General features: G+C 64.6%; 53 protein-coding genes (2 of these 53 running past the window's edge). 13 read left to right on the top strand and 40 right to left on the bottom strand.

The genetic code is table 11. The annotated features are described in order from the left end of the window. The 5 genes in view from AAA989_RS11350 to AAA989_RS11330 are tightly spaced (at most 24 nt apart) and all read left to right on the top strand, a layout consistent with a single transcriptional unit that may run on beyond the window. Positions 1-620, top strand: the 3' portion of a protein-coding gene (locus AAA989_RS11350; RefSeq protein WP_338243641.1) for an HAD-IIA family hydrolase. The gene continues 202 nt to the left of window position 1, outside the view; 620 of the gene's 822 nt are visible here — the last part of the coding sequence; the start codon falls outside the window, past its left edge; the stop codon is at positions 618-620. Between the two features lie 24 nt (positions 621-644). Continuing rightward, positions 645-1,088, top strand: coding sequence for a methylmalonyl-CoA epimerase (gene mce / locus AAA989_RS11345; RefSeq protein ID WP_338243639.1), 444 nt, complete (start codon positions 645-647; stop codon positions 1,086-1,088). After that, positions 1,085-1,891, top strand: a complete 807-nt coding sequence (locus AAA989_RS11340) for a heme-dependent oxidative N-demethylase family protein (protein WP_338243638.1) — start codon at positions 1,085-1,087, stop codon at positions 1,889-1,891. The genes mce and AAA989_RS11340 overlap by 4 nt, the downstream gene beginning before the upstream one ends. A 4-nt stretch (positions 1,892-1,895) precedes the next feature. Next, positions 1,896-2,318 carry a lysozyme inhibitor LprI family protein gene (locus AAA989_RS11335; protein ID WP_338243636.1) on the top strand — a complete coding sequence of 141 codons (423 nt, stop codon included), beginning with the start codon at positions 1,896-1,898 and terminating at the stop codon, positions 2,316-2,318. Between the two features lie 5 nt (positions 2,319-2,323). Continuing rightward, positions 2,324-3,142 carry a nuclear transport factor 2 family protein gene (locus AAA989_RS11330; protein WP_338243634.1) on the top strand — a complete coding sequence of 273 codons (819 nt, stop codon included), beginning with the start codon at positions 2,324-2,326 and terminating at the stop codon, positions 3,140-3,142. Here AAA989_RS11330 and AAA989_RS11325 read toward each other — a convergent pair. The 7 genes from AAA989_RS11325 to AAA989_RS11295 all read right to left on the bottom strand — a co-directional run bounded on the left by AAA989_RS11325 (position 3,139) and on the right by AAA989_RS11295 (position 11,377). Further along, positions 3,139-4,287: a beta-barrel domain-containing protein gene (locus AAA989_RS11325; RefSeq protein WP_338243632.1), complete on the bottom strand. Its 1,149-nt coding sequence runs from the start codon at positions 4,285-4,287 to the stop codon at positions 3,139-3,141. The two genes, AAA989_RS11330 and AAA989_RS11325, sit on opposite strands and share 4 nt — an antisense overlap. 2 nt (positions 4,288-4,289) lie before the next feature. Next, entirely contained in the window at positions 4,290-6,410 is a 2,121-nt protein-coding gene (locus AAA989_RS11320; RefSeq protein WP_338243630.1) for an ATP-binding cassette domain-containing protein, read from the bottom strand. Beyond that, positions 6,407-7,726, bottom strand: a complete 1,320-nt coding sequence (locus AAA989_RS11315) for a TolC family protein (protein ID WP_338243628.1) — start codon at positions 7,724-7,726, stop codon at positions 6,407-6,409. The genes AAA989_RS11320 and AAA989_RS11315 overlap by 4 nt, the downstream gene beginning before the upstream one ends. Before the next feature lie 161 nt (positions 7,727-7,887). Beyond that, positions 7,888-8,484 carry a nucleotidyltransferase family protein gene (locus AAA989_RS11310; RefSeq protein WP_338243626.1) on the bottom strand — a complete coding sequence of 199 codons (597 nt, stop codon included), beginning with the start codon at positions 8,482-8,484 and terminating at the stop codon, positions 7,888-7,890. Continuing rightward, complete coding sequence (locus tag AAA989_RS11305; protein WP_338243624.1) at positions 8,468-9,322, bottom strand: XdhC family protein; 855 nt, start codon at positions 9,320-9,322, stop codon at positions 8,468-8,470. The genes AAA989_RS11310 and AAA989_RS11305 overlap by 17 nt, the downstream gene beginning before the upstream one ends. A gap of 4 nt (positions 9,323-9,326) precedes the next feature. After that, on the bottom strand, positions 9,327-10,286 hold the full coding sequence (locus AAA989_RS11300; protein ID WP_338243623.1) for an MBL fold metallo-hydrolase: 960 nt from the start codon (positions 10,284-10,286) through the stop codon (positions 9,327-9,329). Between the two features lie 2 nt (positions 10,287-10,288). Then, entirely contained in the window at positions 10,289-11,377 is a 1,089-nt protein-coding gene (locus AAA989_RS11295) for a HupE/UreJ family protein (protein ID WP_338243621.1), read from the bottom strand. A gap of 177 nt (positions 11,378-11,554) precedes the next feature. Between AAA989_RS11295 and AAA989_RS11290 the strand changes: the two genes are divergently transcribed. From AAA989_RS11290 to AAA989_RS11275, 4 genes are read left to right on the top strand one after another with little or no spacing between them, the layout of a single operon-like run. Beyond that, on the top strand, positions 11,555-12,964 hold the full coding sequence (locus tag AAA989_RS11290; protein WP_338243619.1) for an efflux transporter outer membrane subunit: 1,410 nt from the start codon (positions 11,555-11,557) through the stop codon (positions 12,962-12,964). Beyond that, positions 12,961-14,253, top strand: a complete 1,293-nt coding sequence (locus AAA989_RS11285; RefSeq protein ID WP_338243616.1) for an efflux RND transporter periplasmic adaptor subunit — start codon at positions 12,961-12,963, stop codon at positions 14,251-14,253. Before AAA989_RS11290 ends, AAA989_RS11285 begins: the two co-directional genes overlap by 4 nt. Then, entirely contained in the window at positions 14,250-14,984 is a 735-nt protein-coding gene (locus AAA989_RS11280) for an ABC transporter ATP-binding protein (protein WP_338243614.1), read from the top strand. Before AAA989_RS11285 ends, AAA989_RS11280 begins: the two co-directional genes overlap by 4 nt. An 8-nt stretch (positions 14,985-14,992) precedes the next feature. After that, entirely contained in the window at positions 14,993-16,192 is a 1,200-nt protein-coding gene (locus AAA989_RS11275) for an ABC transporter permease (RefSeq protein WP_338245516.1), read from the top strand. 214 nt (positions 16,193-16,406) lie between these two features. Here AAA989_RS11275 and AAA989_RS11270 read toward each other — a convergent pair whose 3' ends face one another. After that, positions 16,407-17,102 carry a pirin family protein gene (locus AAA989_RS11270; RefSeq protein ID WP_338243612.1) on the bottom strand — a complete coding sequence of 232 codons (696 nt, stop codon included), beginning with the start codon at positions 17,100-17,102 and terminating at the stop codon, positions 16,407-16,409. 38 nt (positions 17,103-17,140) lie between these two features. Between AAA989_RS11270 and AAA989_RS11265 the strand changes: the two genes are divergently transcribed. Further along, complete coding sequence (locus AAA989_RS11265) at positions 17,141-17,959, top strand: glutathione S-transferase family protein (RefSeq protein WP_338243610.1); 819 nt, start codon at positions 17,141-17,143, stop codon at positions 17,957-17,959. On the opposite strand, the gene AAA989_RS11260 is transcribed toward AAA989_RS11265, so the two are convergent. The 3 genes from AAA989_RS11260 to hmgA all read right to left on the bottom strand — a co-directional run bounded on the left by AAA989_RS11260 (position 17,936) and on the right by hmgA (position 22,575). Further along, positions 17,936-19,906: a glycoside hydrolase family 3 protein gene (locus tag AAA989_RS11260; RefSeq protein WP_338243609.1), complete on the bottom strand. Its 1,971-nt coding sequence runs from the start codon at positions 19,904-19,906 to the stop codon at positions 17,936-17,938. The genes AAA989_RS11265 and AAA989_RS11260 overlap by 24 nt on opposite strands. 93 nt (positions 19,907-19,999) lie before the next feature. After that, the gene (gene fahA / locus AAA989_RS11255; RefSeq protein WP_338243607.1) at positions 20,000-21,301 is read right to left on the bottom strand and encodes a fumarylacetoacetase; all 1,302 of its coding nucleotides are present in this window, start codon (positions 21,299-21,301) and stop codon (positions 20,000-20,002) included. After that, on the bottom strand, positions 21,298-22,575 hold the full coding sequence (hmgA, locus tag AAA989_RS11250; protein ID WP_338243605.1) for a homogentisate 1,2-dioxygenase: 1,278 nt from the start codon (positions 22,573-22,575) through the stop codon (positions 21,298-21,300). Before hmgA ends, fahA begins: the two co-directional genes overlap by 4 nt. 103 nt (positions 22,576-22,678) lie before the next feature. Between hmgA and maiA the strand changes: the two genes are divergently transcribed. Continuing rightward, on the top strand, positions 22,679-23,311 hold the full coding sequence (gene maiA / locus AAA989_RS11245) for a maleylacetoacetate isomerase (RefSeq protein ID WP_338243604.1): 633 nt from the start codon (positions 22,679-22,681) through the stop codon (positions 23,309-23,311). A 61-nt stretch (positions 23,312-23,372) separates the two neighbouring features. After that, positions 23,373-25,307, top strand: a complete 1,935-nt coding sequence (acs, locus tag AAA989_RS11240) for an acetate--CoA ligase (protein ID WP_338243602.1) — start codon at positions 23,373-23,375, stop codon at positions 25,305-25,307. 7 nt (positions 25,308-25,314) lie between these two features. Here the strand turns inward: acs and AAA989_RS11235 are convergent, their stop codons facing one another. The 28 genes from AAA989_RS11235 to AAA989_RS11100 all read right to left on the bottom strand — a co-directional run bounded on the left by AAA989_RS11235 (position 25,315) and on the right by AAA989_RS11100 (position 56,347). Beyond that, positions 25,315-27,090, bottom strand: a complete 1,776-nt coding sequence (locus AAA989_RS11235) for a sodium:solute symporter family protein (RefSeq protein WP_338243600.1) — start codon at positions 27,088-27,090, stop codon at positions 25,315-25,317. Between the two features lie 26 nt (positions 27,091-27,116). Further along, a complete protein-coding gene (locus AAA989_RS11230; RefSeq protein ID WP_338243598.1) occupies positions 27,117-27,416 on the bottom strand; it encodes a DUF4212 domain-containing protein in 300 nt (99 codons plus the stop codon). A 138-nt stretch (positions 27,417-27,554) separates the two neighbouring features. Continuing rightward, the gene (locus tag AAA989_RS11225) at positions 27,555-28,253 is read right to left on the bottom strand and encodes a Crp/Fnr family transcriptional regulator (protein ID WP_338243596.1); all 699 of its coding nucleotides are present in this window, start codon (positions 28,251-28,253) and stop codon (positions 27,555-27,557) included. Positions 28,254-28,305: 52 nt separating this feature from the next. After that, positions 28,306-31,611: an efflux RND transporter permease subunit gene (locus tag AAA989_RS11220; protein ID WP_338243594.1), complete on the bottom strand. Its 3,306-nt coding sequence runs from the start codon at positions 31,609-31,611 to the stop codon at positions 28,306-28,308. Continuing rightward, on the bottom strand, positions 31,608-32,909 hold the full coding sequence (locus AAA989_RS11215) for an efflux RND transporter periplasmic adaptor subunit (protein ID WP_338243591.1): 1,302 nt from the start codon (positions 32,907-32,909) through the stop codon (positions 31,608-31,610). The genes AAA989_RS11220 and AAA989_RS11215 overlap by 4 nt, the downstream gene beginning before the upstream one ends. Then, entirely contained in the window at positions 32,906-34,369 is a 1,464-nt protein-coding gene (locus AAA989_RS11210) for an efflux transporter outer membrane subunit (protein WP_338243589.1), read from the bottom strand. Before AAA989_RS11210 ends, AAA989_RS11215 begins: the two co-directional genes overlap by 4 nt. Next, a complete protein-coding gene (locus AAA989_RS11205; RefSeq protein WP_338243587.1) occupies positions 34,366-34,980 on the bottom strand; it encodes a CerR family C-terminal domain-containing protein in 615 nt (204 codons plus the stop codon). Before AAA989_RS11205 ends, AAA989_RS11210 begins: the two co-directional genes overlap by 4 nt. Before the next feature lie 104 nt (positions 34,981-35,084). After that, entirely contained in the window at positions 35,085-35,528 is a 444-nt protein-coding gene (locus AAA989_RS11200; RefSeq protein ID WP_338243586.1) for a hypothetical protein, read from the bottom strand. A 349-nt stretch (positions 35,529-35,877) separates the two neighbouring features. Beyond that, complete coding sequence (locus AAA989_RS11195; RefSeq protein ID WP_338243584.1) at positions 35,878-38,061, bottom strand: xanthine dehydrogenase family protein molybdopterin-binding subunit; 2,184 nt, start codon at positions 38,059-38,061, stop codon at positions 35,878-35,880. 8 nt (positions 38,062-38,069) lie between these two features. Further along, positions 38,070-39,056: an FAD binding domain-containing protein gene (locus tag AAA989_RS11190; RefSeq protein ID WP_338243582.1), complete on the bottom strand. Its 987-nt coding sequence runs from the start codon at positions 39,054-39,056 to the stop codon at positions 38,070-38,072. Continuing rightward, positions 39,053-39,556, bottom strand: a complete 504-nt coding sequence (locus tag AAA989_RS11185) for a 2Fe-2S iron-sulfur cluster-binding protein (protein ID WP_338243580.1) — start codon at positions 39,554-39,556, stop codon at positions 39,053-39,055. The genes AAA989_RS11190 and AAA989_RS11185 overlap by 4 nt, the downstream gene beginning before the upstream one ends. A 58-nt stretch (positions 39,557-39,614) precedes the next feature. Next, the gene (gene ligD, locus AAA989_RS11180) at positions 39,615-42,140 is read right to left on the bottom strand and encodes a DNA ligase D (RefSeq protein WP_338243578.1); all 2,526 of its coding nucleotides are present in this window, start codon (positions 42,138-42,140) and stop codon (positions 39,615-39,617) included. Between the two features lies 1 nt (position 42,141). After that, a complete protein-coding gene (ku, locus tag AAA989_RS11175) occupies positions 42,142-42,966 on the bottom strand; it encodes a non-homologous end joining protein Ku (protein ID WP_338243576.1) in 825 nt (274 codons plus the stop codon). Between the two features lie 59 nt (positions 42,967-43,025). Beyond that, positions 43,026-43,487 carry an A24 family peptidase gene (locus tag AAA989_RS11170; protein ID WP_338243574.1) on the bottom strand — a complete coding sequence of 154 codons (462 nt, stop codon included), beginning with the start codon at positions 43,485-43,487 and terminating at the stop codon, positions 43,026-43,028. A gap of 7 nt (positions 43,488-43,494) precedes the next feature. Next, positions 43,495-44,349 (bottom strand): tetratricopeptide repeat protein, encoded by an 855-nt coding sequence (locus AAA989_RS11165; RefSeq protein ID WP_338243572.1) that lies wholly within the window; start codon positions 44,347-44,349, stop codon positions 43,495-43,497. A 30-nt stretch (positions 44,350-44,379) separates the two neighbouring features. Next, positions 44,380-45,351: a type II secretion system F family protein gene (locus AAA989_RS11160; RefSeq protein WP_338243571.1), complete on the bottom strand. Its 972-nt coding sequence runs from the start codon at positions 45,349-45,351 to the stop codon at positions 44,380-44,382. Between the two features lies 1 nt (position 45,352). Then, complete coding sequence (locus tag AAA989_RS11155; RefSeq protein WP_338243569.1) at positions 45,353-46,354, bottom strand: type II secretion system F family protein; 1,002 nt, start codon at positions 46,352-46,354, stop codon at positions 45,353-45,355. A 2-nt stretch (positions 46,355-46,356) separates the two neighbouring features. Continuing rightward, positions 46,357-47,733, bottom strand: coding sequence for a TadA family conjugal transfer-associated ATPase (locus AAA989_RS11150; protein ID WP_338243567.1), 1,377 nt, complete (start codon positions 47,731-47,733; stop codon positions 46,357-46,359). A 41-nt stretch (positions 47,734-47,774) separates the two neighbouring features. Then, positions 47,775-48,959: a CpaE/TadZ family protein gene (locus AAA989_RS11145; protein ID WP_338243565.1), complete on the bottom strand. Its 1,185-nt coding sequence runs from the start codon at positions 48,957-48,959 to the stop codon at positions 47,775-47,777. A 14-nt stretch (positions 48,960-48,973) separates the two neighbouring features. Then, positions 48,974-49,591 (bottom strand): TadE/TadG family type IV pilus assembly protein, encoded by a 618-nt coding sequence (locus AAA989_RS11140; RefSeq protein ID WP_338243563.1) that lies wholly within the window; start codon positions 49,589-49,591, stop codon positions 48,974-48,976. Beyond that, positions 49,588-50,115: a TadE/TadG family type IV pilus assembly protein gene (locus AAA989_RS11135; protein ID WP_338243561.1), complete on the bottom strand. Its 528-nt coding sequence runs from the start codon at positions 50,113-50,115 to the stop codon at positions 49,588-49,590. Before AAA989_RS11135 ends, AAA989_RS11140 begins: the two co-directional genes overlap by 4 nt. Then, entirely contained in the window at positions 50,112-51,749 is a 1,638-nt protein-coding gene (locus tag AAA989_RS11130) for a TadE/TadG family type IV pilus assembly protein (RefSeq protein ID WP_338243559.1), read from the bottom strand. The genes AAA989_RS11135 and AAA989_RS11130 overlap by 4 nt, the downstream gene beginning before the upstream one ends. Positions 51,750-51,761: 12 nt before the next feature. Further along, a complete protein-coding gene (locus AAA989_RS11125; protein ID WP_338243557.1) occupies positions 51,762-52,055 on the bottom strand; it encodes a hypothetical protein in 294 nt (97 codons plus the stop codon). Beyond that, entirely contained in the window at positions 52,045-53,457 is a 1,413-nt protein-coding gene (locus tag AAA989_RS11120) for a type II and III secretion system protein family protein (protein ID WP_338243556.1), read from the bottom strand. Before AAA989_RS11120 ends, AAA989_RS11125 begins: the two co-directional genes overlap by 11 nt. 1 nt (position 53,458) lies before the next feature. Further along, on the bottom strand, positions 53,459-54,394 hold the full coding sequence (cpaB, locus tag AAA989_RS11115) for a Flp pilus assembly protein CpaB (protein WP_338243554.1): 936 nt from the start codon (positions 54,392-54,394) through the stop codon (positions 53,459-53,461). Between the two features lie 87 nt (positions 54,395-54,481). Then, entirely contained in the window at positions 54,482-54,709 is a 228-nt protein-coding gene (locus AAA989_RS11110; RefSeq protein WP_338243552.1) for a Flp family type IVb pilin, read from the bottom strand. 501 nt (positions 54,710-55,210) lie between these two features. Further along, on the bottom strand, positions 55,211-55,456 hold the full coding sequence (locus tag AAA989_RS11105; RefSeq protein WP_338243550.1) for a hypothetical protein: 246 nt from the start codon (positions 55,454-55,456) through the stop codon (positions 55,211-55,213). Positions 55,457-55,558: 102 nt separating this feature from the next. Next, complete coding sequence (locus AAA989_RS11100) at positions 55,559-56,347, bottom strand: hypothetical protein (RefSeq protein WP_338243548.1); 789 nt, start codon at positions 56,345-56,347, stop codon at positions 55,559-55,561. Positions 56,348-56,712: 365 nt separating this feature from the next. On the opposite strand from AAA989_RS11100, the gene AAA989_RS11095 reads away from it, so the two are divergent. After that, positions 56,713-57,318, top strand: coding sequence for a M23 family metallopeptidase (locus AAA989_RS11095; protein WP_338243546.1), 606 nt, complete (start codon positions 56,713-56,715; stop codon positions 57,316-57,318). A gap of 6 nt (positions 57,319-57,324) precedes the next feature. Here AAA989_RS11095 and AAA989_RS11090 read toward each other — a convergent pair whose 3' ends face one another. Next, on the bottom strand, positions 57,325-57,358 hold the 3' portion of the coding sequence (locus AAA989_RS11090; protein WP_338243544.1) for an efflux transporter outer membrane subunit. It continues 1,346 nt past the right edge of the window; the window shows 34 of its 1,380 coding nt (coding positions 1,347-1,380); its start codon lies off the right edge, out of view — the gene reads right to left on this strand; it ends in the stop codon at positions 57,325-57,327.

Below are 57,358 nucleotides of genomic sequence, written 5' to 3'. Positions count from 1 at the left end.
TGCCGGTATCGGACGAGAGGCTGTTCACCCCCAACTCGGTCGCCGCGAAGGTGATTGCCGACGGCGGTTACGAGCGCGTGCTGGTGCTGGGTAACGCGGGCGTGTTCGAGGCGCTGGAGGAGCTTGGCGTCACCTGCGTCTCCCCTGATGCGGACGATCATGCCGGCTGCGACGCCGTCTATGTCGCCTGGCATCCCGATTGCTCGATGCCGCATATCCACGCCGCCTGCGAAGCGGTGCTGAACGGCGCGGCCTTCCTCACCGCCTCCGACGTTCCGTTCTTCGCCACCAAAGAGGGCCGGAGCTTCGGCTACAGCTGCGCCATCAACGGCGCGGTGCAGAGGGTAACCGGGGTGAATCCGCAGCCAACCGGCAAGCCGTCGGCCCACGCGCTGGACTTCATCGCCGCGCAGCTTGGCGTGTCCAGGGAAGACGTGGGCATCGTGGGCGACGATGCGACGGCCGAGATGCAGATGGCGCGCGAGGGCGGCGCCGTGGGCATCGCAGTGACCAGCGGCTCCACCAGTGAGGAACAATGGGCCGACCAGCCGCCCGGCAAGACGCCCGACCTGGTGATCCACAACATCGGCGAGTTGGTGGACCGGCTGGGCTTGCGCTAGGGCTGCGGGCAAAGGAGATTCGCCATGCAACTTGGACGCATGAACCACATCGGCGTCGCCGTGCCCGACCTTGCCGAAGCCATCGCCTTCTATCGCGGCGTGTTCGGCGCGACGGACATAACCGAACCCTTCGACCTGCCCGAGCAAGGGGTGAAGGTGTGCTTCGTCAACACCCCCGGCCCCGCGGGCACGGAAGGAACCCAGGTCGAATTGCTCGCCCCGCTGAGCGAGGAATCGCCCGTCACCAACTTCCTCGCCAAGAACCCGCTGGGAGGCCAACACCACGTCTGCTTCGAAGTGTCCGACATCGAGAAGGCGCGCGCCGAGTTCGAGGCGCAGGGCAAGCGCATCCTCGGCCCCACGCGCATCGGCGCGCATGGCACGCCGATCTTCTTCCTTCACCCCAAGGACATGATGGGTCAGCTGACCGAGATCATGGAAAGCCCGAAGGAAGGCTCGGCGCATTGAGCGCAAAACTCGGCTTTTCGGTCGAGGACCTGCTGCCAAAGGCGCGCGGTGGCGGGGCGTTGAAAATGGGGCTGACGGCGCTGGGAGAAGACGAATGGCTTCAGCCCGACCCAGACCTCGCGGCGCGCGCGGCGGCGTTCGATGCCCATCCCGACGCGGTGCAGATCTCCGCCAGGGCGACTGCCGCCGGGGATGAACTGGCCGCCATGCTGAATACGGACGGCGGGCTGGAGGGCGCGGCGCGATCGGCGCACGAGGACATGTGCCTGCTCGCGCCCGAGCATGGCGAGGAGGTCTATCGCCTGATAGGTGCCGCCGTGGCCTGGCCCACGGACTGGCACCCGGCCAACAAGATGGGCCTGCCGCTGGTCGCCATGCACGCGCCCATCCACGGCTACGAGGAGCAACTGGCAAGCGGCGTCGACCACTTCATGGCGAAGCTGAAACCGGGCCGCATCTTCGGCCGCTGCAACTGGTTCGTGGCCCCCACCCCTGCCCGGCGCTGGATCGACACCGCACCGCCGCAGGAGACCTTTGCCGCCGTCACGGCCGAAAATGCAGGGGAAACCGTGTTCGTGCGGTGCGAGCGCCAGACGCTCCGCCGCCTGCCGCAAACGGGCGCGGTGCTGTTCACGATCGGCGTCTACCTCGCACCGCTCGGATCGCTTTCGGACGACAACGTGGCGCGGCTGGTCCATTCTCTCGATACCATCCCGCCCGACGAAGCCGAAAGGCGCGGCGCGCGATGGTTCGCCCCGCAAGTCGCCGCCTACGCGAACCGCCGGCTGCAAACGAAGGAATAGACCCATGAGCCTAGCCTATCCGCTGCTTCTCCTCCTCGCCCAGGCGGGTGCGACCCCCGATGCCCCTGCGAGCGCGCCCCCGGCACCGGAATGCGCCGAGCCGATGACCCAGCAGGACATGAACTACTGTGCCGCCCGGGAATGGGAAGCGGCCGATGCGCTGCTCAACCGGCAGTGGCGCAAGACGGCCGAGGCGATGCAGGCACGTGATATCGCGGCGCGACCGGACGACGGCAGGCCGGGGTATTACAGCCAGCTGCTGCGGGGGCAGCGCGCCTGGCTGGTCTACCGCGATCGCCATTGCGCCAGTGTCGGCTACAATGCGCGCGGCGGATCGCTGGAGCCGCTGCTCGTGGCCGATTGCAAGACAGCCCTGACGCGCGATCGCACAAGGCAATTGCACGAACTGGCGGACTGGCCGCGATAGCCGCGATGTTCGATTTCGATGCCTATATCGCGTGCTTCTTGACCGGCGACGACAAGGAACTGGTGGAACGCTTCTATGCGCAGGACTGCGCCATGCACTCGGCCAGCGGGGTGCGGCGCGGCCATGCGGGCATGCTCGAATTCCTCGCCTGGGCACACGATGGCGTGCGCGAATGCCCGCGGGTGCAGCACTACCTGCAGGACGAGAACACGGTGTTTGCCGATATCGACATGGACTTTCACGCCACCGGCCACCGCCCCGATTTCCCCTTCGGCGAAATGCATCCCGGCGACAGCCTGACGGTAAAATTCCTCGCCCGCTACGACCTGGATGCGGACCAGCGCATCCGGCGGCTCACCACCTCCGCCTGGCCGCCGGGCGTGGGCGTGACCAAACTGCCGCCTCTGGGGGGCCACCCCAGCCAGGTCGCCGCCTACCATGCCTATGCTGCCGCCTTCTCCAATGCCGATGCGGAGCGCTTCAGCCGCTTCTACACCCCGGACGTGGTGCTGGAACTGTCATCGGTGGGCACGATCGAAGGCGCCGACGGCATCGCCGCATTCTATTCGGGAATGTTCGAAAGCGTTCGAGAGACGCTGACCATCCACGATCTCGACGCGAATGACGAGCGACTGGTGGTCGATTGCACCAGCCGCTTCACTGCCATCGAGGATGCGCCCGATTTCGTCGTCGCGCCGCTGGCAAGGGGCGATTTCGCGGAAGTGGGCGTGAAAGTCACCTATCGCCTGCGCGACGGCCTGATCGAACACATAGGTGTCGAACGTACTCGGCCGCCCCAGGTGACGCGGGTGAACGGCGGCTAGCGTTCCTGCATCGACTGGCGCGTGGTCTTCAGGATCGGCTTGGTGATGTATTCCCACACGGTCTGCGATCCGGTGAGGATTTCCGCCGTCGCCGTCATGCCCGGCTGAAGGTCGATCCGCTCCCCCTCGTCCCGCGGGTTCATGGTGTCGGTCGTCACTTCCAGGTTAACGCGGTAATAGGTGTTCACGCTCCCGTCCTCACGCTCTTCCGAAAGCGTATCGGGGCTGATGTAGACGACCTCGCCGTCGCCGGACCCGTAGACCGCGCTGTCGTAGGCGTCGAAGTTCACGCGGGCGCGCTGCCCGGTCTGCACGAATGCGATATCGCGTGGCGGCACCTGCGCCTCCACGATCAGCCGCTGACCGGTGGGCACGATCTGCAACACCTCGTCACCCGGACGAAGGACGCCGCCGACAGTCGTCAGGCGCACGTTCTTCACGATCCCGTCGGTGGGGGCCACCAGCGATGCGGCGCGCAGTGAATCCTCACGCTGCGTCAACAGTTGCCGCGCCGCGACAAGCTCTTCCTCGGTATCGGTGAATTCGTTCTGCAGGTCGCGCACGTACTGCGCCTGGATGTTCGAGATGCGCCCCAGCGTTTCCACGATGGCGCGCTGCATGCGGATGATTTCCGACTGCGCGACGTCGCCGGTTTCCACCAACGGCTGGTTCAGGTCCAGCTCCTGCTGCTGCAAGTCGGCCATTGCCCGCAGCGATCGAACTTCCGCCTGCAGGGCTGCACGGCGACGAGCGAAGAGCTGGCGCTGGTTGGCCGTGAACTCGGGATATTCGGCGAGGCTCGAAGGGAAGTTCAGCCCCTTGTCGAACAGCTCGGCATCGATACGCGCCATCCGGCTTTCCAGAGCGGCAACCTGTGCGCGCGCTTCCTCGACCCCGGCGGAAAGCTGCACGGTATCGAGTTCGACGAGCAGCTGGCCGGCTTCGACCATGTCGCCTTCGCGCACGTTGATGGCGCTGATCGCGCCGCCCTCCTCGCTCTGCACCACCTGCACGCGGGCAAAGGGAACAACGCGGCCGGGTGCGCGCGTCACCTGGTCCAGCTCGGCCCATTGCGCCCAGGCCAGGAATCCGACGAGTGTCATACCGATGGCGATGATGATCCAGTGAGTGGGACGCAGTGCCATCTTCACGCTTCCTTGGTCCTGCCGATGCGGGTGGTGACGCCGCCCGCCACCGTCTTGGACGCGTCTCCGCCGGCTCGTTTCGAGGCCAGTTCGCCAAGCACTTCCTTCGTCGGTCCGTCGCGCAGGATCTTGCCACCGCCCATCACCACGATGCGACTGAAGCGCGAAAGCAACTGCGCCTTGTGCGTCACCATCAGCAACATGCTTTCATCGTCCATGGCCGCATCGATGGCGTCGAGAGCGGCGTTTTCGGTAGCCTGATCGAGCGAGGCCGTCGGCTCGTCCAGCAGCCAGATGCGAGGCTCCGACAGCAGAAGGCGATTGATGCCCACAAGGCTGCGCTGCCCGCCCGAAAGGCCGCGGCCTCCCTCCTGGATCGGCATCGCCAGTCCATCGGGATGGGCAGCGATGACGCTGTCGAGCTTGGTGGCGCGGGCCACCTGCATGATCTGTTCGTCGGAAACGTCGCCCAGCCCCATGGCGAGGTTGTCACGCAGCGTGCCGTTCACCAGCCGCGAATCCTGCCCGACGTAGCCGACGTGGCGTCGGGCGATGTCGTCGGCCACCTGCGACAGGTCCAGGCCCCCCAGCAGCACGTTGCCCTGCTGCGGCGCGTAGAGGCCGGACAGCAGCTTCAGCAGCGTGGACTTGCCCGAACCGATGCCGCCGACGATGGCCACCCGTTCGCCGGGCGCGATTTCCAGCCGCTCCACCTCGACGGCATTGCGCTGGGATCCCGGATAGGAGAATGCCGCGTCCCTCACCACGTAGGATCCCGTCAGGCTGCCGGGCCGCAGGGCACCCGCGCCGGTGGAAGGGTCCAGCGGCAGGCGCATGATCGCATCCAGCGCTTTTAGCGACGACCGGGCATAGCCCCATTGCACGATCAGGTTGGGCAATTGCGCCACCAGCGGGCCGTTGATCCGCCCGGCGATGATGGAGCACGCCAGCAGCGCACCGGTCGTGATCTCGCCATTCGCGGCGAGGTAGGCGCCCCAGCCCATGATGCCGACATAGGCAAATTGCTGCAGGGTGGAGAACAGCGATCCGGCAACGGCGGAGGCCTTCTTCACCGGGATCTCGTAATGGTGAATCTCGCGCACCAGCCGGTTCCAGCGCCCCATCATGAACCAGCCGCCGCGATTGGCCTTCACAGTCTCGGTGGCATCGAGCGATTCCACCAGCATCCCGTTCTTGCGGTTTCCGCTGATCTGCGCACGGTCGGTGCCGGTACGGATGATGCGCGACAGGATCAGGGCCAGGATGATGGCGATCGGCAGGCTGGCCAGGGGGACAAGCGCCAGCTGGCCGCCGATCATGGCGATCACCGCGATGAAGAACAGCGCGAATGGCAGGTCCGCCAGCATGAACAGCGAGCCCGACGAGAGCACCTGGCGAACCTGGTCCTGCCCGCGAAGCTGCGATGCCATGGTGCCGATGCCGGGCGGACGCGCGTCGAGGCGGATAGCCTGTGCGCGGGCGAAGAAGAACTCCGACACCTCGGCGTCGATATCCTGCGCCTCGCGTTCGATCAGCAGGGCGCGCAGCGATCGCAGGGCAAGGTCCAGCACCAGTGCGAAGATCACGCCGACGGTAAGGACGAACAGGGTATCGAAGCTGGCGAGCGGGATGACCCGGTCGTAGAGCTGCATCGAATAGAGCGAGGTCGCCAGCGTCAGCAGGTTGGCAAAGACCGTGGCGATGCCTGCCATCACCAGCGGCTGCTTGCGCCGCCTGATCGCGCGCCAGAACACCGAAACGGCGCTGTCGGCATCGCCTGCCAGCGGGTCGGGCAGGCGCAGGGTGAAGAAACGCTGGTCCGGATCGTAGGGCAGGCTGCCGCGGTCGCCGACCAGGGCCATCATGTCGCTGCCGTCCCACTGCTGCACCACCGACCACCCGGTCGACTGGTCGTACACCATCAGCGGGAACTGGTCGGGACGCGGGCGATCCTCTATTCGGCGCGCCGGCTCCCATCCCAAGGTGGCGACCAGGCCCGACAGAGCATCGACGCCTTCGGCCAGCTCGACTTCTCGCAGCTCCGCGTTCCACTGCGGCGCCAGCGGCTTGCCCGATGCGCGGGCGTAGTTCGCGACGGCGCGTTCGATGCCGCCGGCGCTCACTGGACGCCCTCGATTACGGGATCGGCCACGGCGCCGTCCGGACGCCAGCGGCAGGTCTGGGCCAGGATGCGCGCGGTCCCGGCGGCGGCCGTGACGCGGGCATCGGATTCGGAGAGGCGCGCATTCGCGGCCTCGCGCACGGCATTCATCACGTCCAGCCAGCTGCGCCGACCGGCGATGAACTGGCGCTGGTAGCTCTCGATGATCTCCGCCGCGGCGTCGGCCGCCAGCACGCCCGATTCTATCCGTGCGCGGGAGGCGCGCACCAGCACGTAGTCGCGGCGCAACTGCTCGCGCAGCCTGCGCTCCGCCTCGCCGAACTCCGCAAGGGCGCGCTGGATGCGGGCGTCGGACGTATCGATGGCGGCCAGCTGGGAAAGGCCGTTGCCGAATTGCGAGCGCAACACGATTGCGGCACGCGCGCCGGTAATCTCGTTCTGCGAAAGTTGCAGCAGCACCTGCGGCCAGAGCTGGGCACGCGCGACATCCTTGTTCGCTTCCGCCACGTCGATCAGGTTGGTCAGCGCCGCCAGCTGCGGACTGCAGGCAAGAGCATCGGCCAGCGCGATCTCCTCGGCCGGCAGGATGTCCGCCATGCCCGGCGGCGGCAGTGTCGGGTCGACCGCGACGCCGCCGGTCAGTTCGAGCAGCCGCAGCAGGGCACTGTCACGCGCCTCGCCGCTGAAGGCGAGGTCGAGCTCGACCTGCGCGGTGCGCGACTGGCCCAGCGTGAGGTCGGCACGGGGCGAGACCTGCTGGTCGACCCGGCGACCGATTGCGTCGAGCAACAGGTTGTGTTCGCCCAGGCTGGTTTCCAGGACGCCGTAGCGCTCGCTGGCGAGGACGTAGTCGTAATAGGCTTCCACCACGCGCAGCACGATGTCGCGCTGGGCCTCGTTCACGCGGTCTTCCCCCGCGCGCAGCCTGGCGCGGGCCCGGTCAATCTCGCCGCTGATGCGTCCTCCGGCCCAGATCGGCTGCTCGACCACGGCATTGAGCGCGAGCCCGTCATCGTCGGCCAGCGAGGATCCCTGCGTCCCCGCAAGCGCCTCGACGGAAAGGCTGGGATAGCGCTGCCAGCGGGCTCCGCGATATTCGTAGCCCAGCGCGTCGGCTTCCGCCTCGGCCGCCTCCACCAGCGGATGCGTGTCGGCAGCCAGCGCGGCGGCCATATCCAGCGGATCGGGAATCGCGGCAGGCGCCGGCTCACGCACCATGTCGGCTTCGCTGGCGGGCGGGCCGTAAATCTCCGCGTCCTGCGCGCTCGCGCCCGCTGCGGAGGCGACGAGCAAAACTGTCAGGGCAGGACGAAGCATTTATGGCATCAACTGAAAAAGAAAGTGGCGGGGAATCGCGACCCGAACGGCGCGTGCGCCCTTCTTCCTACACCTGCTTCGGGAAAACAAGCACCTAGCGAGGCAATGCACTGTGCGTCTTCAGTCGGCACAGCATGAAAAAAACAGTTTTCCCATGCCTTTCAACGCGGTTCCCCTTCCAGCAATTCGCGAGCCTGAACAAGATCTTCCTTCCGATCGACGTCGAGCAGCATCTGCGCGGGCGCGAAGATGCGGACGATGTCTTCCAGGCCGGAAAGCAACGGACCTGCTCCGCGGTCGCCTTCCAGCGCAGCGAACAGGGGCAGATCGTCCCGGCGGATCAATGCAGGCACGCCGAGGTGATCGTCGGGCCAGCGCGTCGCGCTGCTGGACGGCGCAGCTGCCAGCCGCTGAAGGTGATCGGCATCGACCAGGGGCATGTCGGCCAGCAGCAACAGGCAATCGCGCTCCGCCGCCAGGGCATGCTGAACCGCGAGGGAAACCGAACCGCCCAGGCCGTCCTCGGGTGCGGGATTGGTGAGCAACTCCCAGTCGGCGGCCACACTGGCGAACTGCGGCCCGTCGGGGCCGACGACGATGATGCCGGGCGCAAAGCCTGCTTTCGCAACCGCAGCCAGGGGCCAGGCGCCCAGCGGCCTGTCCAGCAGGTCGGCGTCCAGCTTGCCTCCGCCGAACCGCTTTGCCTTCCCGGCCGCAAGCAGCGCGACCAGAGGGGCGCGATCAGCGGGCGGCGACATGGTGATGCGGGTGGCGCAATTCGAATTCCCCGGCGATGCCGGCAAGCGCCGACAATGCCAGCCCCAGCGGTTCGCGGCTGTGCTTCACCGTGCCAAGCGGACTGGCGATGCGGGCAATCTGCTGCGGCGCGAAGCCTGCCGATACCAGGTCCGCTTCGCGTTGCGCCCTCGCCGGGCCGCCGCCCTGTGCGCCGATCATGAAGGCAGGGGTGGTAAGCGCCCATTGCAGGATGGCTCGTTCCCATTCGTGATCGTGAAACAGCAGCACGATCGCGGTCCACCGGTCGGCGGCAAGATGATCGGGCACCTGCCCCAGTGCCAGCGAACCGCCGTCGCGCCCGTGCGCTTCCACCGCGATCCCGGCGGCTTCTGCTACCTGGGTCATGGCGGCCAGTTCCGGTCCCTCGCCGAACAGGACGAGGCGAAGATCGGGCACGTAACGGCGCTGTGCCAGCGGGCTGGGATCGGGCAATGCGAGGCTTGCCTCCTCGCGCGCATCCAGCCGGGCGACAGCCGCGCGGCAGGCCTCGCGGTCGGGGTCGGGGTCGATCAGTATGTCCAGTCCGCCGCCGCAGGGCAGGCGAAAGTCGATCTTGGGAGAGCCCGCGCCGTAGCGCATCACCTTGCGTTCACCGCCTGCGGCAATCTCGCGCGCCAGTTCCTGCTCGAGGCAACCGTCGGCAAGACTGCCGGTAACGGCGCCATCGGGATGCACGGCCAGTTGCGCGCCGAGACGACGCGAAAAGCTGCCTTCGATGTGCGTGATGGTGCACAGCCCCACGCCGGGCAGGCAGGCCGCGCGCAAGGCAGCCTGGTCGCCCGCGAGTACGGCAGTCATGCTATCACTGGCTGCGCGCGGGTATCTCAGACGGGTCGATACCCATACGAAGCTGGGGTTCCTCGCCCATCAGCTCTTCGAACGCCACCATCAGGTTGATGTAGGCGCGGCCACGCGGGGTGCCGCCGTATTCGAGGCCCGGCAGCAGGTCGTCACCCATGAAAACCGCGAAGCTGGGAACGGATTCGAGGCGGGCCAGCGCATCCTCGGGCGTGCCGCCCGTCTGCGCGGTATCTTCCGCAATCTGCACCAGTCCGCGGTTGAAGGTCACCCAGCTCAGGAATTCCTCGCGCGAGTGGACGTTGCCGTGGCCGGAGATGACGTTGTCGACTTCCGGCACGTTGTAATAGGCGGCAGTCACCGTGGTCGGCAGAGCCAGCATGGAACCGCCCGAACCCGGGTCGATCAGCGGGCTCATGTGCCAGGCGTAGATGTCGCCAGCCATCATGGTGCGGTCTTCCGGGAACACCACGAAGGCATCGCCATCGGTGTGGCCCGCGCCGAAGTAGTGCAGTTCTATCCGGTCGTCCCCTTCGCCGATCTGGCGGAAGTTGGAAAATTCCATATCCACCGGGTTGGGCGGGAACTGGCCGTTGTCGGACTGCATGCGCGCCGCGGTGTTGGCCTGCGCCACCACCTGAACACCGTGGTTCTCGCGGAAGTAGGCGTTCGATCCGACATGGTCGGGGTGCGAGTGGGTGTTGATCACCATGGTGATCGGCTTGTCGGTGATGGAGCGGACCTGCTCCATGATGCTGTCGCCCTGCCCCGGCACCTTGGTATCCACCAGCACCACGTCATCGGAACGGACAAAGACAATCGTGTTGCCGCCCGAGCCGGGAATTCGCCACACGTTCTCGCTCACCTGCTCGGCATCGGTAACGCCCGGCAAACCCTGCGCCATTGCGCCGGTGATTGCCACGCCGCCAAGGCAAATGGCCGAAAGAACTGCTACGCGCTTCATTGTCATCCGCTCCCCAGATTCAGGACTCTGTCAACGAACCAATAGGCACCTGCGAGGATCACCGCAAGCGATCCGCCGATTACGATACGCTTTGTTACTTTCGGTGCGCGCGGGCGCAGCCATGCCAGCGCCAGCGCGGCCGGCACCACGATGGCCAGCTGGCCGATTTCGACCCCGATGTTGAAGGCCAGCAGCGACCAGGCAAGATTGCCGTCGGGCAGGCCGAATTCGCGCAGCACGAAGGCAAAGCCGAAGCCGTGGACCAGCCCGAACAGGAGGGCGAAATAGGGGCGCAGGTCGCGCTGTTCTTCCCTGCGCAGAAGGTTGTCCGCTCCCACGATCACGATGCTGAGCGCGATCAGCGGCTCGATCAGCCACGCCGGCGGCGCAAGCGTCCCGGTGGCGGCGAGTGCCAGGGTGACGGAATGACCGACGGTGAAGGAGGTGACGATGATCGCCAGGCGGCGCAGCGAACCGCCCAGCAGCATCAGCCCGATCAGGAACAGCACGTGGTCCGGCCCGATCAGCACGTGATGCGCGCCCGAGGGCACGAAGATTCCGAACACGGCCATCACACCCGCGGCGGTGCCCGCATAGTGGGTCTGCGGATCGCTGCCTTCGCTGAACAGGAATTGCTGCCGCAGGTCGCCGTCCTCGTAGATGTTGACGAAGGTCTGGTGCGAGGGATCGTACGGAAAGAGATGGGCATCCACAGTCATGGCGGCGGGCGGAGCAGCGGCCGAGCGGAACGGGAGGCGCAGCGCATCCTGCTCGGCGGAGGGGGAAATTTCGCCGAATTCCAGGGGCATGACCCTGCCCTCGCCATCCGTGAGAGCGAAGCGCTCGTCCAGCAGCGCCTTGATCTTACTGTGTTGAGACGCTAATACACGTTCATCGAGCAGGGTCGTCGGTTCCTCGATACCCAGTTCATGTGCGACATCGATCGTGTGAACGATCAGCGTGCCTTCGACGTGCTGTTCATGCAGTTCCACGTCGAGATAGCTGAACGGGGCCGGATGCGCACTTGCCGGAGGGGCGAGGAGGGCAAAGGCCGCAACGAGACTGACGAATATGAAATGAAGCGGACGCACTGTTAACCATTTGTTGCGTGGATAACACGGCCATTAGGCGAGATGCGGATTGTCGCAAGCCTTTGCTTGGAACAACTTGCGCCAGATCGTAAAGGCGCTTCGGGGGAAAAGGGAGCAAAACGCGGAATGGACGGGTTGGCTAGCGGCAACAGGTCGCTGCGAAGTCTTTTCGCAGCCGTGTCTATACTTGGGGTCGGCGCCTGTTCCGCACCCACGGTCGATATTGCGCAGCCCGAAGTCGCCGTGCCTGCCGACTGGCAGATTGCCGATCCCGCTCCCGTCAGCACCGATCTTACCGAATACTGGACGTTGCTGGGCGATCCCTTGCTTACCGGGTTCGTCGAGCAGGCGATCCTGGAAAACCGCGATCTTGCGCAGAGCGCGGCCCGGCTCGATCAGGCGCGTGCCTCGCTGGTGCAGGCGCGGGCGGGCTACCTGCCCTCGATCTCCGCCACCGGCGGCATCAGCCGCGATGTGGGAGACCTTTCGCGCGATGGCGTGCAGTTCAACGTGGGTGCGGACGCCGCCTGGGAGATGGACCTGTTCGGCCAGATCTCGGGCAACGTTGCCGCTGCACGCGGCGAACTGGTGGCGCAAGGCTATTCGCTGGCGGACCTGCAACGCCTGATCGTCGGCCAGGTGGCCATCGCCACGATCAACGCCCGCGCCACGGCGGAGCAGCTGGCGATTGCCCGCTCCACCCTGGAATACCAGGACGACAACCTGCAGATCGCGCGCTGGCGCAACCAGGCGGGGCTCGTCTCCAGCCTGGATGTAGAGCAGGCCCGCACCCAGCGCGCCCAGACCGCCGCCACCATCCCGCTGCTGGAAAGCAGCCTGGTCGCGACGGCGAATTCCATCTCGACGCTGATCGGCGAACCGCCGGGCCCGGTGCTCGACGCGATCGTGGCCGACGAGCCCGAGCCCGTCCCCGCCCCGCCCATGCTGGCGGGGTTCGAGGCACCGGCCGAAGTGCTGCGCCGCCGTCCCGACGTGCGCGCGGCGGAGGCGGGGCTCGTCGCCAGCACCGCCCGCATCGGCGTTGCCCGCGCCCAGTTGCTGCCGCTGGTGCGGCTGACCGGCAGCATCGGCACCGGTCCGGTCACGGCCGGCAACCTGTTCGACATCATCACGGGCGGCCTGTTCGCCGGGGTCAGCCAGCTGATCTTCGACGGCGGTCGCACCGCCGCGCAGGTCGACAGCGCGGAGGCCGCGGCGGAAGCATCGCTGGCGGCGTGGGAGCAATCGATCCTCAACGCGCTGGAGGACGTGGAGACTGCCGCGGTCGACCAGCGCACCGCCAACGAGCGGGTCGTCATCAACGAGGAGGCACTGGACGCCGCCGAGAACTCGGCGCTGCTGGCGCGCAGCCAGTACCAGGCAGGCCTTACCGATTTCCGCACCTTGCTCACGTCCGAGAACCAGCTGCTCTCGGCCCGCAACCAGCTTGTTTCCGCCGAGGCCGACCGGGCCATCGCCTTCGTTCGCCTGACGCAGGCGCTGGGCGGCGGGTGGAGCATTTCCGACTACGATCTTCCGCCGGTGGTCAGCGCGACCGCGCCGGACAGCAACAGGACCGCGCAATGAACGACGCTGCAACAGAACAGGATATCGGCGAGTACCTCGACCGGGGAAAACCACGCAAGTGGTACAAGAAGCGGTGGGTATGGATCGTCGCCGCAATCGTCGTGCTGCTGATCGTACTCTCGACGGTGTTTTCCGGCGGAGACGAGACACCCAACTACATTACTGCCGAGGTGGAACAGCGCTCGCTCGACCTGACCGTGACCGCGACGGGCAACCTGCGTCCCACCAACCAGGTTGAAGTCGGCTCCGAAGTGTCGGGCCGCATCGACGACGTGCTGGTGGACGTGAACGACATCGTATCGCGCGGTCAGGTTCTGGCGCGCATCAACACTGACGTGATCGAGGACCAGATCACGCAGTCCCGCGCAAACCTCAACTCGGCGCGCGCATCGGTGGCGCAGGCACAGGCCACGCTGGAAGCCGACACCGCGCAGCTGGAACGCCTGCGCGAAGTGCGTCGCCTGTCCGATGGCCGCGTGCCCAGCCAGGCCGAACTGGAGCAGGCCGAGGCCGCCGTGAACCGGGGCCGCGCCGCCGTCGCTTCGGCGCGCGCCAACGTCGCCAGTGCACAGGCCCAGCTTTCCAGCGCGCAGACCAACCGCGACCGTGCCGTGATCCGCTCCCCCGTATCGGGCGTGGTGCTGGCGCGGCAGGTCGAGCCCGGCCAGACCGTGGCCGCCAGCTTCAACACGCCCACGCTGTTCGTGCTGGCGGAAGACCTGTCCGTCATGCAGCTGCGCGTTTCGATCGACGAGGCGGACGTGGGCCAGGTGCAGCCTGGCCAGGAAGCCACCTTCACCGTGGACGCCTATCCCGGCCGTCGCTTCCCGGCGACTGTGGAACGGGTGGACCTTGCCTCCAACAACATCGCCCAGGCCGGCCAGCAGCAACAGCAGGGCCAGCAGGTGGTCAGCTACGAGGCGCGCCTGATCGTCAGCAACGACAGCGGCCTGCTGCGTCCCGGCATGACGGCCACGGCCACCATCGCCACGGAAAGCACGGGCGTTGCCATGCTGGTGCCCAACGGCGCCCTGCGGTTCGACCCGGATGAGGGCGAAGAGGAGGATGGCGGCATCTTCGGCCCGCAGGAATTCGGGCTGGAAGGTGAGGACAACGCCACCATCGGTGTCGGCAGCCGTCAGACAGTGCATGTCGTGGAAGAGGATGGCTCCCTACGCGAGATCGAAGTGGTCACCGGCCAGACCGACGGTCGCCAGACGGTGGTCACGTCGGACGAACTGGAAGCCGGCATGGAAGTGGTCACGGGAATCCGGGCCGGCCAGCCGTGAGCGAACCGCCTCTCATCGAACTGGAGGGCATAACCAAGACCTTCGGCGAGGGCGCGGCGGCGTTCCAGGCGCTGAAGGGCGTGGACCTGCGCATCGAGCGCGGCGACTTCGTGGCGGTGATGGGGCCGTCTGGTTCGGGCAAGTCCACGACGATGAATATCCTCGGCTGCCTCGATACGCCCACCAGCGGGCGGTTCCGCTTTCGCGGCGTGGAGGTGCAGGATCTCAGCCGCGACCAGCGATCGCTGCTGCGGCGGCGCTATCTCGGCTTCGTGTTCCAGGGCTTCAACCTGCTGGCGCGCACCACCGCGCTGGAGAATGTGGAACTCCCGCTGCTCTACCGCGGCGAGAGCAAGAAGGCGCGGCGGGAAGCCGCCGAACGCTCGCTCGACAAGGTCGGGCTGCTGCCATGGGCCGACCATACCCCGGCAGAGCTTTCGGGCGGCCAGCAGCAGCGCGTGGCCATCGCCCGCGCGCTCGTCACCGATCCGGACGTGCTGCTGGCGGACGAGCCGACCGGCAACCTCGATACCGAGCGGTCGCTGGAAATCATGGAGCTGCTCACCAATCTCAACAAGGCCGGCATCACCATCCTGATGGTGACGCACGAGGAGGAGATGGCCCATTTTGCCAAGACCATCGTGCATTTCCGTGACGGTCTGGTCGAAAGCGTGGAACGCGGCCTGAAGGCGGGAGTCCCGGCACACGAAACGCAAGGGGAGGACGCCTGATGCTGGGAATGCTGGGCGCCACCATGTCGCTGGCCCTGCGTGAGATCAGGCGCCACCTGCTGCGCAGCTTCCTGACGACGCTGGGCATCATCATCGGCGTTGCCGCGGTCATCACCATGGTCACGCTGGGACGCGGGCTCACGGCCGATGTGCAGGAACAGGTTTCTGGCCTCGGGTCCGACGTGTTCATCGTCTTCCCGACGCAGGTCGACCCCAATGTGGCGCCCCCGCCCTTCGACGATGCCGACATTCGCGCCGTGGAAATGCAGATCGCGGGCGTGGAAGGCACGGCAGGCTCGGTAAACGCCAATGCCACCGCGTTCCACAACGGGCAGGATTGGGCCACCAGCATCCAGGGGGCCGATACCGAGTTCTTCCGCGCGCAATCCATCGACGTCGTGGAAGGCCGCAACTTCAACGAGCAGGAGGAAGCGCGCGGCGAGAGCGTGTGCATCCTCGGCCCGAAGATCGTCGAGGAAATCTTCCTCGCCGACCAGGTGATCGGCGAGGAGATGCGCGTCGGCAATGTCTCGTGCCGGGTGATCGGCGTGATCGACGAACGCAGCAACTCCGTCGGCGGCGGCAACGATGCCAACGACGTGATCCTGATGCCGCTCAAGACGGTGCAGCGCCGCTTCATCGGCAACGACAACATCCAGTTCTTCGTCGTGAAGTACGATCCGGCCTACGAGACGCTGGCCATCCAGCAGCAGCTGATAGACCTGCTGCGCGAACGCCGCGTGATCCAGGAAGGCGAGGACAACGATTTCAACATCGTCGATACCGCCGAGATCAACGATACGGTCAACACCATCACCGGCACGATGACACTGGTGGTGACCGTGATTGCCGCCATCAGCCTGCTGGTGGGCGGCATCGGCATCATGAACATCATGCTGGTTTCGGTAACCGAGCGCACGCGAGAGATCGGCATCCGCCTGGCGATCGGTGCGCTGGCGAGGGAAGTGCGCCTGCAGTTCCTGACCGAAGCCGTGGTGCTGTGCTGTTTCGGCGGGCTGATCGGCATCCTGCTGGCCCTGGGTCTGTCGATAGCGCTGTCCAGCGCCATCGACCTGCCCTTCATCTTCGATCCGTTCGTGAACGTGCTCAGCTTCGTGTTCAGCGCGGTGATGGGGATCGTCTTCGGCTACTACCCGGCCCACCGCGCCAGCCGCCTCGACCCTATCGACGCCCTGCGCCACGAGTAGGCTTCCCCCTCCCCGCACGCACGGCGACCGGGGAGGAAGGCCTATCCTACACGGGCCTCGCCGTGGAAATGCCTTGGACGTGGAGCACAGCCTCGTCCCTCGCCGGTCAGCAATTCAGCCCAGACGAAAGGCCTGCAAGCAGGGGGCATTATTTGCCCTCAGGACAGTGTTCCATGTGTTCCACAATAGCCGGACTTTCATCCGGCCCCGGACCTCAAGCCGTGTCGACCAGCACAACTTCGCTGTCTTCCAGCGCGGTCACGCTCAGCCTGTCGAGATCGGCAATCGCCACCCCGTCGCGGGCGTCGGCGACCTTGCCGTCTATCTCGATCCTGCCTGTCGCGGGAACGAGGTAACCCTTGCGGCCCCCAAGATCGTAATCGACCGTCTCGCCAGCGCCGATCGTGGCGCCCAGCACACGGGCATCGGCGTGGATGCGCAGGGCATCCTCGTCACCCTCGCGTCCGCTCGCCAGCACGTCGAACTTGCCGGAACGCGCGTCCTTCGGAAACGTCTTGGTGCCCCAGCTCGGCTCGTGCCCTTCACGGTCGGGCAGGATCCATAGCTGGAAGGAATGTGTCTCCTCGTCGTCGATGTTGTATTCGGCATGCTGGATGCCGGTGCCCGCGCTCATCACCTGCACGTCGCCGGCTTCGGTGCGGCCCTCGTTGCCAAGGCTGTCCTTGTGCGTGATCGCGCCTTTGCGAACGTAGGTGATGATCTCCATGTTCTCGTGCCCATGTGGGGGAAAGCCGCTCCTGGGCGCGATGATGTCGTCGTTCCACACGCGCAACTTGCCCCAGTGCATCCGGCGCTGGTCGAAATACTGGGCGAACGAGAAGTGGAAATTGGCGTCGAGCCAGCCGTGGTTGGCCTTGCCCAGGCTGTCGAACTTGCGGACTTCGATCATCGCTTGTCTCCTTTGCGCCCCAAGATAGGATCAAGCGCGTGAGCGACAAGGTAACCCTGTATCATCATGGCTCGAGCGCCTGTGCGGCCAAGGTGCGCCTCGTGCTGGAGGAAAAGGGCGTGCCCTGGGACAGCGCCTATGTCGACATCATGGCGGGCGAACAGTTCGCGGCGGATTACCTCGCACTCAATCCCAAGGCCGTCGTGCCCACGCTGGTGCACGGGGACGCGGTGATCCGCGAAAGCAGCGTGATCTGCGAATACGTGGACGAGGCCTTCGACGGCCCGGCCCTGATGCCCGCGACGCCGGAAGGCCGCGCACGAGTGCGCCTGTGGACCAAGGCCGTTGACGAGGAACTGCATCCGGCCTGCTCCGCGCTCACCTATGTCGTCAGCCACCGCCACACGATCCTGCGCCAAGGTGCGGGAAGTTTCGAGGAGTTCGTCGCCGATGCGGGGCCAGATGGCCTCGCCGCGCGCAAGCTGAAGTGGAGCTATATCCAGCAAGGGCTGGACGCACCCGGCGCGGCCGACAAGGTGCGGCTCTACGTCGATTACCTCGACCGCATGGAAGCCGCGCTGGAAGGGAGCGAATGGCTGGTGGGCGATGCCTTCACGCTGGCCGATGCCGCCATGGCGCCCTACCTTAACCGCCTGTCGGCATTGGCGATGGAGCCGCTGTGGGAGGACGGCAGCAGGCCGCAGGTCGCACGCTGGTTCAGCAAGGTGCGCGCGCGCCGTTCCTTCCATCCGGCCTTCGTCAAGTGGATGCCCGACGACCTGGCCGCCGAAATGCGCGCCAACGGCGAGAAGACCTGGCCGGAACTGGCCCGCCTACTGGGAGTGACGGTAGCCTAGCGGATAGAGCGGATCGGCGCTGTCGGCCGGCGCTCCGGGCCGCTGTGCCTCCACCGCCGCCATGCTGCTGGGCAGTTCGAACGGCAAGCGACCGCGGGGCACCGTCTCTCCGGTGAGAACCTGCATCAGCGCGGCATCGCTGGCACCGAAGCTGGCAAGCAGGACGTCAGCCCGCTCACGAAGCGGCGTGAGGATTGCCGGCCGGTCCAGCTGGACGTCGGCAATCACCGGCAGGCCCTGGGGCAGGCCGGAGAGGAAAGCGAGGGCGGGATGGTCATCGGGAAAGGCAAGGCTGCCTTCCTGGTGAAGCGAGCCGAACATGTAGCCGGGATGCAGCAACTCGAAAGGCGACTTCGTGCGAACGATGGCAAACTCCGCTTCGGCTGCGGTGTCGACCGGAACGAAGCCCCACTCGCGGGCCGTGCCGGCATCGACGCCGGACAGCAGCACCCGCGCGCCGGCGGGCAGTGCGACGTCGCGATCGGCTTCCAGGACGACCATGGACGCGGCCATGGCCAGCTGGCCTTGCGCGATCTCCGCCGGTTGGGCCACGCCATCGGCCACCTGGCCTGGCGAGACGCCGACACTGTCGAACAGGCCGAGGTCGAACTTCTGCAACAGAATGCGCAGCACTGCGGCATCGACAAGACTCTCTTCCACCAGCCCGGTCTCGACAGCCTCGACGATGGGCGAGGGATCGTCGACACCGCCGAAGATGTCGATGCCCGCCTCGATCCCCTTGGCGAACCGCTGGGGAATGGTCAGGTCCTCCACACCCCAGGCGGTGGATACCGTCGCGAAGCTGGGCGGCTCGCCCTCCGGGTGCCCATGCACGCAATGCTCGGTGCAGTCGGCTGTGATGAGCCAGTCGGAAATGACGACGCCGTCGAATCCCAGCCTTTCACGCAATTCGCCGCGCAGGATGCGGCGGTTGAAGCCCACGCCCACCTGTTCCACCAGTTCGCCGTCCAGTTCCAGTTCCTGCAGGATGGAATATGCGGGCATCACGCCAGCCGGATCGGCCGCGAGAGCACCGACGAAGGGGGCGATGTGCAGTTCCCATTCCTCGGCATTCAGCAGCGAATGGCGGCCGTAGTAGTTATGCGCATCGAACCCCGTGCGCGACGCGGAATAGCCCGCGAAGTGCTTTACCACCGCCGCCACCCGGTCGCTGGCGATACCGCCACCCTGCCCCGTGCCCTGCACGCCTGCGACAAAGGCATTGGCCATCGCGGCAGCGATTGCGGGATCCTCACCGAAAGTATCGTAATTGCGGGGCCAGCGCGGCTCGGTCGCCAAGTCTATCTGCGGGCCGAGGATAATGTGGAAGCCAAGCTGGCGCAGATCCTCGCCCATCGTCCGAGCGTAGTCGAACACCATCTGCGGATCGCCGAGCGCGGCAAAGCCGAGGTTGTTGGGCCACTGGCTGAATTCGCCGCCCTCGACGCTGGCGCCAGCCAGTTCGGTGTAGCCGTGGCGCGGGTCCGTCATGACGATTGCCGGGATGCCGAGGCGACTGTTGGCTGCCACCTGCTGGATGCCATTGTTGGCCTCCGCCAACGCAGGCGCACCGGTCGAAAGGCGCGAGATGAAGTGCGTGACGTGCGCCCCGTGGTTGAGGCGCTGCACCGCATCGAGATCGTAGGCCGTCGCCGGCTCGCCGCGCGGCGCATTGTTGGGCGCGGTGGCGACCACCATGAGCCCGGCCTTCTCCGGCAGGGTCAGCCGGGGAAGAAGGTCTGCCGCGCGCTGGCGAGATGTTAGTTCGGGGTTCTCATAAGGCGTGAGTTGTCCATCACGATCGAGATCGCGAAAGGCGATGGTGCCGGACATCATGGTGCGAACGCCGAATTGGTCGTATCGTGCCTGGTCCATGTCGGGATGGGAACAGGCGCTCAGCAATGCAGCCGTGCCAACCAGCACGGCAAATCCCGGAATTCTCGGCATGACACCTCCGCTAACGAGGGGCCATGCCTACCAATGTTCCTGCGCGATAGCCAAGCCTGTAAGCCCCGCCACTGCAGGGCTGTGCACAGTAAGCTAGCCCGTGATCCTGGCGCGGCATTCGCCCAGACCGATGCGGGCGAAGCCCTCCTTCTCGGCATAGGCGGTCATGATCACCTCGTCCCCGTCCTCCAGGAACGTGCGGGTCTCCCCGTTGGGCAAGGTGATCGGCTGCTTGCCGCCCTGCGTCAGCTCGATCAGGCTGCCTTCGCCGCCGTCCTCGCCGCTGGTCAGGGTGCCGGTGCCCAGCAAGTCGCCCGCCTGCATGTTGCAGCCGCCAACGGAATGATGCGCCACCAGCTGCGCGGCAGTCCAGTACATGGCCGTCATCGGTCCGGAGCTGAGGCGGTGTGGCTCGTCACCATCCTCGCGCATCTGCGGGGTGGTGATGAAGACGTCCATCGTCACGCCAAAGGCGCCGTTTTCCTGATCGGCCTCGTCGTAGAGATAGTCCAGCGGCGCGGGATCGCCGTCGGGCCGTGCGGGCTGCGCGGTGCGGAACGGCGCAAGAGCATCCAGCGTCACGATCCAGGGCGAGATCGTGGAGTGGAAGTTCTTCGCCAGGAACGGGCCGAGCGGCTGGTATTCCCACGCCTGTATGTCGCGCGCGGACCAGTCGTTCAGGATCGAGATGCCGGCGATATGCTCTTCCGCCTCGCGGATCGGGATGGGGTGCCCCAGGGCGTTACCCTTGCCGATCCAGATGCCCATCTCGAGTTCGTAATCCAGCCGCTCGCTCGGCCCGAACGGCGGCGCGGCGCCTTCCTCGGCCGGCTTCTTCTGGCCGCTGGGTCGTTTCACGTCCTTGCCCGACAGGCGAATGGAGGACGAACGGCCGTGATAGCCGATGGGAACGTACTTGTAGTTCGGCAGCAGCGGATTGTCCGGGCGGAACAGGCTGCCGATGTTCTCGGCATGATGGATGCCGGTGTAGAAGTCGGTGTAGTCGCCGACGCGGACCGGTACGTACATCGAGCAGTCCTTCGCCTTGTGCAGGGCGGGCTCCAGCGTGCTCTTGTTGCTATCGTCGGTCAGCAGCTTGAACACGCCCTGGCGCAGCGCGCGCAGCGTGTCCGGCCCGCGATCGAGGAGCCGGTTGAGCGTTTCGCCGCTGGCCAGCTGCGCCGCGGTGGCCGCTTCCAGTTCCAGCAGGTCGGCAATGTCCTTCAGATCCAGGATCATGTCGCCGATGGCCACGCCGCCCCGCGGTTCCGCCCCGTCCGGCGGAGAAAATACGCCGAGCGGCAGGTTCTGCACCGGGAAATGCGGATGTCCGTTGGCGCTTTCCACCCAGCTCCTGGCTTCGGGATCGTGCGTGAAATCGGTTTCGATGGTCATGGAAGTTTCGCTTTCTCGAAGCCCTGCCAGCAGGCGTCGTAATCGGTTTGCAGAAGTCCGCCGTTCATGGCGAAATCGGTGGTGTGAATTATTGCCCGGCTTTCGAACATGAAGGCCAGCGTGTCCTCGATCCTGACGGGAGCAAGCTCGGCCTCCATCGCCTTTCGGGTGCTGTCGGCGTCGGGACCGTGGCCATTGAACTGGTTGTGCAGGCTGGCGCCGCCCGGCACGAAGCCGCCGCCTTCCTTGGCGTCGTAGACACCATGAACAAGCCCCATGAACTCGCTCATCACGTTGCGGTGGAACCACGGCGGGCGGAAGGTGTCTTCGGCCACCATCCAGCGGGGCGGGAAGATCACGAAATCGCAGTTAGCGGTGCCGGGCGTATCGCTGGGGCTGGTCAGCACGGTGAAGATCGAGGGATCGGGATGATCGAAGCTGACCGTGTTGATGGTGTTGAACCGCGCGAGATCATAACGGCAGGGGGCGGAATTGCCGTGCCAGGCGACCACGTCGAACGGCGAATGATCGATGGTGGTCGTCCAGAGCCTGCCGTTGAACTTCTGGACGATCTCGAATTCCTCGTCGCGGTCCTCGAACCAGGCGACAGGCGTCTCGAAATCCCGCGGATTGGCAAGACCGTTGGCGCCGATGGGGCCAAGGTCGGGCAGGCGGAAAGGAGCGCCGAAATTCTCGCAGATGTAGCCCCGCGCGCTGCCCCCGGGCAGTTCGACGCGAAACCGCATGCCCTTCGGCACCAGTGCGACGTGGCCGGGTGCGACGTCCATCCGGCCCAGTTCGGTAACGATGCGAATGTCGCCCTGCTGCGGGACGAACAGCATCTCGCCATCGCTGTTCTGGAAGGCCCGCGCGTCCATCCCCGTCGTTGCCGCGTAGAGGTGGATGCCGATACCGCCCGATGCCGGATCGCCGTTGCCAGCGTAGGTCACGATCCCGTCGACGAAATCGATCCTGCCATCGGGCATGGGCAGCGCATCCCAGCGCAGGCGATTGGGCGTAGTGAAGCTGCCATCGGGCGCGGCGAAGCGGGCCGATCCGCCATAGGGCTTGAAAGCACCATGGGCGGTGGTGGGGCGCATGCGATAAAGCCAGCTGCGGCGATTTTCGGCGCGCGGAGCGGTGAACGCGCTCGTGCTGAACTGCTCCGCATAGAGGCCAAATGCCGGGCGCTGGGGACTGTTACGCCCCTCGGGCAAGGCGCCTTCTATGGCCTCGCTGGCGAAATGGTTGAGAAATCCCGTCTGGTACCGCATAGATTAGTCTCACCTGAAACTTCTTTTTCAGGCTCAATGCCTCGCTTCGCGCGTATTATCAATGCTCGCAAGAGGCCAACGACCGAAACCGCTGGAGGTGCCGATGAAGCTGTACGGATATTGGCGAAGCTCGACCAGCTACCGCCTGCGCTGCGCGCTGGAAGTGAAGGGACTGTCGTATGAACAGGATCCGGTGAACCTTCTCGAAGCTGCCCAACGAAGCGAGGCTTTCACCGCGCGCAATCCCTTCGCCGGGGTGCCGATGCTGGAGGCAGATGGACGCGACCGCGCACAGAGCATGGCGATCATCGCCTGGCTGGACGAACGATATCCCGAAAAGCCCCTGCTGCCGAAAGACATCGAACAGCGCTTCACCGCGCGCGAACTCGCCTATGCCATCGCCACCGAACTGCACGCCCCGCTCAATCTGCCGATACTCAAGTACCTGAAGAACGAACTCGGTCATTCGCAAGAGGAGATCGACACCTGGTATCGCCACTGGCTGGCCAAAACCCTGGTGCCGGTGGAGAAGCGGCTGGAGCAGCTGAATACCGGTGATTTCCTGTTCGACGAGCCGGGTCTGTTCGAGGCCGTCCTGATTCCTCAGCTCTACAACGCGCGCCGGTTCGAATACGATCTGTCGCAGTCGCCGCGCATGGTGCGGATCGAGCAGGCTTGTCTGGCCCTGCCCGCATTCGAGCGCGCCCATCCTGCAAACCAGCCGGACGCCGCCTGACGTCGCCCTTGTCCGCGGGGCTGCTCCCGCTAGATAGGCGAGAGACAAGGAGAGGCCAGACATGAGCGACATCGTCCGCAGACCCACGGATTCCAGCGCGGCACATTGCACGCCCGAGGAATACGAGGCGCGCTACCGCCGATCCGTCGAGGACCCCGATGCGTTCTGGCTGGAAGAAGCGCACAAGCGGCTCGACTGGATCGAAAAGCCCACGAAGGCCGGGGAATGGTCGTTCGACCCGGTGGACATAAAGTGGTTCGCCGACGGGTCGCTGAACCTGTGCTACAACTGCGTCGATCGCCATCTCCCCGAGCATGCCGATCGTACTGCGCTGATATTCGAGCCGGACGATCCCTCAGACCCTTCGCGCACGCTCACCTACGCCGAGTTGCACCGCGAGGTCATCCGGATGGCCAATGCGCTGAAGGCCATGGGTGTGACGAAGGGCGACCGCGTCACGCTCTACATGCCCATGGTGATAGAGGGGCTGCTGGCGATGCTGGCCTGCGCCCGCATCGGGGCGATCCATTCGGTGGTCTTCGGCGGTTTCTCTCCGGAAGCGCTGGCAGGCAGGCTGGAGGGGTGCGAAAGCCGCTTTGTCGTGACGGCTGACGAGGGTCTTCGCGGAACCAAGAAAATACCGCTCAAGGCCAATGTCGATGCCGCGCTGGATCATGATGGCGTGGCGGTCGACGGCGTGCTGGTGGTCCGCCACACCGGCGGCGACATCTCCATGAAGGATGGACGCGATCACTGGTATTCGGATCTTGCCAGCGACGAGGACTGTCCCTGCGAAACGATGAACGCGGAAGACCCGCTGTTCATCCTCTACACCAGCGGATCGACTGGCAAGCCCAAGGGCGTGCTGCACACCACCGGCGGCTATGCGCTGTGGACGGCAGCGACGTTCCACTACACCTTCGACTACCAGCCGGGCGAGGTGTTCTGGTGCAGCGCCGATATCGGCTGGGTGACCGGGCATTCCTACGTCACCTACGGACCGCTGCTGAACGCGGGCACCAGCGTGGTGTTCGAAGGCGTCCCGAACTACCCCGACTTCGGCCGCTTCTGGCAAGTCGTGGCCAAGCACAAGGTCAACATATTCTACACCGCCCCCACCGCCATCCGCGCCCTGATGCGCGAACATGACGAGTGGGTCCACAAGCACGACCGGTCATCCCTGCGCATCCTCGGCACGGTGGGTGAGCCGATCAATCCCGAGGCATGGCGCTGGTATTACGAGGTGGTGGGCGAGAGCCGCTGCCCGATCGTGGACACATGGTGGCAGACCGAGACGGGCGGCCACATGATCACCACCCTCCCCTACGCCCACGACATGAAGCCCGGCAGCGCGGGCAAGCCGTTCTTCGGCGTGCAGCCGCTGCTGGTGGACAACGAGGGGCAACCCCTGGACGCCGAAAGCGCGGTCGAAGGCAACCTGTGCATCGCTGCCAGCTGGCCGGGACAGGCCCGCACCGTCTACGGCGATCACGACCGCTTTATCGAGGCCTACTTCAGCACCTTCCCCGGACGGTATTTCACCGGCGACGGATGCCGCCGCGATGCCGACGGCTATTACTGGATCACGGGCCGCGTCGACGACGTGATCAACGTCTCCGGCCACCGCATGGGTACTGCCGAGGTCGAGAGCGCGCTGGTGCTGCACCCGCAGGTGTCCGAAGCTGCCGTCGTCGGCTACCCTCACGATGTGAAGGGACAGGGCATCTACTGCTACGTCACCCTGATGGAAGGCGAGGAAGCCACGGACGAGCTTTACGCCGATCTGAGACAGCAGGTGCGCAAGGAGATCGGTCCGGTTGCCACGCCCGACCACATCCATTTCACCAATGATCTGCCCAAGACCCGCTCGGGCAAGATCATGCGCCGTATCCTGCGAAAGATCGCCGAGAACGACTATGGCGCACTGGGCGACACCTCCACCTTGTCGGACCCGTCACTGGTGAATCGCCTGATAGAGGGGCGGCAGAACCGCTGATCCGCCTTCAGTGCATGTGCGGCGTTTCCGCACCGCGCGGCACGCGGATGTTGTCGACCAGCTTGCGAACGTGCGCGGGCGGCGCGGCGGTGAGTTTTGCCACCGTCAGGGCCACGGCGAAATTGATCAGCATGCCGACGACGCCGATCCCCTCCGGCGAAATACCCAGTAACCAGTTGGCCTCGACGTTTGCTTCCGGATTCCAGAGCTTGAACCAGGCAATGTAGAGGAAGGTGAAGCCGAGGCCGCTCACCATTCCGGCAATCGCCCCCTCGCGGTTCATGCGCTTGGAGAAGATGCCGAGGAAGATCGCCGGGAAGAGGCTGGCAGCCGCAAGACCGAAGGCGAAGGCCACGACCTGCGCGACCCAGCCGGGGGGATAGACGCCGAGATAGCCCGCCACGACGATGGCCGCTGTCGCCGCAATGCGGGCGGCCAGCAGTTCGCCCTTCTCGCTGATCTCGGGCCGGAAAGTCTTCTTCAGCAGATCGTGACTGACGCTGGAGGAGATCACCAGGAGCAGTCCCGCAGCCGTCGATAGCGCCGCCGCCAGGCCGCCTGCCGCCACCAGCGCGATCACCCAGCCTGGCAGGTTGGCGATCTCGGGATTGGCCAGCACCATGATGTCGCGATCGACGTAGACTTCGTTGGCATTGTCGGTGGCGGGGTTCTCCAGCAGCCGTTCGCCCGATGCACCCGCGCCACCTTCGCTGAACACTGGTGCGCCTTCGAATGCATCGCCGGGCCGGTATTGCATCACGCCATCGTCGTTCTTGTCGCGCCAGGCGATCAGATCGTTCGCTTCCCAGTTGGTGAACCACTCGGGCGCCTCGGAATAGCTCTGCTCGTTCACCGTCTCGGTGAAATTAAGCCGCGCGAATGCCCCCACGGGCCCTGCCGTGGTGTAGAGAAGCGCGATGAACACGAGAGCCCAGAAGGCGGACTTGCGCGCGTCGCTGGCCTTGGGAACGGTGAAGAAGCGCACGATGACGTGCGGCAGGCCCGCGGTACCCACCATCAGCGCCATGGTGATGCAGAACACGTCGATCATCGACTTGCTGCCATCGGTATAGGCGGCAAATCCCAGGTCGGTCAGCACCATGTCGAGCTTTTGCAGCACGTACATGCCCGATCCGTCGTTCACCTCGCTGCCCAGCCCCAGCGCGGGAATGGGGTTGCCGGTCAACTGGAAGCTAATGAAGAACGCAGGCACCATGTAGGCGAAGATCAGCACGCAGTACTGCGCCACCTGCGTGTAGGTGATGCCTTTCATCCCGCCCAGCACGGCGTAGACGAACACGATGCCCATGCCGATCACCACGCCCCACAGGATCGGCACATCCAGAAAGCGGGAAAAGACGATGCCCACGCCGCGCATCTGCCCGGCGATGTAGGTGAAGCTGATGAAGATCAGGCAGATCACGGCAACGACGCGGGCGGCTTTCGAATAATACCGCGTCCCGATGAAGTCGGGCACCGTGAATTCGCCGAACTTCCTGAGATAGGGCGCAAGCAGCAGGGCCAGCAGAACGTAGCCGCCCGTCCAGCCCATCAGGTAGACGCTGCCGTCGTAACCGAGAAAGGCGATCAGCCCGGCCATCGATATGAAGCTGGCCGCGCTCATCCAGTCGGCGGCGGTGGCCATGCCGTTGACCACCGGGTTCACCCCGCCGCCCGCGACATAGAACTCGGAAGTGGAGCCGGCCCGGCTCCAGATAGCGATGCCGATGTAGAGCGCGAAACTCAACCCGACGAAAAGATAGATAAGCATCTGCGTGCTCATGATCGCGCGCCCCGTGGTCCCGTCGCTCAGTCGTCGAAATCGAACCGGCGTTCGATGGCGCGCATCCGCACCACGTAGACCGCGATCAGCACCATGAAGACATAGATCGACCCTTGCTGCGCAAACCAGAAGCCCAGCGGGTATCCGCCGATGCTGAACTGGTCGAGGAACGACCGGAAGAGAATGCCGGCGCCAAAGGATACGGCGAACCAGATCGCCATCAGGATCGCAAGCAGCCGGACATTGGCCCGCCAGTAGGCCGCATGGCGCGCCTCATCCTGTGCGTCCTCGGCATTGCCCCCTTCGGCGTGCGGCTCGTCCATCATGCTCTCCCCACCTGCGCCTTCGTCGGGCGCTGCTGATCCGACGCTAACGCATCTGCAATGCCTCTGCCAGCATCTACACCGGGTTCCTGAAAATGCCTGTCCGCGACGGTCTCGTCCCGGCAGGTCTGTTCGGCCTGATCAGCCCGCCATGTCTTCCAGCGCGGCCCGATCGAGTATTTCCACCACGCGGCGGGTGGGCAGCGCGATGACCCCTTCCCGCTTCAGATTGGTCATCTGGCGGCTGACGGTTTCGATGGTCAGCCCCAGCACGTCGGCCACCTGCTGCCGCGAGAACGGCAGCTCGAACCGGCGCAGGCCGCCCTCCGCAGGGGCTTCGCAGCCGCTTTCCACCAGCCTGTCAGACATATCCAGCAGGAAGGTGGCGACCTTTTCCTGCGCGGACTTGCGCGACAGCAGCACCATCCACTTTCGCGTGCGGTCGAGTTCTCCCAGCGTGCGCTCCAGCAGCTTGTGCTCGAGGCGGGGATGATCGCTGGCGAAGCGGTCGAAATCGGAACGGGCGAAGACGCACAGCTTCGCTTCGGTCAGCGCGGTCACCGAATGACCGGCAGCACCTCCGAACGGCTTGCCGATGAAATCCGAAGGATAGACCACGCCGACGATCTGTTCGCGCCCGTCCTCCGTGGAGGATGACAGTTTCAGCACGCCGTCGATGACATTGGCGACCAGAACGGATTCGTCGCCTTCCCAGATGAGCGGTTCGCCCGCCTCCAGCATGCGGCGGCGGCCCATGGCGTTCAGCACGGCGAGTTCTTCGGAGTCCAAGCCGGCGCAGATTGCGCGGTTGCGAACGATGCAAGTGTCACAGGCAGCCATGACGGTGTCGGTATCACGTGTGCGGCTCGGTAACAATCGGTCCCGGCCCGACTTATTCGGTCGGCTGGACAGCGGCGTCGGGCGCCCTGTCCCCGTCATCGCGTCCAAGCCACGTCCCTACCCGGTCCACCGCGCGCATCTGCAGGATGGCCAGTGCCGGTACCAGCAGCTGCTGCATCACGGTGCCGAACAGGATGCCGAAGCCCAGGCTGGCAGACATGGGAATGAGGAACTGCGCCTGCAGGTCGGTCTCGAACGTGATCGGCGCGACACCGAGGAAGGTGGTAATGGCCGTAAGTATGATCGGCCGGAAACGCGACTTGGCGGCATCGATGATCGCGGCCTTGCGCTCCATGCCGGAATCGAGATTCTCGTTGAGAAAGTCGATCATCACCAGCCCGCCGTTAATCACCACCCCCGAAAGCGCGATCACCCCGAACAGCGACACGATTCCCAGGGATATGCCCAGCAAGAGGTGCCCGATCAGCGCACCGATCATGCCGAAGGGGATCGCCGCCATGATGATGAAGGGCTGCACGTAGGAGCGGAAAGGTATCGCCAGCAGCGCATAGATTGCCGCCAGCGCCAGCAGGAAGGCGCCGCCGATATCGCCGAAGCTCTCCTGCTGCTGTTCCTGCTCTCCGCCGAATTCGAACTGCAGTCCGGGATAGTCGGCGGCGATGGCGGGCAGCACCTCGTCCTGAAGAAGCGTGGCAACTTCCTGGCTGGTGACCACGTCGGTATCGAGGTCGGCAGTGACGGTGTGAATGCGGAACCCGTCCTCGCGTTGGATGGACGTGGGCGCGTTGGTGATCTCGATATCCGCCAGGCTGGACAGGGGTACCTGTCCGCCGGGCACACGCACGCGGTAATTGCCGATATCGGGCACGGAATCACGCTGGCTTTCGGGAAGGCGAACGTAGACGCGCACGTCCTCACGGCCGCGCTGGACGCGCACGGCCTCCGCCCCGAAGAAGGCGGCGCGAACCTGTCCCGCCAGGTCCTGCAACGTGATACCGAGCGTGCGCGCGGAGGGCTTCAGGGTAAGGTCCACCTGCCGAACGCCGTCGTCCTGGTCGCTCTCGATATCGAACACCCCGGCCACCCGGCCCAGTTCACTCATCAGGCGCGATGTCGCCTCTTCCAGCACCTCGCGGTCGGGATGGGAGACGCGCACGTTCACCGGCGCACCGGCCGAGATCAGGCTGGAACTGAGCGAAATGGAGCGCGCTTCGGGCACCTGTCCCATTTCCTCGCGCCATGCCTGCTCGAAATCGCTCGCGGTAAAGTCGCGCTCCGCCGCCGGGATCAGGCTGAACTGCACGTTGGCCACATTGGGTTGCAGGGTCTGGTTGCTGTTGAGCGGGTTCGCGCCGGAGGCGATCAGGCCGATGGTGGTGTAGGACGCTTCGAAGATGTCGTCATAGCCATCCTCCGCATCGGAGAACCGCTCCAGCGCGCGCTCGCCTGCCTGCTCGATCCGTCCGGTCACCGCGGCGGTGCGATCCACTGAAGTTCCTGCGGGCATCTCGATAGAGGCGGAAACGACGTCGGCCTCGATCTCGGGGAAGAAGGCCACCTTGATGATGCCGCCCGGCACCAGCGCGCCCACCACGATCAGCAGCGCCATGGCCCCGGCCACGACCAAGTAAGGCATATCGACCGCGAACCTCAGACCGCGATCCAGCGGACCGTCGACGAAATCCTGCAAGCGCCGGTCGAAACCGCGCTGAACACGCTCGAACCTTTCCAGGAAACGGTTCTTCGTCTCGGTGCCGGCGGCAGGCAGATGCGACAGGTGATGGGGAAGGATCAGCAGCGCCTCCACCAGCGAGAGGCCCAGCACCGCGATCACCACCAGCGGGATATCTGCCAGAACCTTGCCGATGGTCCCGCCCACCGCCAGCAGCGGCGAGAATGCGACGATCGTGGTCGCGACGGCGAAGATCACCGGCACCTTCACACGCTGCGAACCCGCGATGGCTGCACCGATGCCGCTGCGTCCGCGCTCGCGCTCGGAATAGATGTTCTCGCCAACCACCACGGCATCGTCGACCACCAGGCCCAGGGCGATGATGAAGCCGAACAGCGAGAACATGTTGATGCTCGTGCCCATCAGGTCGATCACGTAGATCGCCCCGACGAATGTCGCGCCGATGCCCAGCGCCGTCCACGCCGCCAGCCGCACGTCTAGGAACAGCGTAAGCGCCGCCAGCACCAGCACCAGGCCGATCGCGGCATTCTTCAGCAGCATGGACAGGCGATCGTCGAACAGCTCGGAACTGTCGTCCCAGATCGCGTAGCTCACACCCGGCGGCAGTATACGCGGGGAATCCTCGGCGAGGTAGGTGGTGGCGGCATCGGCCACGTCCAGCACGCGTTCGTCCGATGTGCGATAGACGTCCACGAAGGCCACCGGCTCGCCGTTGAAGCGCGTGATGAGATCGGCGTCCTCGAAACCGTCGGTAACGGTCGCGACATCGCCCAGGCGCAGGATCGTGCCGTCGGGCCGGGTGCGCAGGACGATGTTCTCGAAATCCTGCTGGTCGTAGTTCTGTCCCACGGTACGAACGCGCACCTGCTCCTGGTCGGTCTCCACCGAGCCAGCCGGACTGTCGAGACTGCTTTGCGAGACGATCCGGGAAATCTCGGTGAGCGAGAGGCCCAGAGCCTGCAGGCGTTCCTGCGGCACGTCGATGTACACCTGATATTCGCGCACCGCGCTGGTTTCGACGAAGCTGATTTCCGGCAGCGCGGCGAGCGCATCCTCCAGCTGGTAGGCAGTCTCCTTGAGCGTGCGCTCTGGAACGTCGCCGTAGAGCGCTATGCGCATCACGCTCTGCCGCGTGGTGTTCTCGCGGATATCGGGTTCCTCGGCGTCAACGGGGAAAGTCTGGATCTGGTCGACCTCGCTCTTCACGTCATCCAGCGCGCGGGCCATGTCGGCGCCGGTTTCCAGTTCGACGACGACTGTCCCGCGCCCTTCCGACGCGGTGCCGATCACCTTGTCGACATCGTCGATGGCCTGCACGGCCTCTTCCACCTTCTGGACGATGGATTCCTCCACCTCCTCAGGCGTGGCGCCGGGATAGGTGACGGAGACGGTGATCGCGTCCTGACTGATCTCGGGAAACACTTCCTGCGCGATGCGGGAATAGGCGGCGAAACCTGCCACCAGCATGAAGATCAGCAGCAGGTTGGCGGCAACGCCATTGCGCGCCATGAAGGCGATGATGCCCTTGCGGTCGCGCGCGCGGTCTTCCGCCGGATTGCCGAAGCGGTCGAGCGGGGCATCGCCCTGCCCTTCGGCCGCAGCTCCTCTCGCGGGGGAGCCCTCGCGATCCGGGTCTTCGCTCACTGACCGGCGCTTTCCATGCGCAGGGGCATGCCGTTGACCGGGGTGCGCAGGGGGCTGGTGACGACACGACCCGCGTCGCCCAATCCTTCGCCCGCGACATAGGCGTATTGGTCGGTGCGCTGCAGGACCTCGACCGGCACGATTGCCAGCTTCCCGTCGCGCAGCAACCAGACCTCGTCATCGGGCCGGAGAGCTGACAGCGGGATACGGGCGAACGCCTGCTGGCTACCGCCGGTGATCGCGGCATTGACAAAACTGCCCAGCAGCAGTGGCGGCGATGCTCCAATATCGGCCTGTTCGCCTTCTTCGCCATCGGTCACCGGCACGCCGCCGCGCATCGGATCGGGCACGCGAAGGAACACGTCGATCGTGCGGGTTTCGGGGTCCAGGATAGGATCGATACGATCGACGTAGGCATTCCAGGCCCAGGTCGTGTCGCCGTAATCCAGCATGACCCTTGCAGGCACCCGGGTGCCACCCGCAGCAAACAGGGACGGCACCAGCGCGGCCTCCGCCTCGGTCAGCGAAATGCGGACCTCGTATGCACCGCTCGCGACAATCGAGCCGAGCGACTGGCCCGGCTGCACCAAGGTGCCCACCGCGGCATCCTCACTGCGGACGACGCCGGCGAATGGCGCGCGCACGACCGTCCGCGAAAGCGCCAGGCGTGCATCTTCCAGCTGCGCGCCCGCCCGTTCCCGCGCGGCCTGTGCCGATCGCAGTTGCGGTTCGCGCGTGGCAAGAATGTTCGGGTCTTCAGCTTCCGTATCGGCGCTGGAGCGCGAAAGGCCCCGCAAGCCTTCGGGTGGCAGGATGCGCGCGGCGTAGTCGTCCGGATCGATCGAGCGGCTCAAAGCCTGGCGCGAGGACTCCCGCTGGGCGAACCGCTGCAATTCCGACTCGGCAATGGCCACTTCCTGCTGCGCCTGCAGCACGGCCACATCCTGCGCGGCGATGTCTGCCTGCGCGCTGCGCACGCGGTTGCTGTAGTCGGCTGGATCAATGCGGAACAGCACCGCGCCGTTGCCGACGCGGCTACCTTCCTGGAAGGCGGGATTGACGTAGACGAGCCTTCCCGCGACCTCGGCCCCGATGGTCGCTTCCTCGCGCGGCTGCACGGTGCCCGATCCGAAAATCTCGATTGCACCGCTCGACACCTCGTATTGCGCAGTCTGGACGAGCGGCGCGGCTTGCTGCTCTTCCACCTCCTCTGGTTCGGGCCGCAGGACGATCAGCAGGGCCGCGATCGCCACCGCGCCCAACAGGATCAGGATTGCCCATTTCGCCTGCTTGCTCATTCGGACATGTCCCTTTCGCCTTGCGATTCCCGGTTTTCCGCAGTGCCGAACCAGTCTCCGCCCAGTGCGCGGTGCACGCCCAGCCGTGCCAGCGCGACGTCCCGCCCGGCAGCGGAGAGACTGCTTTCGACTTGGTAGAAACTGCGCAGCGCATCGAGATAACCAACGTAGTCGCCCACCCCGGCGCGGTATCGACGGGCCTGCAGGTCCAGCGCCGACTGCGCTTCGTCGGCCTGCGCCATGATCAAGCGGTAACGCTGGCGCTGTTCCTCATAGGCCTCGATGGCGCTTGTCGCCTCCTGATAGGCCGACAGCACGGCATTGCCGTAAGCCGCCGCCGCCTCGTCATAGGTCGCGCGCGCAGCGGCGATGCTGGCGGAAATACGCCCGGCATCGAAAATGGGTGCGACAAGGTTGGAACCGAGCGAGAGCAGCCAGTTCTGGCCGACATCGAGAACGCCTGCCGGATCGGCCGCCTGAGTGCCGGTGGATGCGGAAAGACGCAGCGCGGGGAAACGCTCGGCCCGGCGCGCGCCGATGCGCAGACGGGCGGCCTCCAGGCGTTCCCAGCTGGCGGCCACGTCCGGACGCTGCGCCAGCAAGCCCGCGGGAAGGCCGGGAGGTACGGCATCGAAATCGAGTCGGGGGAGCAGTGGCTGCGCCAAGGTGTCGGACACCGCCTCGGGATAGTCGGCAAGCAAGACTGCGAGTCGCCCTTCGGCATTCGTAAGCGAAATCTCCCGCGAGGGCAGGCTTGCTTCGAGTCCGCGCAGTTGCTCGCGAACTTGGTAGAGTTCGAAGCTTTGCGTCAGGCCGCGCAGGTATCGCGCCTCCGTCCGCTCCGTCCGCTCTCTCAGCACGTCTATGCTTTCCAGCGTCGACTCGATCTGGAAGCGGGCATCGACGATGTCGAAATAGGCCGAAATGACTTCCGCCGCCGTTGCCAGCTGCACGGCGCGCACATCGTACTCGGCGGCCAGGGCATCGGCGCGCGCGGCATCCAGATCGTTGCGAACGCGGCCGAACAGGTCGAGCTCGTAGGATGCGGCAAGGCCCAGCGAATAGGTCTCGTTCGTAATGCGCGATGGAGCGCCGGGAAAATTGGCGAACGCGCCGCCCGCCACCGGCGTATCCGAATAGCTCGTGGACGCGCTGGCCTCCAGCGACGGGAGCAGACCGGCACGCGCCACCCGCGCCTGGGCGCTGGCGCGCTCCGCGCGGGCCGCAGCCTGGGCGATGTCCAGATTGTCGCTCAGCGCCTTTTCCAGCAGGCCGTCGAGAACCGGGTCCTCGAATTCACGCCACCAAGCGGCGGGCCGGTATTCTCCGGTCTGGTTGCGGTCCGGATAGACCGCGGGCATGTCCACAACGACGGCGGGCATCTCCGGCTCAGGCGCGAGCGAGACGCAGCCGGACGTTGCCAGCAGCAGGGCCGCGGCAGAAATGCGCCATCGGCTCACGCCTCACTCCCTGCGAGGACGGAGCGGACAGACTTCTCCAGCTGGTCCAGCAGCATGTCCTTCGTTGCCGGATCGAACGTTTCGCAATCCAGCAACAAGCCCAGCGAGGCGCGCGAGTGCCGCAGGGTGATCGCCATGCCGAAGAGGAATACCGTAACCGCCTTCGCCTCCGCCTCGGCCAGTTCGGGGCGCAGGATGGCAACCTGGCGGGAAAGGGCCTCGATCAGAGGCATGATCTTCGCCCGCATCAGCTCGCGCACTTCCGGCGAGGGATCCTGCTGTTCGCGACCGATGAACAGCGCAAAGGGTGCGCTTTCCTCGCTCAGCATGAATTTTCCTGCGGACCGTATGATGGCGCAGATCGTCTGACGGCGCTCTTCGGGCGTAGCATTGGCCTTCGGCAGATCGAGGTGCTGCGCGCCCAGAGCCGCTCGCAGGTGGTCGAAGATGTGCTCCGCCGCGGCGTGGTAGAGCCCCTCCTTGCTGCCAAAGTGATAGGTGATCGACGACATCGGCGTATCGACAGCCGCGGCGATCTCGCGCGTGCCGACGGCATCGAAGCCGCGCTTCCCGAACCGTTCGATGGCAGCGTGAATCAGCCTGTCTCGCATGCGACGGGTTTATTCGTTCGACTGAACAAATGCAACCGCCCGACGTTCTGTGCGATTACCTTCCGCTTATCAGTTACCTAGCGATACGAGCCTGGATTTCGCGCCTAGCCTGCGGTGCCGGAGCCATGGCGATCGCCGATCATCGTGCAGATATATCGGCCGTCACGGCGAATCTCCACGTCCCGCCCGAGCTGCTCGACCACGGCGATCAGTCTGACCGGGTCTGCGGTCTTCACCTGCATCCGGTCGCTCGTGCCGGAGCTGGCCGACTGGAACCGCAGTTCCCATTCGTGTGCCGAAGTCTGGTCGTTCGCGCCTTCGATGTCGCAGGTGTCATTCGTCGGAACGACGGGACTGTCAGGCTGGACAGCCGCTCGCCAGGCCCGCCCAATCTCGTCATATCGCGCTCCCAGTTCGGTGAGCTTCCGGCGATAGAAATCGACCTTCGCCATGACCGAGTCCTCTTCGTGCAAGCTAAGCGCGCTGAACAGGCGCACCTGCTCGCGCTCAAGTCGCTGGACGAAATATCGCAGATCGGGCGAAAGCATCTGGAGGCCCTCCGAGTTCAGGACTTGCCGGCGGCAGTCCTGACGCTGACAATCTCCACCTCGTGCTGCCGCGCCATTACAAATGTTCGCGCTGCAGAAAAAATTTCCCTTTCGGGCCGCGATAAAGATGGTTTCGTCTGAACAATGCACAAAAAAAGCCCCGCGCGTGGCGGGGCTTTAGTTCAGATCCGGCAAGATGATTGGACGGGTAGAAATCCTACCGGACGGGGGTTACTCCCGTACTGGATAGGCTTTTCATCGAAATGCGCGATAACAATTGTGGTACGCCCGAAATAAGGTGCCCTGCGGTGCCGTGGGCCGCGGCTCAGGGCCAATGTCGGACGGGCCGCTAGACCCCGCCGGGCATCGCGGCGAGCACGCGGTCGGGCGTCATGGGAAAGTCGAGCACTCTGGCACCGCTGGCATTGAAGATCGCGTTCGCGATCGCTGCAGCACCGCCGCACATGGCGAGTTCCCCTACGCCCTTGGCCTGGATCGGACTTGCCGCGGGATCGCGCTCTTCCACCATGATGACTTCCAGTTCCGGCACGTCGCGATTTACCGGCACGTGGTATTCGGCAAGATCGCAGTTTGCGAGATGGCCGTCGCGCGGATCGAAATGCAGCGCCTCGGTGAGCGCGACACCGATGCTCCACACCATGCCGCCCTGGCACTGCGAGCGGGCAGTCTTTTCGTTCAACACCCGGCCGAAGCCGAACGCACCCGTCATGCGGTCGACCCTTGTCTCTCCGGTGAAGCGGTTGACGCGAACCTGCGCGAAATAGGCACCATAGCTTGCGGCGACGTAATCGTCCTCGATATCGCCAGGCTCGTATTCGCCTTCCTGTGAAATGTCCTTGCCGTCCAGCAGGTCTGCGAGCGAGGGTCCGCCCTCGACCCGGCCGTCCTTCAGTTTCAGGTCGTCCTCCGACACGCCCGCCATTTCCGCCAACGCCGTTCGAAGCGCGTTGCAGGCAACATAGACGGCGGAACCGACAGACGATGCACCCCAGCTGCCGCCGGAACCGGAACCCCGCGGGAAGCGCGTGTCGCCAAGTTCGACAAGCACCTTGTCGCGCGGCAGGCCCAGCATCTCGGCCGCCAGCTGGCCCAGGATCGTGTAAGTCCCGGTGCCGATATCGGTCATGTCGCTTTCCACCAGCGCCGTGCCGTCTGCTTTCAGGGTGACGCGCGCGGAAGCGCGGGAAATGTTGTGAACGCGCGCGGCGCTGGCCATCCCCGTGCCGATCCACCATTCGCCCTCGCGCTGTTGTCGCGGCTTTCTTGCCCGTTCTTCCCAGCCGAAGGCACTTGCCCCTTGCTTCAGGCATTCCGCCAGCTTGCGGGAGGAGAATTTCGTCCCTTCCACCGGGTGACATTCGGGAATGTTGCGCAGGCGAAGCTCTACCGGGTCGATGTCGGTTTCCTGCGCCAGCATGTCCATCGCCACTTCCAGCGCGGGCATGCCCACCGCCTCTCCCGGCGCGCGGACGGAGCCTGCCGTCATCCGGTGAACGCGTGCGACATCGAGTTCGAGCAGGCGGTTCTCTCCCGCATAGAGAAACTGGGAGCTTTGCAGGACGGGCTCGGCAAACTCTTCCCCTGGCAGGTTGGACACCAGCGCCTGGTGGCCGAAGCCGCTCAGGCGGCCATCCTCGCCAGTCGCCAGTCGCAGCCGCTGGGATGTTTCCGACCGTCGCATGATGCACTGAAACACCTGCTGGCGGCTCATCACCACGCGGACCGGTCGACCCGTCTCCCTCGCAGCGAGGGCTGCGGCGACCGTTTCCTGCGAGATGCCGAGTTTCGAGCCGAAGCCGCCTCCGACGAAGCGCGATATCAGGCGAATGTCGTCTTCCGGCATGTCGAGCGCGTCGGCCAGTTCGGAAATGTTGTAGTTCAGCATCTGCAACGAGGAGTGGACGGTCAGCTTGTCGCCGTCCCACTGCGCGATCGCGGCATGCGGCTCCATCGCCGCACTGGCGTGCCCGGTGGTGGAAATCTGCGCATCTACCGTGTGAGGAGCCTCCTTCATCGCATGCGAAAGATCGCCCTGGCTGGTGCTTTCCTGCTGTTCGGCATCCGTCTGCTGCGGATCGAAGGGGACGTCTGCGGGGTCGTCGGCCTCGAAAGCGATGGCAAGATGCTTTGCCGCATCGCGCGCCTGCTCGAACGTTTCTGCGACGACGAGGGCAATCGGCTGGCCCCAGTAGCAGACCGTCCCCGGCTCCTGCGCTGGAGCTTCGTTGGCCGTGCCCTGCGCCGCTCTCGTGGTCATGCGCGGATCGTCGATCACCGCCACCACGCCATCCATGGCGAGCGCGGAATCCTTGTCGATCCCCGTGATCCTGCCGCGAGAGAATGGCGCGGTGACCAGCACGCCTTCGAGGCAATTCTCAGTGGGATATTCGGCTGCGTAGGGGGCCGTGCCGGTCACCTTGGCGAGTCCTTCGGCGCGGGTCAGCGGCTTGCCAAGAACGCCTTGCGCCATGTCGTCCAGCTTGCAGTCGCGCCGGGGTTCCTCCTGTTCCATCTTTGCGCTCACAGTTCGGCTCCCGTTGCGTCGGCCAGCGTCGCGGCGAGCGTTCGCCGGGCCAAGGGTATCTTGAAGTCGTTCTCGCCATAGCCCTGCGCATCTTCCAGCAGCAGGTCCGCCGCCTTGTCGAACAGCGCGGCAGAGGGGGTTTCCCCCGCCAGCAGTTCGCCGAGGCGCGGATCGTGCCAGGGCTTGTGCGCCAGCCCTCCGAAAGCGAGATCGGCGCGGGCGATGCGATCGCCCTCCATCTCCACGACGGCGGCGACCGAGACGAGCGCGAACGCATAGGACGATCGTTCGCGGACCTTCCGGTAGATTTGCTTTCCCTTTGGCGGCGAAGGGAGGGTTACGGCCGTGATGATCTCGCCGGGATCGAGCACATTGTCCTTGTGCGGCTCATCGCCGGGAAGGCGATGGAAATTGCGCACCGGCACCCTGCGCTGGGCGTTTTCCGGGCCGGCGATCTCTACCGTCGCGTCCAGCGCGGCAAGGGCCACGGCCATGTCGCCGGGATAGGTGGCGATGCAGTGCGGGCTGGTGCCCAGCACCGCGTGAATGCGCGCGATGCCATCGATCGCGCCGCACCCCGAGCCTGGCTCCCGCTTGTTGCAGGGCTGATCGATATTGGTGAAGTAATAGCAGCGGGTCCGCTGGCACAGGTTGCCCCCGGTCGTCGCCTTGTTGCGCAGTTGCTGCGTGGCGCCGGCCAGGATGGCCCGCGCCAGCACGGCGTATTCGCTGCGCACGCGCTGATGGGTCGCGGTGGCGGTGTTGGTGGCCAGCGCTCCGATAGAGAGACCGCCGTCGTCGGTGTCCGCGATCTCGCCCATCGAAAGCCTGTTGATGTCGACGAGTTCTCCCGGCGTCTCGACCTGCAGCTTCATCAGGTCGACCAGGTTGGTGCCGCCGGCGATGGGGGTGCCGTCTGCAGAACCTGTCAGGCGCGCTGCCTGTTCGAGGCTGTCGGCGCGGGCATACTGGAACGGCCTCATGCAGCGTCTCCCTCGGCAACTTCCGAAATGGCGGCCACGATGTTGGCGTAGGCACCGCAGCGGCATAGATTTCCGCTCATCCGCTCCCTGATCTCCTCGGCCGTCGCCTTAATCTCGCCCTCCAGGCTCTCGCTCGCGTCGCTCGGCCAGCCACTGGCGATTTCCTGCAGCATGGCGGTGGCGGAACAGATCTGGCCGGGAGTGCAGTATCCGCACTGGAAGCCGTCGTGCTCCACGAAAGCGAGTTGCAGGGCGGACGGAGCATCGGGCGTGCCCAGCCCCTCGATGGTGGTGACGCTGTCTCCTTCGTGCATGACGGCGAGCGAGAGGCACGAGTTGATCCGCATCCCGTTCACGATCACGGTACACGCGCCGCACTGCCCGTGATCGCAGCCCTTCTTGCTGCCGGTCAGTCCGCAATCCCTTCGCAGGAAGTCGAGCAAGCTCGTGCGGGGGTCTTCGGGAAGGTCGTAGTCGGTCTGGTTTACGGTGATCGGCACGGGGAGCGTTTCCTTTCACCCCTGCCAACGCGCTGCCTCGCGGAAGTGTCCGGAAGTATCAAAGATCGGGCAGAGACTGCTCGGCAAAGCCCCAGCCCGCCAGCGATTTGCTCTCGGCGCGATCTATCAGCCTCTTGGCATCGGCAATGCTCCAGGCCTTCGCATCCTTCAGGCTCTTCAACTCGTTCCAGGCGATGGGCGCCGCCACGGGAGCGCCGCTGCGTGCGCGGACGGAATAGGGCAGTACCGCGGTGCTGCCGCGCTGATTGCGCAGCCAGTCGATGAAGATGCGCCCCTTGCGCTTCGCCTTGCTCATCGTGGCGGTGAAGCGATCGGGTTCGGCCATGCTCAGCGCCTCTGCGAAGCGGCGGGAAAAATCCTTGTGCGCATCCCACCCGTGCCCCGTCGCCAGCGGCACGACCACGTGAACCCCCTTCCCGCCTGAAAGCATGGCAAAGCTGACCAGGCCGAGGTCCGACAGCCGGTCGCGAATGTCGCGCGCGGCGGTTTTCACGTCATCGAAATCCAGCCCCTCGTCAGGATCGAGATCGAAGATCAGGCGATCGGGCAGTTCCACATCGGTGCTGCGAGAGCCCCAGCCGTGGAACTCGATCGTCCCCATCTGCACGCACTGCAGCAGGCCGCGCGCGTCCTCTATGTACAGATAGTCTTCCGTGCCGCCGTCCTTCTCGCGAATGGGCACGTGCTTCACGGCATCGCCAAAACCGCCGCTGTCGTGCTTCTGGAAAAAGCACTTCTTCGCCCTCCCCTGCGGACAGCGCACAAGGCTGACGGGGCGGCGCGCCGCGAAGGGCAGCATGATCGGCGCCACGGCCTCGTAATAGTCGGCGAGGTCGCCCTTGGTCTGGCCGCTGTCCGGGAAGATCACCCGGTCCCGGCTCGAGATCTTCACACCCTCACGCTTCTCGGGCGAGGGAGACGTGGTTTCGGGGGTCACCTCGGCCGCATCCTTGTCGCCGCGCAGACCGAGGTAGCTGCCGTGGCGAATGTTTCCATCGGCCGTGAATTCGGCAAAGGCCACTTCGGCGACCAGCTTGGGTGTTACCCAGGTCACGCCGCGGCTGCTGGTCTTGTCCACTTCGGCAGGCGGGGTCTTGCGCTCCAGCCGCTTCAGTTTCCCTGCCAGTTCGTCCAGGTCGTCGGCGGAATAGCCCGTGCCGACGTTGCCCTTGTAGACGAGTTCGCCGCCTTCGTTCTGCGCCATCAGCAGGGATGAGAACGGTCGGCCCTTGGCGCTCGACTTCTTCCAGCCGATCACGACGAATTCCTGCCTGCGGGTGCATTTCACCTTTACCCACCGCTTGTTGCGCGCGCCGGAATAGCGGCCATCGACCGTCTTCGAGATGATGCCTTCCTGCCCTGCATCGCACATGGTCCGGTACAGCTTCTCCCCCGCGCCGATCACGTGATCGGCGACGAACAAGGGAGGCCCGGCTTCGCTCAGCAGCGCCTCCAGCCGTTCCTTGCGTTCGATATTGGAGAGATAGTCAAGCTTCTCTCCGCCCAGTTCCAGAAGGTCGAAGGCATGGAATTGCAGGGCATCGTCCTTCGACTGGCTGCCGTGCCCCCGCTTCAGCACGCCTTGAAGGGTCGAGAAATCGGGATTGCCCTTGCTATCGATGCCCACGATTTCACCGTCGATCAGGCATGACGGGAGATCCAGCGCCGCGATTGCCTCCACCAGCGGTCCGAACTTGTCGGTCCAGTCCTTGCCGCTGCGGGTATAGACGCGCACCGTGTTTCCCTTCGCGGCGACGAGGGCACGATAGCCGTCGAACTTGATTTCGTGCATCCATCCGTTGCCGGAGGGAACTTCGTCCACCAGCGTGGCGAGTTGCGGCTTGCGGAACTTCGGCAGCGGTGCATCCTTCCTGGGCCGCGACTTGCGCTTCTTGTCGGTGTGTGCGCTCGCCTTTCCCATCTGTTCGAGAAAGGCATCGTCCTTCTTGCCCTCGAGCGAGAACTCACCCTGCTTGTCGGCGGCGATTTCGGCCATGGATCTCCCGGTCGCAACGCTCGTAAGCTCGCGCTGCACCAGCACGTCGCCTTCCTGCGCGTGATCGTCCTGCAGCTTGCGGAGCAGCCAGTTTTCCCGCTTTTCTCCCGGCTTTTTCTTCAGCCTTATCAACAGCCATTCTCCCTGCATCCGCTCGCCGTTAAGGCAGAAATGCAGGTGGCCCTTGTCGATGTCGCTGGCGCTCTTGCCCTCGACCGGCTCCCAGGTGCCGCGATCCCACAGCATCACGGTGCCGCCGCCGTATTCGCCCTTGGGAATCGTCCCTTCGAAGGTGTTGTAGGACAGCGGGTGATCCTCCGTGCGGACCGCCAGGCGCTTGATGTCCGGATCGGGCGATGGACCCTTGGTTACCGCCCAACTCTTCATCACGCCGTCGATCTCCAGGCGCAGGTCCCAGTGCAGCCGCGTGGCATCGTGTTTCTGGACGATGAAGGCGTTGCCCGTCTCGCTGCTTTCGCGCGTGCCGGCAGGTTCGGGCGTCGCCTTGAAATCGCGCTTGGCATTGTATTCGGCCAGCGGATCGGAAGATGTACGCTTGCCGGCCATGTCAGGCCGACTTCTTGCGCTTTGCCGGAGTCTTCTTGCCGTCCACCGACTTCTTCAGCGCAGCCATCAGGTCGATGACGTTCGAACCCTCGGTATCTCCCGGCTCCTCGACATCCTCCAGCACCTTCTTGCCGCTCTTCGACTTCGCCTTCTTGTCGATGAGCGCGCGCAGGGCGTCGGCATAGCGATCCTCGAACTCGCTGGCGTCAAAAGGCGCGCTTTTCTGGTCGATCAGCGTCGTTGCCAGATCGAGCAGTTCCTTCTTCGGCTTGCTTTCGCCGATATCATCGAAGAACGCCTGGCCCTGCCGCACTTCGTCGGCATAGCGCAGCGTTTCCAGCAGCAGGCCCTTGCCGCACGGCTTGATCGCCACCAGCTTTTCACTCCCGCGGATCGCCAGCTGCCCCAGCGCGACCTTCTTCGCCTTGCGCAGCGCTTCCCTCAGGACGATGAAGGCTTCCTCCGCCAGTTCGTCCTTCGGCGCGACGTAGTAAGGCTTTTCGAAATAGAGCGGGTCGATCTCGTTGATGTCGACGAACTGCACCAATTCCAGCGTGCGCTTGCTCTCCAGCTTGACTGCGTCGATCTCCTCGTCGTCCAGCAGCACGTACTGGCCCTTGGATATCTCGTAGCCCTTGATGATCTCGTCGCGGTCCACGGGGCCGATGCCGGGCACGACCTTTTCGTAGGAAATTCGCTTTCCGCTGGGTTCGTGGATCTGGTTGAAACTGATCTTCGCGGACGACTTCGTGGCCGTGAAGATCTCTACCGGGATGGATACGAGCGCCAGCCTGATCTGGCCCTGCCAATATGCGCGAGCTGCCATCGGATACCTCCTTTGCCCATTACAGCGCTCTACAATGGGAAAAGTTGCAGCCGCAGGCGCTAGACCAACAGCGAACCGCCTTTGCCGATCAGGACGGCAGCGAACGTGCCTGCCGCAATGGCGACGCCGTAAGGCAGGTTCTTCGCCCAGCCCTTCGTCTGTCTGATCATCGCCCAGGCGAAGATCAGCACGACCAGCACGGCACCCGACAGGGCAGTCCCCAGGGCCAGCAGATGCGCCTCCGACAGCGGCAGCCAGATGGCGACGGCGGCATAGAACTTGGCATCGCCCCCGCCCCACACCCGCATCCCGAACAGGGCCATGGCCGCGATCAGGGCGATGGCGAAGTGGGCCAGGTGCATCAGCGCGGCGGACCAGGTCGGCAAGGCGAACAGCATGGCCGCCCCGGCAAACAGGATGGCCAGGTTGAGCCAGTTCGGTATGCGCCGCGTGGCAAGGTCATAACCGGCGGCAACAAGGCTCATCGCGCCAAGCGCGACGAGTGGCAGGACGTCGGGCATTCTCTAATCAGCCGGGATTATCGAGCCGCACCGCGATGGGGTACGGTTGCCGGTCTTGCGGCCGATGCGTTCCGCTGCCGCTTACGCGAATGCGGACGGCACCGTCGGGCCCGATGAAGCGGGAACCCTCGCTGGGTGTCCAGCGACCGTCCACGATCTCTCCTTCGACGACGCGCACTGCCGCAAGGTCGACCCGCTGGACATATCCCTCGGTATTTCCGGCAAGTTCGGGTCCGGCATCCGGCGCGCGGCCGACATGCATCACGGCAGGTCGGGCAGACCCGGCATCCGCAAGGCGTGCGCCCCAGTCTTCGCGAGGGGCGATATGTACCTGACTTGCGGATACGCGCTGCATGCGCCCCTGCGGCATCGGAGCCAGTTGGGCATCGACGGCACGGGCGGCGCTGGCCAGCTGGGTATCGGTCGGCGCGGCAACCTCGACGGGTTCGTTCCGGGCCAGGAGAGCTTGCTCCGCGGCGCTGTTTCGCGCCAGCATGGCGTCGCCGAAACGGGCGGCATTGCGCGCGAACCGCGCATCCCCGGGCGCTGCCGACACGGCCTGAGCGAAAAACCGCTCCGCCAGATCATAGCGGCCCAGACGATCGTAGGCGATGGCCATGCCATTGAAGGCCTCGCCAGCATGATCGGGATGGTAGGAAGCCTGGCGAAAAGCCGTCAATGCCGCGCCGGGCCGCTGTGCCTCCAGGTGGCGACGGCCGTCTGCCAGGCGCTGCTCGAAGTAGCTCGACATGTCGGGCGTCGAGCGTACCTCCGGGCTGCGTGCACCGAATATCGGAAAGGACTGGCAACCTGCGGTGGCCACGGCCAGCACGATCAGCGAAATACCTCTGGTTCTGTTCATCGTCGTTACCCCCCGGTTTTCATCGATATTTCAACCCGTCATCAGCGGGAAAATGTCACGGACCATTCGCACTGCGGCCGGCAGCATGATCACGCCGATCATGGTGGGCAGCATGAAGACGACCAGCGGAATGGAAATCAGCACAGGCAAGCGGTGAGCCTTTTCCTCTGCCCGCATCCGCCGCTTCTCGCGCATTTCCTCCGCATAGACTCGCAAGGTGGTCGCGACGGATGTACCCATCTTGTCAGACTGGATCAGCAGCGTGGTGAAGCTGCGGATCTCGTCGACCCCGGCCGCATCGGCCATGCGGCGGAAAGCTTCCTCGCGCGAGGCGCCTGCGCGCAGTTGCAGAACGGCGGTACCCAGCAAAGTCGCGACCAACGGGTGCGAACGGGCCATTTCCCTGGACACGCGGTCGAACGCTGCTTCCACGCCCAGCCCCGCCTCCATGCAGACCAGCATCAGGTCCAGCGCATCGGGAAAGCCGTTGATTACCTGCTCGCGGCGCCGGTCGGCTCTCGCCGCGACGTAGAGCGCGGGCACCATCAGGCCCATCAGGCCAAGGATCGAGCCGAAAACATAGAGCGTTAAGAAGCCCACCGGCTCCGGACGGGTGAGTGCGATGAGCAGGAAGAGGCCGGGCAGAACGAACACCAGACCCAGCCGGATCAGGGTGTAGATCCGCGGCGCCGCAGGCGATGTGTAGCCGGCCGAAATCAGCTTCTGGCGCAGGCGATTGTCCTGCGTATCGTTGAGATGGAGTCCCGTCCTTTCCACTGCCTCGACAATGGCGAGCCAGGCCGAATTAGTAGTCTGCCGGTGCGAGAGCGGATCGCGTCCCTCGAATACCGACTGCTGCTGTATGTTCTGCAGCTTGGCCCGCACCACCCTGCGGCGGTTGGCAAGTGCCAGAAGGGCGAAACTGATGATGACGACGACGACGAAGATGCCGATCAGCAGGGCAACGCGCAGGACATAGCTGGCTAGGATCTGTTCGAGCATGTCAGACCTTGATATCGATTAGCTTGCGGATCATGAGGAACCCGACGAGGTACATCACCATCAGGGAAGCGAACCCAAGCAGGAACGACCGTTCTTCAGCCACGCTGAGATAGAATTCGGGGTTGACCATGAACATCCCGACGAAGGCGAATATCGGCAGCGCGGTGAGCAGCCAGCCCGTCATTCGCCCTTCGGAACTGAGCGCGCGAACCTTCAGGAAAAGCGATGCCCGCGCCCTGATCACCTCGGAAAGGTTTTCCAGCACCTCGGCCAGGTTGCCGCCGGTTTCGCTCTGCACGGTCAGCGAAACCACGAACATGCGGATATCGTCGAGGTCCCAACGTTCGGCCATTTCGGAAAGGGCATCGGTCAGCTCGGCACCATAGGAAACCTCGTCCGAGACAAGTCCGAATTCGCTCCCGATGGGATCCTCCATCTCCTTGGTCAGGATAACCAGGGCCGATGCGATGGGATGGCCGGCCTTCAAGGCGCGCACGAAAACGTCGAGCGCGATCGGGAACTGCTCTTCGACGCGGCGGCGGCGGCGGGTTGCCATCATGTTAAGAACCATGAGCGGGAGCAACACGCTCAAGCACAGCGTGATGACAAGGCCCAGCAACAGGACCTCGAAGGACGCGATGACTTCCGTACCCGCGATGATCAGGAGGATTGCCGCGAAAACGAGGAGTGTCAAAAGGCCCATCCCCATCAGGACCTGAGTGAAGGAAAAGGGGATGCCGGACCCCGCGACCACGCGTTGCAAGGCCATCAAGGGCGTACGGAGCAGGCTGGGCACGCCTTTCAGCTCACGCGGCTGATTCTTCCTGAGTTCGGAAACAAGCTGATCGCGGCTCATCCCGCTCTTGATCAACGAGAGACGCTTGTTGATAGCGCGCACATGCGCGCCTTGCGACCACATCACGTTCAGCGCGAGCTGACTGACGAGAAAGATGGAAGCGAAAACCGCCAGTAGAAGTGCAAGTCGGGCGACGATATCGGGCATTATCAGGTAATCCTCACGTCGGGCCGGAACAGCTCGGCAGGCAGATTGATACCCGCAGCCCTGGCATGTTCGAGGAACTTGGGCCGGATGCCGGTAGCCTCGAAATCGCCGACCACCTTGCCGTCCTCGGTCCTGTCGCGAATCCGGAACACGAAAATGTCCTGCATGGTCACGACGTCGCCTTCCATGCCGGTGACTTCCGAAAGGCTCAGCACCTTGCGGCGTCCGTCAGACAGGCGGCCCACCTGAAGCACTACGTTGATGGCCGAGGCGATCTGCGCCCGGCTCGACTTCGAAGTGATGTCGATGCCGCTCATGCCGATCATCTGTTCCAGTCGAGAGAGCGAGTCGCGGGCGGTATTGGCGTGGATCGTGGTCATCGACCCGTCGTGGCCGGTATTCATGGCCTGCAGCATGTCGAAGGCCTCGCCGGCGCGAACCTCGCCCACGATAATGCGGTCGGGCCGCATGCGCAGCGCGTTCTTCACCAGTTCGCGCTGGGTCACCTCGCCGCGTCCCTCGATATTGGGCGGACGGGTTTCCAGCCGCGCGACATGCACCTGCTGCAATTGCAGCTCGGCGCTGTCCTCGATGGTGACGATGCGCTCGCGCTCGTCGATGAAGGAAGACATTGCGTTGAGCATGGTCGTCTTGCCCGAACCCGTGCCACCCGAGATCAGCACGTTGCGCCGGGATTGCACCACGGCCGACAGCACCTCGGCCATCGCCTGGGGCATGGAACCTATCTCGACGAGCCGGTCGATTCCGATGCGCTGGCGCGCGAATTTGCGGATCGAGAGAAGCGAACCGTCGATCGCCAGAGGAGCGACGATGGCATTCACGCGCGAACCGTCTGCCAGGCGAGCGTCCACGAAAGGCGAGCTTTCATCGATGCGGCGCCCGACTGCGCTCACGATCTTCTGGATGATGCGCATGAGGTGGCGATCATCCTTGAACTCGGTGCGAACCCGTTCGAGCAGGCCATGCCGTTCCACGAACACGTTCTTCGGCCCGTTCACGAGGATATCGGTGACATCCTCATCCTGCAGCAGGGGCTCGAGCGGGCCAAGACCGAACAGTTCGTCCAGAATGTCGCTGATCAGGGCTTCCCGCTCGCTGCGGTTCAGCACCTCTTCTTCCTCGACCAGCAGTTCCGTAACGATTTCGCCGATGCCCTCGCGCAAGTCGTCGCGCGTCATCTTGTCGAGCGCGCTGAGATTGATCCGGTCGAGCAGCGCCTTGTGAATCGACACCTTCAGTTCGAGCAGGCGGTTATAGCTCCTGCCCGACGCGACCTGCGCCGGCACGCGCGCCAGTTCGATCTTGGTGTCGGTTGCCTGCGCCGTGCTTTCTTCCGCATCGTTGGATGCTTCTTTCATATCTGCGAGCGGCGCCGGTCCGGATTGCTTCAACGTCCATCTCATGATCGGTCTCCGCTCAGCATGTTCCCTACCTTTTCAGCCAGTTCTGCGACGTCGCGGTAGAAGACGTTGCGCCGTGAAATCGTATCGACCAGGCGACCCTGATCGATTGCCTGGGCCAGTTCGCCCTTGTCGTCACGGATCGTGCCGACCACTTCGGCCCCCAGGGTGTCGGCGACATCCTGGACCGAGATATTGCGGAATCTGCCCTTCGTCGCGCGATTGACGACGATCTGCACCTTCCCCTTGCGAACGCCCACCTCGCGGAACAGGTCGAGGCAGCGACGGGCTTGGCGCAGGTGCGAAAGGCTCTGCTCCGTGATCAGAAAGATCCGGTCGCTGTCCGCAGCGGCCGAGAGCGAAAAGTTCGACCAGGCGGGCGGCATGTCGATCAGGACGAGATCGAATTCCGCACGTGCCAGACCGATGATCCGCAGCGCCTGATCCACGTCGACCTGCTCGAGCGGCAGAATCTCGGAAGGCGCGGAAATGATGTAGACGCCTTCGTCCTGTCGGGACGCGACATTGCGGACCATGTCCTGGTCCAGCCGTTCACCGGCCTCCAGCAGGCTGAGAATCGAACGCGGGGTCTCCATGCCGGCGTGTGCGGCGAGTTCACCCGATTGTAGATCGAGATCGATCAGGCAGCAGCGGAAGGGACCGTCGCTTTGCCGCACCAGTTCATGGGCAAGGTGGAGCATGATCGAAGTAGTGCCCGACCGGCCCAGGGCGCCCGCGAATGACAGGCTCGGCGCCAATGAAGTTTCGCTGTGTTCGGCCAGTTTCGCGCCGATGTTGATGATCTCTCCGGTCAGCTCGCCAAGGTCGAACGGCAGGGCGACGACATCGGAGACACCATGCCTAAGCAGGGTGCGCATCACCTGCAGATCCGCATTGCTGACTGCGGCGATGATGGCCAGATGCGAGTGCGAGCGCTTGATCGCAGTCAGCCGATCCAGAGAAGCATGCTCGTTTGCATCCACTTCCAAAACCAGCAATTCGCACTCGCGCAGGCGCTCGCGAGAAAGGTTCTCGCCCAGCCCCAGGTTCTCGACATGGAGGGAGGGAACGACCTGCCCGACTTCGTCCGCGACGCGGGCCGTCCAGCGGGACTCGGCCGCGATCAGCGTTCGCGGAGCGTTTCCACCTGCTTTGCTGGGATAGATGTCCAAGATATCCTTCATTGCTGAAATCGCACCTAGTTGCCCAAACTTCCTTCACCATCTTCCATGGTGAGGGAATGTGAGGTTCCCGGCAGCCCCAAATCTCGCAGTGTCCCAAGACTGATCGGTCTGAAGGTCTGGTTCTGCACCGTGATCTGCACGATCGGATCGACATCCGACCCGTTCGGATCGCCGGAGTAACCAAGCCCCGACCAGAGATAATCCACCGTCACATCTTCAGGTCCGATGCCGCCGTAGAAGGTATTCATGCGGTTCACGATCCGCCCGAAAGCCGCGGAATTGGCAGTGAGCGCGAACGCGCAGCTTCCGCCGGTTGCGCATGTGCAGCTTACCGTCCCGCCAGGTGCAGAGCAGCTTACACCAGGAAAGCTCGTCTGCGGAACGACAGTCCCCTGCGGAATGCCGCCACTGACCGCGAAACTGTAGCTGTCAAGCCCGGAGGGCACCATGTCGGTCACCACGGCATAGCGGGTTCCCATCATGGTCGCCTTTTCCAGTTGGCCGACATTCCACATCCAGCGCCCCACATCGATGGTGCCGAGCAGAAGGAGCAGGAGCAGCGGCAGGACAAGCGCGAATTCAGCCGCCGAACTGCCTCGCCGATCGCGCAGAAGGGACGCAAGGGTGCTCATATGCCCCCCACGGGCGCTTCGGCCTGAGCGACCACGTCGATATTGCTGATGTCAAAACCGAGCAGTCCTAGGATCGGCGTGTAATCGAAACGGGTCCAGATAAGCACCTTGGGCGCCTTTACATCGTCGGTAGCGCTATACAGCCCCGTACCGTAGGCGGCGTCGCAGCTTACGGTGATATTGATGTCGGCGGCTTCCCAGTCGGCAATCCGTGCGTTCCCGCCGTTGACGAGTCCGGTCAGCGTGACGTTGCGGATCCTGTCCTGCACCGTCGCTGCTCCGGTCGCGGAATTGTCGAAGGCCCCAGCGCCCGAACAATCGAAGAAGTCGAAATTCTGGCGCGATGCGAAACGCGCACCCTCGCGAACGTACTTGATCGCCTTGTGCTGTGTCTGAAAGTAATACCCGGCTTCCATCGTCGTGAATATCAGCGCGAAAGCCATGGGCAGGATCAATGCCATCTCCGCGGCGGCCACTGCACGAGTATCGCGCAGGAAGGGGAGAAGGCGGCCGAGCATTCTCATTCGATCAGGTACGGAGTGTCGCGCTTGATGGTCTGCGGCCCGCCCGTCCCTGCGCCGCCCCCGGCGATCGTCGCCGGGCCGATTACCTCGATATAGATCGAATCCCTTGCACGGCCCCGGGTCACCTCCGTGTTCTCGTCGATCACCGGTTCGACGAGGAAGGCATCGATATATTCGTCGATGACGACGGGGGTCGAACTGCCGCTGAGCGATGCACAATTCGAAACGACCGCGACAGTAAGAACGCGGCGGTCTGACGTCGCGCTACCAAGCTGGCAAATCCGGTTGCCGCGCTGCGGCCCCTTCCCGTTGCTGATATCGGGAACACCCGGCCCGGTTGCGCTCTGCTCCCACAGGTATGTCTCGTAACGGGTCATCCGGGCATGCGGCAGCGTGGCCGTGGGCAGCACGTTCCCAAGAGCGTCGGTTGGCGGGTTGGACAGCGGAAGAAAGGTCGGATGATAAAGGCGGAAATAGTCGCCGATCGGCCAATGCCCGTTGCCGAAACGATCGTTGTATCCCCCGTTCACAGACGAGCACGCCACGCCATAATTCGTGTAGTGACACAGATCGCGACCGAGGCTCATGACGAGCGGATTTGGGCCAGTGCTGTTCACGGGTGTTGTCCGCGTGTCGGTGCCGAGGCGGGGACGCGGATTGAACCGCTGATTGGCGGGGGGCAATTGCCAACCCTGGTTGCCGAGCCCGCACTGGTTGCCGGTCGTCCCGTTGTTGTTCTTGATGAGGTCTGTAACGACGCTCAAGGCGGCCGGACAACTGGTGCCGTCGCACGCCGCGAGCGCGCCGCCGCCCTGGGGCCGTATGTCGAACCGGGTATTGAGCGCCCGGTAGAGATTCTGCGAATTGCCTGTCTCGACGTTGTTCGCCGAGTTTTCGGGTATGCAATCGAAAGTGGCCGTTCCGAAGGCGATAGCCTGCGCCAGTTCGTTGGTCTGGCCGGAGCCGACCTCGAGGAAACCGAAGTTCCCGGGGGACCATGAGCCAGTGTTACCCGGATCCTTGCCGGTTGCCTGGATACCTACGCCGCGATTGCCCGCGGCATTGAACGGCTGGCTCGGGTCCGGGCTACAGATCATGATCGGCGGAATGGCGCAGACCGCCGATCCTATTCCCGCCAGGGCGATGCCGCTGGTGTTGCTTCCCAGCAGACCTCCCAACGAGGTGAAGGCATATCGCGCCGAACGCACGTCAACCCGCACTTCCACGAACTGCGCCGTCTCGTCTGTGGTCGCGACCGTGGTCTTGGCCGCATCCTCGTAGAACGTCACAGCGGGAGAGAACGAAGCGCAGGCGTCGTCCGACACGCCAACCGTGGCTCCACCGTTCACGGAGATGAGGTTACCGGTATCGTCGTTGGACATCAGGGTGATGTTACGCAGCAGTTCCACCGCCGCATTGCCCGCCCGGGCGCAGGCTCCGTCTTCCTCGTCAAGCTGCGTCACTGCCGCCAATGCAGCATGGTCGGCCGCCGTCTGCAGCTCGGAATCGAGCGCCATCAGGCGGTTGTAGTCGAATGCCGCGCCGGCGACGATGATCAGGCCCGTGATGGCGATCGCATAGGTCGCGGCGACCGCGCCGCTGTCGTCATGAAGGAACCTTCTGCGGCGAGGCATGGGTCAACTCCCTCAGTTCCCGCCGCCACCACCGCCGCCGCCGATGGACGTGGTGTCCTCGGCCTCCGGCTGGATGACGGTGCGGGTGCGGACGCGTTCCACGGCGGCAGCCGCGGAATCCGCGCTGGTTTCCATCGGTTCGGCATAGACCGGATCGGGATTGATGATCATCGCGGCGTAGGTCTGCCGGTTCGCTTCACCGAAAGCCTCCGGATCCAGTATGCCCGATTGCGCGCTGTAGGTGCTGGCGCATCCGGCCAGCAGGCTTCCGCAAAGCAGCAGGGTGGCGGTGTGCTTAATATTCATAGCCTGCACCTTCCGTGGTTTCGGTTGCGGGAGCCGCAGGCGGCAGATCCCGGGGCTGGTAGACATCGCCGTTCAGCAGCACGTCCAGCACGTCGGGCGACGGCACGCGGTCGGTCGGCAGACGCACCTGGTCGGGCCGGATCGGCTGGACGAGGCGCGGCGTCACCACGATCAGCAGTTCCGTCTCGCCGCGCTGATAGCTGGTGGAGCGGAACAGCGAGCCGATGATCGGCAGCGAGCCGAGCAGCGGCAGCTGGTTCGTCGTCGCCTGCGTCTCGTCGCGCAGCAGCCCGGCGATCGCGAAGCTTTCGCCATCGCGAACCTCCAGCGTCGTGCGGGCACGACGTGTCTGCAGGCCGGGCACTGTCAGGCCGCTGATGGTGACGGAGGCGCTGGGATCGATGGAGCTGACTTCCGGCTCCACGACCATGTTGATCACGCCGTTGCCGAGAACAGTCGGCGTGAAGGCGAGGCTGACGCCGAACGGCTTGAACTGGACGGTGATTGCCGTCGCACCGCCATCGCCCGCCCCAATCGAAGCGCTTTGCGCGACCGGCACCGGAAATTCGCCACCGGCAAGGAACGATGCGCTTTCGCCGGAAAGTGCCACCAGGGTCGGCTCCGCCAGAGTGCGCGAGAGTCCGTTGCGCTCCAACGTGTCCAGATAGGCTTCAACGCTTAGGTCGCCCAGTTCGAATAGCGCACCGAATACGCCGAACGCGTCCGTGATCGGGTCGAGCGTGAGGATAGAGGCATCATCGCTATTCGCTTGACGCCCCGCTCCACTGCCGACGGCTGCGCCGAACCGCCCTCCGTCGCTAAAACCGAACCCGCTGACCCCCAACTGCTCACCGATGTTGCGGTTCACTTCGGCAAAGCGCACTTCCAGCATCACCTGCTGGCTGGCACCCATGCCCAGCAGGTTGATCACCCGCTCTCCGGCAAAGGCGCTGGCAAGGCGCATGGCGCGGTCGGCCGCGCCGGCATCGTTGACGGTGCCCGAAAGCACCATGGACCCGTTGGACAGGCCAACCTCGATCGGCTGGCCGGGCAGCAGTTCGCCAAGTTGGCGGCGCATGCCATCGACATCGGGCCCGACGGAAACGTCCATCACCGCGATCACGCGGTTGTTGCGATCGTAAAGCGTCAGGCTGGTCGTACCCAGCGACTTGCCCAGGACGTAGATCGAACGTTCGGACAGCGGCAGGACATCGGCGATCTCGTCGTTGCCGATCATCGCGCGATCGATGCGTTCGGAGGTCGTGACGACCTGGCTCTTGTTGACCGGAACGACCAGTTCGCCTGCGTGCAGGCCGTAGTCGTCGGATTGCGCCAGGGCCGGTGTGGCCAGCGTGGCGAGGGCCAGCGCGGCGGCGGCCGTGAAGGTATTGAAAGTGATCATCTTAGCGCCCCCCCAGGCGACCGACAGGGTATTCGGTGGATTCCGTACCGCGGATCACCGACATGGTCGGCCCCGTCGGACGCGGCGGCGCAGAAGGCTGCGAGGCCTGCTGCTGCGGCGGCGCATAGGACGGCTGCGCATAAACGATTTGCGGAGCGGGCTGGCTGGGCGGCGGCGAACGGGAGGCGCGCCCCGCCAGATAGATGCTCGGATCGCCCAGATCGCGCGACGTCACCGTGGTGAGCGCGCCGGGTTCCTGGTTCTCGACATTGCGCAGCGCCAGGGTCAGCTGGCCCAGGCGGTTGGCCAGCACCAGCTTCTGCGCGCCGTACTGATCAACCTGGACAACCGCGGTGCTGCCGACCGTCGGGTCGGTCGCGTCGTCACTGGCCACCTGGTCGATGGCAAGAACTGGAACACCTTCCATGATCACGTCGATCATCTGGTCATTCGCTGTCGCACCCTCGCCGGGGATCTGGCGGGTCAGCATAATGTCGACGATGTCGCCGGGCCGCACGAAACCGGACACCCCCGTGACTGCGCTCACAGGGATGGAAACGGCGCGCATCCCGTCGGGCAGCAGTGCCGAAAGCACCGCGCGGCCCCCGGACCCGCTGACCTTGTCTGCCAGAACGGGCTCACCCGGCACTATAGGGCGAAGCGCCACGCGCCCGCCCTGCATCGCATCTTCGATGGTCATGAAAGCACCGGTCGGAACTGCCCCAGCCGGGAAGTTCTGCATCCGAAGATTTTCGGGTGTTAGAGGAGAACCGAACTGCAGCGGCTGCGTCGCCACGACGATACGCGTCAACTGCTGCTCCTCTGCAATGCGCTCTTGCTGTTCTTCAACGCCCGAGAACCAGGCGTTCGCCATGAACACAGCGAATATACCGAGAACTACCGCAATCGCGAGTATAGCGAGGTTACGACCCCCCATGACTTTCCCCCCAGAAAGTGAACTGTTAGATTACTGTAGCAAATAAAAAGGCCCCCGCGAGAACTTTCTCGCGGGGGCCTTCTCAAATTAGCAGCTCTTCGTGCCGTTAGTCGCGCCACCGGCGTTGGTCGCAGTGGAGTCGACGCTGCACTCGTAGACGTCCGAGCCCGCACCCTCGATGGCTCGCGTGACGTTCGCGCCGAGGAACAGCGCGGCGGCACCAACGCCGACGCCGACGACGGCGATGATCAGCGCGTATTCGGCAGCCGAGGCGCCGGTTTCGTCAGCGATGAAAGTCTTCAGGAAAGTTTTCATGTCAATATCTCACTTCTTCAGTTGTTCATACCACGCGGCCCGGCTTCTATTTCCGGTTGCCGCTCCTGTCTGAGGTAGAACCCTGGCGCCAGCCCCCTGTTCGATCCGATTCGCTTGAATTTCGATCGTCAGTTCTGGCGCTTGGTGTCTGCCCCCTCGACGCTTCAGAGTTTCCGCAAAATCGGTTCTCGAAGCAAAGAATCCTTAACTCGGAAAAAAACATCTCCGATTTGCAATTACTTAGAGGGGTAATTTCCTAACGTGCACGGTTAACAGGTTGGTAACCATGTTGCACTAATGCTCCATCCGGGGACAGTTTCTGAAAGCGCGACTCGACCTGCCAAGTCGCGAATCGCGGCCCGCCAGTCGATTCGTTGAGGGCGTGGGTGGCCAGCCCGAACAGGGTGGGCTTCGCCAAGTGGCCGATCATCTGTAGTTGGGGAGCCTGGCTAATAGCCGAGCGGGTTGGACGCGAAGTCTATTGCGACCGAAAGAATTCCGTCAGGACGCTTCGGGATCCAGCCGCTGCTCCACTTTTTTCAGGACGAACACCGGAAGTATCACGGACAGCGCAATGCCGAGGAGCGAACTGACGCCGAGCCAGATGGCCATCAGAGAACCTCCGGCCTGGTACATGGCGTAGAAGACCGGTGCCGCGAGGATCAGGCCGCGGATCTCGTTCAGCGCCAGCAGCACCGCTGCTGAGCGTAGAAACCATCGAATGATCGAAAGGCGCCTCTGGGTCATGCCGCAGATATCGCGCAATCTGGTAAATATCGGGTAACTCGGCCGGGAATGACTTAACTCCTTAGTTCCTGACCCTCCAAAGTCCCTTTCACTTCCATCGACTTATACTACGCACCGTCCGCAGTTTTGCTCCAGCACACGGACGATTTTTTGCTCGGCCACTTCGGTCTTGCGACGGTCGACGGCCAGGAAGACGCGGCCCCGCTTCAGCTGCTGCTCCTGGTGGTTGGTCGCCATTCCGTCGACGTCCATATCGCTCAACATCGTGGCCATGGCGGCGCCCGTCGCCCCGATGATGCCGCTGGCCGTGGCCACGGCCGAGTAGGCCGATGCCAGCACCGCGCCCGCCGCCGCGACAGGCCCGACGCCCGGTATCACCAGTATGGCGACGCCCAGTGCAGCGCCGGCGATGCCGCCGCTTGTGACATTGGCCAGCACGCGACTCCTCGTGTGGCCGGCCCGCGCTGGGAAAGGCTCCGTAAACTGGTTGCTGCGCCACAGGAACGAGATCGCAGCCTCGGGTACCTCCAGAGCGAACAGTTCCTTCGCCGCTGTCTCGGCCGCCCCCAGGTCGGGAAAGATCGCGGTGACCGTATGTTCACGCTCCGCCTTCTCCATGCGCCGCGCCTCCTCGAACTCGCGGGCGAAAGCCGCGCGCTGCCCCTCGGTTTCGAACATGACCCGAAGGCCCGAGGATTCGCGCAGGGCTACGATGCTGGGCGAGGCATCCTGCAGATGAAATGTGCGGAGGAGCTGCTCCAGAGTGGAGGGGGAAAGCTTCCTGTCGTTGCCCCTGTTGATCCATTCGACCCCGACCGGGGACTGGTGTTCGACTGGTAGGTAATTCAGCGCCAGCAGATCCCCTGCCTTGACGACAAAAAAGTGTTTCAAAGTTGCCCCTTCGGCCACGAACCAACTACCCCTGTCGAAAGCCGTTTGCGGTAACTGGTGTAAGGGAAATTTCAGCGTCAGGCAACATCAGGACTCTGAAAAGCAAGACCATTTCCCAATCTAACTTGCAGTCCTCTTTGCTGGAACGCCCCATGTGGCAATCTGGAGGACTTGTATAAAACCAACGACTTGGCCCGCTCCGATACGCCTCTGCCGCTATTTTGACTGGAGTTGAGTATACTTGTCCGGTAAACTGTAAACCGGTTCACGGGGGTGCCATGCGCAATGGGGTCATCGCTATCGGCATGATTTGGGCAGCGTTTGCTGCAACCCTTCCGGCTGCAAGCCTCGCGCAGGATGTGGATGTGTCAGCGCCCGAAATCGCCCTGTCGGGCGGGTCCGGCCAAGTCTGGATCACCTCTGTCAGCAGTGCCAGCGTCAACGCCCAGCCTCGCGCCGAAGTGACCGTGGGTTTCGATACCGTCCAGGGCGCGACCCGCTATGCCGTGCGCAGCGAAGATGAAAACGGAATGGCGACCGTGCGGTTTTCCGCGACGCGCCCCAGGCCGGGTGCCGAGAATGCCAGCCTGCCTGTCGGCCTGCCGGTGTCAGGCGCGCGCCTCTCCAGCCGCTATGGCTACCGGGTGCATCCCCTGACCGGGCGCGGCAGCAGCCATCAGGGTCTTGACCTGGCGGTGGCGACGGGGACGCCAGTTTCGGCGACATCGGGCGGCCGCGTGGTCGTGGCCGGATGGTCGGGCGGCTACGGACTGCTCGTCACGATCGATCACGGCGGCGGGGTGGAAACGCGCTACGGACATCTTTCCGCGGTTTCCGTGAGACCGGGAGACATTATCGAGGATGGTCAGATGATCGGCCGCTCCGGTTCCACGGGGCGCTCCACGGGTCCGCACGTTCACTACGAAATCCGGGTCGACGGCTATTCCGTGGATCCGGCAGCCGCGAACTGAAGCTGATCAGCCGGCCTGTGGCGCCGGGATCATTCCTCCA

The organism is Aurantiacibacter hainanensis, assembly GCF_036321025.1.
Classification (GTDB): domain Bacteria; phylum Pseudomonadota; class Alphaproteobacteria; order Sphingomonadales; family Sphingomonadaceae; genus Alteraurantiacibacter; species Alteraurantiacibacter hainanensis.
The sequence above is the reverse complement of the archived record's forward strand: the minus strand, read 5'-3'. Positions and strand labels throughout refer to the sequence as shown.

What these genes read in the sequence shown, in the direction of transcription:
- mce (WP_338243639.1), top strand. Translation starts at nt 645, where the DNA reads ATGCAACTTGGACGCATGAACCACATCGGCGTCGCCGTGCCCGACCTT.
- AAA989_RS11335 (WP_338243636.1), top strand. Translation starts at nt 1,896, where the DNA reads ATGAGCCTAGCCTATCCGCTGCTTCTCCTCCTCGCCCAGGCGGGTGCG.
- AAA989_RS11330 (WP_338243634.1), top strand. Translation starts at nt 2,324, where the DNA reads ATGTTCGATTTCGATGCCTATATCGCGTGCTTCTTGACCGGCGACGAC.
- AAA989_RS11325 (WP_338243632.1), bottom strand. Translation starts at nt 4,287, where the DNA reads ATGGCACTGCGTCCCACTCACTGGATCATCATCGCCATCGGTATGACA.
- AAA989_RS11315 (WP_338243628.1), bottom strand. Translation starts at nt 7,726, where the DNA reads ATGCTTCGTCCTGCCCTGACAGTTTTGCTCGTCGCCTCCGCAGCGGGC.
- AAA989_RS11310 (WP_338243626.1), bottom strand. Translation starts at nt 8,484, where the DNA reads ATGTCGCCGCCCGCTGATCGCGCCCCTCTGGTCGCGCTGCTTGCGGCC.
- AAA989_RS11305 (WP_338243624.1), bottom strand. Translation starts at nt 9,322, where the DNA reads ATGACTGCCGTACTCGCGGGCGACCAGGCTGCCTTGCGCGCGGCCTGC.
- AAA989_RS11300 (WP_338243623.1), bottom strand. Translation starts at nt 10,286, where the DNA reads ATGAAGCGCGTAGCAGTTCTTTCGGCCATTTGCCTTGGCGGCGTGGCA.
- AAA989_RS11285 (WP_338243616.1), top strand. Translation starts at nt 12,961, where the DNA reads ATGAACGACGCTGCAACAGAACAGGATATCGGCGAGTACCTCGACCGG.
- AAA989_RS11275 (WP_338245516.1), top strand. Translation starts at nt 14,993, where the DNA reads ATGCTGGGCGCCACCATGTCGCTGGCCCTGCGTGAGATCAGGCGCCAC.
- AAA989_RS11270 (WP_338243612.1), bottom strand. Translation starts at nt 17,102, where the DNA reads ATGATCGAAGTCCGCAAGTTCGACAGCCTGGGCAAGGCCAACCACGGC.
- AAA989_RS11260 (WP_338243609.1), bottom strand. Translation starts at nt 19,906, where the DNA reads ATGCCGAGAATTCCGGGATTTGCCGTGCTGGTTGGCACGGCTGCATTG.
- fahA (WP_338243607.1), bottom strand. Translation starts at nt 21,301, where the DNA reads ATGACCATCGAAACCGATTTCACGCACGATCCCGAAGCCAGGAGCTGG.
- hmgA (WP_338243605.1), bottom strand. Translation starts at nt 22,575, where the DNA reads ATGCGGTACCAGACGGGATTTCTCAACCATTTCGCCAGCGAGGCCATA.
- maiA (WP_338243604.1), top strand. Translation starts at nt 22,679, where the DNA reads ATGAAGCTGTACGGATATTGGCGAAGCTCGACCAGCTACCGCCTGCGC.
- acs (WP_338243602.1), top strand. Translation starts at nt 23,373, where the DNA reads ATGAGCGACATCGTCCGCAGACCCACGGATTCCAGCGCGGCACATTGC.
- AAA989_RS11235 (WP_338243600.1), bottom strand. Translation starts at nt 27,090, where the DNA reads ATGAGCACGCAGATGCTTATCTATCTTTTCGTCGGGTTGAGTTTCGCG.
- AAA989_RS11230 (WP_338243598.1), bottom strand. Translation starts at nt 27,416, where the DNA reads ATGATGGACGAGCCGCACGCCGAAGGGGGCAATGCCGAGGACGCACAG.
- AAA989_RS11225 (WP_338243596.1), bottom strand. Translation starts at nt 28,253, where the DNA reads ATGGCTGCCTGTGACACTTGCATCGTTCGCAACCGCGCAATCTGCGCC.
- AAA989_RS11215 (WP_338243591.1), bottom strand. Translation starts at nt 32,909, where the DNA reads ATGAGCAAGCAGGCGAAATGGGCAATCCTGATCCTGTTGGGCGCGGTG.
- AAA989_RS11205 (WP_338243587.1), bottom strand. Translation starts at nt 34,980, where the DNA reads ATGCGAGACAGGCTGATTCACGCTGCCATCGAACGGTTCGGGAAGCGC.
- AAA989_RS11200 (WP_338243586.1), bottom strand. Translation starts at nt 35,528, where the DNA reads ATGCTTTCGCCCGATCTGCGATATTTCGTCCAGCGACTTGAGCGCGAG.
- AAA989_RS11195 (WP_338243584.1), bottom strand. Translation starts at nt 38,061, where the DNA reads ATGGAACAGGAGGAACCCCGGCGCGACTGCAAGCTGGACGACATGGCG.
- AAA989_RS11190 (WP_338243582.1), bottom strand. Translation starts at nt 39,056, where the DNA reads ATGAGGCCGTTCCAGTATGCCCGCGCCGACAGCCTCGAACAGGCAGCG.
- ligD (WP_338243578.1), bottom strand. Translation starts at nt 42,140, where the DNA reads ATGGCCGGCAAGCGTACATCTTCCGATCCGCTGGCCGAATACAATGCC.
- ku (WP_338243576.1), bottom strand. Translation starts at nt 42,966, where the DNA reads ATGGCAGCTCGCGCATATTGGCAGGGCCAGATCAGGCTGGCGCTCGTA.
- AAA989_RS11170 (WP_338243574.1), bottom strand. Translation starts at nt 43,487, where the DNA reads ATGCCCGACGTCCTGCCACTCGTCGCGCTTGGCGCGATGAGCCTTGTT.
- AAA989_RS11165 (WP_338243572.1), bottom strand. Translation starts at nt 44,349, where the DNA reads ATGAACAGAACCAGAGGTATTTCGCTGATCGTGCTGGCCGTGGCCACC.
- AAA989_RS11160 (WP_338243571.1), bottom strand. Translation starts at nt 45,351, where the DNA reads ATGCTCGAACAGATCCTAGCCAGCTATGTCCTGCGCGTTGCCCTGCTG.
- AAA989_RS11155 (WP_338243569.1), bottom strand. Translation starts at nt 46,354, where the DNA reads ATGCCCGATATCGTCGCCCGACTTGCACTTCTACTGGCGGTTTTCGCT.
- AAA989_RS11150 (WP_338243567.1), bottom strand. Translation starts at nt 47,733, where the DNA reads ATGAAAGAAGCATCCAACGATGCGGAAGAAAGCACGGCGCAGGCAACC.
- AAA989_RS11145 (WP_338243565.1), bottom strand. Translation starts at nt 48,959, where the DNA reads ATGAAGGATATCTTGGACATCTATCCCAGCAAAGCAGGTGGAAACGCT.
- AAA989_RS11140 (WP_338243563.1), bottom strand. Translation starts at nt 49,591, where the DNA reads ATGAGCACCCTTGCGTCCCTTCTGCGCGATCGGCGAGGCAGTTCGGCG.
- AAA989_RS11135 (WP_338243561.1), bottom strand. Translation starts at nt 50,115, where the DNA reads ATGAGAATGCTCGGCCGCCTTCTCCCCTTCCTGCGCGATACTCGTGCA.
- AAA989_RS11130 (WP_338243559.1), bottom strand. Translation starts at nt 51,749, where the DNA reads ATGCCTCGCCGCAGAAGGTTCCTTCATGACGACAGCGGCGCGGTCGCC.
- AAA989_RS11125 (WP_338243557.1), bottom strand. Translation starts at nt 52,055, where the DNA reads ATGAATATTAAGCACACCGCCACCCTGCTGCTTTGCGGAAGCCTGCTG.
- AAA989_RS11120 (WP_338243556.1), bottom strand. Translation starts at nt 53,457, where the DNA reads ATGATCACTTTCAATACCTTCACGGCCGCCGCCGCGCTGGCCCTCGCC.
- cpaB (WP_338243554.1), bottom strand. Translation starts at nt 54,394, where the DNA reads ATGGGGGGTCGTAACCTCGCTATACTCGCGATTGCGGTAGTTCTCGGT.
- AAA989_RS11110 (WP_338243552.1), bottom strand. Translation starts at nt 54,709, where the DNA reads ATGAAAACTTTCCTGAAGACTTTCATCGCTGACGAAACCGGCGCCTCG.
- AAA989_RS11105 (WP_338243550.1), bottom strand. Translation starts at nt 55,456, where the DNA reads ATGACCCAGAGGCGCCTTTCGATCATTCGATGGTTTCTACGCTCAGCA.